We start from the raw sequence: 56931 nt of genomic DNA, 5'->3' as shown, positions 1-56931 counted from the left end.
ATAAAAAAAGAGAAACTAAGTATACAGGTTCCTCATACCTAGTTTCTCTTAAATTTTATTCTTTTTTTAAGCTGTGGCTCCTCCGTTTTTTTTGGTTAAAGCGAAATGTGAAAATTCTAAATACAATAATTTAGTATTAATTTTAAGCAGGTTTATCTTCTCCTGATGCCGCAACATACTGTGATCCTAGTTCCTCTGCATATATCAAAGCCTTCACACTTGCATAAAGATCTTTAAGGTGGTGTTCAGATAAGTCAAGTATTGGTTCAAACATAAATGAGTTTAAGTGTATATTCTCAGGAGTCATTAAGTTTACCTTTTCAAGTATTTTTATTTGCTCTATCTCACTTGGAAAATCATTTTTAAATTTTCCAAACAATTTACCTGTCTGATTACTTCTAATTTCTGAAACAAAGGTAGGATTACTAATTCGTTGAATCATGTAGCGTTCTGCATTAATTCTTGTTGCAATCGATAAAACAACTTTATTCTCCAAATTTAAGCCTACCTCATCTTGTTCAGCATAGATCTCTTCAGCAACCTCAAAAATTAAATCAAAAAAAAGTTTATCAGAATCAACTATTTCAAGTGTGCTCATATCTTTAAAAATTTCTTTATAAGAATTTTCGATATCTCTTAATCGAAGGTGTAGAGAATTATTTTTCCAATGCAACATTGAGGTTAAAACATTGAAATTATTTGTATCTCCTACATGTTCTGCTATGTTTCTTGCGAAAGAGATCGACGCTATTAACTTAGCATTGTTGGTATTTAAATCCCTCTTCCAGTTAGCAAATGGATTGCTTATATATTTATATCCTGGATTTATTAGATCAATTGAATCAATCTTTTTGACAGCCATACAAGAGTGAGTAAACTTATTAGTGTTTATTCTATCCTGTACTGTTCTGTAAAAATCAAAGTTATGAGTTAATATTATGATATTGAAATTATCTGAATCAGTTAACTCTTTTAGATATTCTATAATTGCATATTTGTTCTTGTAATCAAAAGAATCTGCGATATCGTCAACTATGAGTAATGTTTTTAAATTCTGTATTCTCCGACATTCTAATTCAAATATAATGTTTAATAAGTACAATGCTCTTGTCTCACCTTGACTTAACACTGATAGTAGTAAGTCTTCACTAACGCTTTCGGAAAGTCCAGTTTGATCATTAAAGATATATTCAATGCTTGGTGCTTCATCTTTTAGGATGCTATCTGCTTTATTACTCATTTTTAGAGTGTATGGTACATGGAACCTTCGGTTAAAAATGTCAATTACGTTTTCCCATTCTGTTTTTTCTCTATTCGCTTGCTCGATAATTCTTTTCAATTCATCTTGTGACTCTTTGTATTCTTTAGTTAGATTTAGAAATAGTACAGAACATTTTTGGAAATAGGATATCCAAACAGATCTTTTCAAATTAAGGATGTTCTCCAATTCAACTAACAATTCTTGATTTTCAAATAAGTAATCTCTAAACTCCCTTAATTGAGCGTTTGATATTTTCTTATCAATGTCTTCAAATATTTTTTGGAGTTCAGTATCGGATAGTATTTTAAATTTTTCTTCATTAATCAACTTTTCCAGCTCAGCCGATGAGCCTATTTCTTGTTTGGAACCATTCATGTTTATATTTATAGTATGCTCAGCTTTGAAAAAACCATTATTCGCCAAATTTTGTTGAACAGTGTCTGCATGATAGTGATTAAATTCTTTCCGCAAGAACATTGAGTTTTTTATTAAGTCATTATATTTCTCTATGTATTTCTTTATTTGATACTTAAAATCTCCAGTGGCAAGAAACTGGATAACTTTCGGGTCGAATACAATTTTATACGATATATTTGAGTACTTTTCAACTAAATTCTCACCCAAAACAACATTTTCAAGACTATGGATGATTTCTATTATATTTGAATTTTGTGTTGCAAAAACACTGAGAATTTCTTCTTCTACTTTGTTAATTTTTGTTACTTTCTTCAACTCTTTCATGAGTGATGTTTTTAAGTCGTTTATTTTTTCGTGAAGTTCCACATATTTCGTTTTTAGATCTTGATTCACCAGTAGATTTGAGACACGGTTAGTTTTGAATTCTTTTTCATATGGTCTTATTACAAAAACAGACTCTTTATTGATTTCATTCCCTGAAGCATCAGTAATTTTACGCTGTGAAACACGAGTTTTATAAACTAAATCAGTTGAAATCCTATCCTTACTGTAATCATCAAAAACATTAGCGAAAGATGATTTCATCACACCATTTGGGGCATAAATTACATAAGCCGAATTAGTACTAAAATCAAAATCATGGGCTAGCTTATTTATCCCATAGCAATTGTGTATCTCGACCTTAAGACTTTCCATTTTTTAATTACCTCCATTACTCTGTTTAATTAATATTTCTACTAACAAGGAAGTATTTCCTTTAATTCATCAAATTATCTTGTATTTTAACAGCAATCAATTTTATTCCTATACGTTTAAAGCTCTTGTTAAAAGGTGCTTAGTTATTACTTTGGTTTATTTAAGATATCTAATGCCTTTTTATACTGCTCAATTTTTTAAGGGTCGTCCAGTCAGTAAACATATGAATCGCGGATCTTCACGGGAGAAAATCACCGTATTTATGCTTCGGCGGCTCGTTAATCCATTGAGGTTCCTCATCTTAATTCGCGTAATAGAACGTTGTTTTTGTTAGACGCAGCCTGATATTTGGGACCCGTCCCATATTTACTTCTCTTTTGTTAATTCCATGTACAGCTCATAGAACTCAAAATGAAATCATTCAATTTCTTCTCGTTTGGTATTACCGATATTATTAGGGTCGCCTACTTCTCCTAGAGCAGTTTACTCCGATAGATAATCTCTAATACCTTCATCGGTTTTCAAGATCCGTCCGCCGAAATCAGTAGCCGTAGGCCCTGGTGCTACAGTATTTACTATAATTTTGCGATTTCCTAATTCTATAGCCCAGTATTTAGTTAATATCTCTAAAGCGCCTTTCATAGCTCCATATACACTGCTTCCTTTTGCAGTAATGAGAGCTAATGCTGAGGATAAATTTATAATACTTCCATGATCTGCTAATTGCGCTGTTTTGGGTTTTTGGATATTTAGATTTGTGCTTGCTTCACATATCTTCCATTTAGTCTCGGACTCGTCCATCTTTGCAGCCGGAAGCCACACGATCTATAAATTCTGAATGTACGAGGTGCTTCCTCGCTTAATTTGTATATAAATTTGTACTTTCATTGTATGAAAATCACGGGCAAGTGTAAAATCGTCAACTCTTGTTTGTACGACCTGATATTCCCATGAAAAAATCCCCTCCAGCAGACAACATGTAAGTCCATCTTAATAGATGTCTCTTTTTCATTGTCTACCATGAGGGGGGTTACCGTAACTCAAGCTATTTTTGATCAATTTTTAGAAGGACTAGCATGTGAATGTCATTATTTTGACTGCGGCATTCCGAAATCGGCTAAACCCTATTGTTTTTAAGTGTTTTCAACAAATCTCTACAATTTAAATAATAGTAATAAACAAACTATCCAAATATTCAAAGTGAAACCAAGGCTTATTATAACTCGATGCGATGTTTTAGTTTGTCGATTTCCATCTGATAATAATTTTAAAAACAAGTAGATACTAATAAATGATAAGAATGGAACAACTGTAAAAATAAAATAAGCCATAATATCAATCATTTATCACAACTCACTCTCTGGTGAAATCAGGTATAGACATGATTATATCATATCTATACCTGATATTTTAGATTACATATCTTTGTGATACCAGTTTAGTGTTTGAGTGTCTGCATTGGATTCAGATACTCCAGCTGTTGTACTAAAAGTAACTGCTGGCGTTTTGGCAACATTCACTTCTCCAGTCAAATTCCACTCTTTATGAAAATACTTAGCTTCAAATGCAGTTACTTCTAATCTTCCTGATTTATCATGCTCTCTATACAGTTGGAAACCCGACCAACCCTTATGGCGATTGACTATATATCTGGCTCCATTTTTTGAGAATTCACTGATTAGGTTTACCTCATAACCTATACCAGCTCCTGGTGGGGCTTTTAATTGGCCGCTTTGTTGAACGCCCGCAGTTTCAGCGTAAAGGGTGGAGCCACTAGCACTGTGATAATACCCAAATGCTTTATAATTATACTTTGAAGAACCAGATACTAGGTTCCAGTCATCAGTCCATGCAATACCATATTGATCTGAAGAAGTGAAAATAGGGTCGTAGTTCCAATCCCAGTTATAATTAACTGCAATTTTGGCAGTTCCAGGAGTAGTTGATGGTATACGACTAAAAGATGTTATATGAGAAAAATTAGAGAGACTCATAGGTGTTATTGAATCTTCATTAGATGAATCATTGTCCATTAAAGTATCATAAGTAACCTTATGGGAAATATATGTCGCTTGTGCAGCATAAAGTTCCATTTTTTGCTCTTCTTCATAAGCATCGATAAGTTCTTGAGGATAACCGGCATTTATTAGATACTGATCCAATTCTGATGTGGATACTGCAGAATCTGCACTTGCTGCACTTGTTACACTGGAAAATAAAGAAATTATTAATGTAATGGCAAGAATAAATTTAATTGGCTTACTTCTTTTCATAGACTTCCATCCTCTCGAAATTATTTGAATACTAAAAGTAAACTTTTGTTCCTCCTTCCTATATTTTTATTTATTTTTACATTTCATATACTACAGTGTGTTTAATGTCAAAGTAAGGGGAATTTTGTAATTTATTATTTTTTTTGAAAAAAATTTACTGATAATCCCCTTATCAGGATCGTGCATTTACTCTAATTGTCTCGAAAAGTATGCTTATAGGAACATACGAAAAACACTAATTTGGATACCCGTTCCTCTTCCGGACCAACGAGTGGAATCCCCATGTATCAACGGCCGGACTTGTCAGGACGATCACGGGTAATGTCAGAGATAAAGTCCATAGGAGCATTCACCGATCCATCGCAGTGGCTTGGCACCAACTAGGCGTGCCAAAAAGGAACAAGGGTGTGCAAACACACCCCAAAATCCCCATTTATTCAAAAACTGCAAATGAATTAATCTTTAGCGTTAATAAGCCCCTCGGTAGAGGAATAAAACATACATTCAGCTGTCCTATATTTCCTTAAAATCTGGCCTGATTCATCAGCAAAATATTCAAGCGGATCGCCAAGCTAGCTTTATTTTCCTAAGTACCCAATCCTCTAGTTTAAAGGAAGCCTCATCTATATATCTTTCAAGCAACTTTTTGGACTCCAAATCGGGGATACTGAGTTACCTGAGACTCAACGACTCATCTTCATTTTGATTTCTCTAGGGCGGGTTTATCAATAAAATAAACAAGTTCTTGTCCCTCCATATCTCAAACACGCATAATCGGCAATCGGAACTTGTTCTTGTCCTCAGCAGGTATTTTCAGTCCGATATTTGTCCTTTTCAATCTTAGAAACCGTGTTTAACCGCTCATCTTATCAGTTGTCACATAACATTGTGTGGTACTTGACAAGCTTTAAGTGCATGTGGTCAATATTTAGATGTACATCTAATCGGTAATCGGACTATGTTCTTGTCCATTCCGGCAATAGGTACAAGTTCTTGTCCTTGGCTCGGGACAAGAACTTGTACCTATAAAATAAAAAAGCCGCTAAAATAGCGACTTCAATGGGAACATGTTCTTGTCCTTCGACAGTTGTGTTGTGTTTTGGTGTCAGTATACCGTTATCCCATACTTAATTGAAGAGAAAGATGTTGAACAAGAATTGAGCTGCTTTTAGCCTAGCAGCCCCGATCTCAATCATAGAATGTGTTGAAGTTACATACCTAATCGGCATTGAAACAAAGTTGTTTCAATACCTTGCATACTTCGTGACCTTTAAATTTTGCGGTTTTTGACGTCGATTCACAGAATACGCATTGCCCTTTGTCTTTAATTAACGGAGCAAATTTGGATATTGGTAGGTAACTTTATGATGTCATTCGTACTCATTCAGTTTCTTTCATTGTTTCAATACTTTATGCCAATTTATTTTTTGCAATTATATTTTCAGGGTCAATTTTTAAGATGCGGATGTAACAAGCTCTTTCTTTTTCTATTAAATGGATCAAACTATAAATTTGAGCTAATAGTAACAAAATATCTATATCAATCGGGTCTAATGATGAGGCATGTTCTAATAGTTTAATTGAGGTCTCATAATTGCCTTGCCTCTCAAGCAACTTACCTTTGAAATAAAGCGCAACAGTATTATTTGGATCAAAACTTAATATTGAATCTAAATAATATGCTGTTAATTCAAATTGATTTTCTTCAAGATAAATTTTTGCGATTTGTAACCTTACATCGTAATCTTCAGGTTCTGATATTAGGATCTTTTTAAAATAGATAATAGCTTCCTCTTTTTTTCCCATATGCTTTAACACTAATGCTTTGTTATACATTGCATTAGTTGATGATGGATCTATCTGTAAAGCCCAATGAAATTCTTCGAGCGCTTCTTGATTATTGCCCAATTCATGAAAAATTAATCCTAGGTTAATATGGGCCTCTTCTTGATTAGTATTAAGTGCTAATGATTTTTGATAGTATTCTATTGCTTTCTTAAATTCCTCCTTTTTTTGATAACAAAGGGCAAGATAATACAGAGCATCTTCAGAATTTGAGTTTATCATTACTGCACGTTTACAAAAAATTAATGCATCTTCAATATTGCCTAATTGTAAATAGACATAACCTTTATTAAAGTATAATCTTTCCCATGTAGGGAATAGTCTAATTGCCCTGTCGTAAACTTCAATTGCGGCATTATATTCTTTTAACTCTGTAAGACATCTTCCCATGTAATTCAGTGTATCTTGGGTATCTATATTATCATTGAGAGCTTTTTTAAAGTAAACTAATGCTGCATCATAATTACCTTCTGCATAGTACTCTTCCCCTTGTTCAAAAAAAGTCATTTTTTTGCATCTCCTTTTTATAATATTGACCCCAACAAATAAGTTGTTGAGGTCAAAAATACTAAGATCAATTGATAATTAATTATCTATACATGTCCAAATCATTCCAACTTCTATTGTTATCATTTCTTTGATCTCTTTTATCTCGGTGTAATTCTTTTGTACTTTTTTCCCTTTGAGACCTTGAACCAAATTTATCATTTATTTGTTTCTTTTCTCTTTTTTTCGCCTCGCTCCCTCTCATTCTATCGTTCTTAGCCATTTTGTCTCTATTTGCGAAATACTGATATCCTTTTTTAATTCCATATCCTGCCGCTATACCAAGTCCTACTGCTGCAGTTACGCCCAAAGCGACTTCACCCACACCTGGTATCGCATACACACCAAGTGCCCATGCAAAATCTCCATTAGGATCAACACTGTTAATTGGATCATTGGCAGCATAAATGTACAAATTTGAATCGATTGGCTCAACATTATCTTGGCTAATAAAACGACCATCTTGTGGGTCGTAATATCGGTTGAATAGGTAAAACATATCCGTTTCTTCATCGAAGTAATAACCACTATAAGTGAATGGATTATATAAAGTTCCTGTCTTACTAGTTAAATTACCCCAAGGGTCATATGAATAGCTGGAAACGATATTACCATTAATATCGGTTAATCCTACTACATTTCCGTGTCCATCATAATTATAATAATACGTTTTTCCATTCTGTGTTTGACTTACCCGCTTACCCAAAACATCATACGAATATGATACATTTAATCCTGTTGTAATATTGTTTTCTACAATAAGATTTCCTGTACTATCTTCATACTGGTATTTGTAGTCATTAAGGATAGAACCAGTACTGCTTTTTACTATTTTCTCAGTCCGTTGCCCCTTAGCATTATAGCGGAACTCAACGGAGCTACCGTCTGGTTGTGTTTCTTTGGACAGCTTGTCATCCGTATTCCATTCAATATGAATACTACCTTGTTCAGTGAGTTGGCCTTTTTCGTTATACGAGTAGTTCAGAGTACCATTGGGTCCATTTACATTCGTTAATTGGTTCAAATTATTATACGTGTATTTGGTAACTCCAGTAGCATTTGTCATCGTTAAACGATTACTGGTGTTGTCATAAGAATAACTCGTTGTCCCTGTATTATCCGTATAATTTTTCAAACGACCAGTCTCATCAAATTCGTAACTAGATGAGGATGATAGGTTATTTGTTACGGTTTTGATTCGTCCATTCGAATCAAGATCATAAGAGTATCCCCATAATAATGTTGTCCCTTTTTTGTAATCAACATTCTTGAGTCTATTCGTATTATCATACGTTAGAGATTGGACTACACCATCGGCATCTGTCCGTTGGACTGAAGTGACATTGCCATTCGGATCATAACTAAGATCTTCTATAGTTTTTTGGTTAGAATCCTTGACTTGTTTAAGTTGATTTGCTTTATCATAAGAGAAAGACATTCCTTGCCCCCATCCATTCTGTGGGTTCCAGGCAATCAAATTTTGATTGTTGTCATATTGATAAGCAACTTGAGGTGAACTTTGTACTACCTGACTTTTAACATCATTTGTCGCTGTATGATCGTAGTTGGTTGTTTGGCTAGCACCTAGTACAGTGTCTTTTATCGATATAATATTTCCATTCGAATCATACGTAGGATCATAAACCATTTCGGGCGTGGAAGCACTGGCTGAAATTCTTTCATCTAGATTCTCGAGTTCATCAAGCCAATTATACTGATAATTTGAGACATGTCCATTTGGCTCCGTTACTTTTACCAATTGGTCTGCACCGTTATATTCCATCGTGGTGAATTGATTCGCTGCATCTTCACTAATAACTTGATTGATCCCTTGTGAATCATATTTGTAGACTGTTTTATTATCATCAGCATCCGTTGAAGACGTTCTATTTCCATACGAGTCATAGGTATAACTCGTGCTTTGCAATAATGGATTTGTAACTTTAAGAAAATCACCAAATATATTGAATTCATAGGTCGTCTTTTGATTTATGGCATCCGTATAACTCGTGCGGTTACTATAACTATCATATGTCGAGATTTCCTTATGTTGTTCTGGATCCATTGTACTTGTAATGTTACCATTGAGGTCATACGTGTTAATGGTATCATTACCTTTCGGATCAGTAATTACCAGCTTGTTATAATTATCATCCAAAGCAAAGCGGGTGACCCTTGATAACGAGTCGGTTATTTGGGTTACCACATAATTCGAATTCGAATTATATGTCGTTGTATTTCCATTCCGATCCGTAGCTGTTGACACAAAATTCGGTAAATCATATGAATATGTGGTTCCAGGTCGACTTGCTAAATCAGCATTTGCTCCCTCACCAAAAGGTTCTTGTACCTTCTGCAATAATTCATTATTGTACGTAAATGACGTTTTCCGTCCACTTGGATCTGTGACTGTCGTTAAGTGATGGCTCGAATCGTAGGAAAACTTGGTTATTCGATAATTGGTTGCATCTAAATAAGCATCAACATTTGCCAGATTGCCAGCGGTATCATACCCGTAGTTAATTTTACGACCAACGAAATCTGTGATATTAGAAATTTTCCCTGATACATTGTAATTCATCGTAGTGACCCGATTGCTAGGATCTGTTATAGAAGTAAGTTGGTTTGAGCTGTTATATCCATATGATATTTTATTTCCATGGAGATCTTGTTCATACAACAACTTTCCGGTATACACTTCTGTATAACTATCACCATTTGCATCAAAATGCAATTTTGTACCATCTTTATAAGTTAAGTCATAACCATTAACGGCTCCGTATGATTCGGTGGTTCGTGTGATTTTTAAATAAGTTCCCGGCGGAGATTGGTAACTATCGGAAGTTGAATTATAGGTGAATTCATGATAGGTACCGTCAGAATCTTTATAGACCAATTTACTCCGGTCATAACGCTCCATAATAGCTTCGCTGCCCGAATAAGACCAACCATATCCGAGTGGGGAATCTTCTAATGCTTTCGAATTATAGGTTCTTGTAAAGTCAACTCCCATACCACCACGGCCTTTTAGGCTTAGGTCATTATATTGGATAACATTGTTACCTGTAGTCATATTCGTATAGCTTCGACCACCGACCAAGTCATGGCTATCGTATGTCCAATACTTTTCAAGCCCAAGACGACTCCCGTTAAAATACGTAACAGACAGCATTGGGCGATTCGTTGCATTCAATGTAGAATCGCTCGAAATAAACTTTTTATACGAGTTTGTAGATTCAGATAAACTTTTCAACAAAATTCCGTAGTTTGCACTTCTCCATTTATCAATTTGATTTGTGACATCCCATTTATAATTAACCCCAAGATCAGTTAGATAACTAACTTGATTTGAATCTAATAAAGTGCTTTTGTAGTCGCCCCCCTTATTAGTCCAAGCTGTTGTTCCATTTGTGGTGTTCCAATTTGTGCTTTCCTCTAACCAGGACTTGCTTAGTTCGTATGCACCAATTTCAACATTAGTGTCATTAGCCACGCTGGAAAGCCATAAATTCACATCGGCGCTTAAGATATTTGCACCCACTGGAATCGATGAAACATTAAACTTTAATAAAGATCGAATGACATTGTTTTGCGTGGAGTCTTTGTATAATCCAACGCCTAATGAGGTTTCGGTTCCACCGGTTTGTGTTGGGAAATAACTGCGGATGTTGGTGTCATTCCCGTCGGCTGCATTTGGCTGAAACCGGATAATTGTAGGATCAATCGTTACGGGATAGACCCTCTTAGGATTTTCAAGCCAGGCTCGGTCAGGAATGATGTCAACAAAATATGTAGAGCCTCGTTTAACCAATTTCATATTCACGTCATAGGAACGTGCTTCCTCAGGAATATCATCAGATTGTTCTATCTTCTTGTACCCTTCTGGAATATAGGAATCATACATAAACGGTTGTTCAATATAAAAGACTTTTAAGTGGCTTTTCTTATCAACAAAATAGATTTTCCCGGTACTATCTTGTTCCATACCCAAACCTTTTATTTTGAATTTATATGTGAACTTTACTGGCGAGGAAGCGGAAGGTGCCTTATCCAGAACAATATCTTCCTTTAATTTGCGGTCCTCAACTGTGTAATTTATATTGGTGTTGTCATACAAGTTATTGAAACTTAACTTATTATTCTTGTAAGAAGCAGCACCTTCATGGGAATTTTTAACAAATCCAGAGTCTAGATTGTCAGATTGTGATGCGGGGTCCATCACAATGGATAAACCATCCATACCAATGGTAACTAGATTTTTGTCTAAATTGCGCTTTTGAAACTTTACTTCAAAATCGTTTGATTTATTTTTTATGACGTTATTGTTAGTATCCACAATCAAATTATTATCAAATCTACTCCATTTATTGTTGTTACTTTTATAATGAATGGGCTCTTGATATATTTGTGTTGTCAATGTTCCGTTTGAATTCAGAAATGTCTCCGAATCCTGGGTCCGACGATCCTCCAGTTCAACTCTAGATGTGGTGATTTTTTTTGATAGAGTAGCTGGAACAGAACTTGCTGCATTTGCCTTCAGCGCTTCCGTTGGAATTGTTTGAACGGCAATTGTGATTGCCAGAAAAAGCGATAATCCTCGGTAATACTTTTTTTTCTTTCCTTCAAATAAACTCATGTGATATTCCCCTCGCGTTTTTTCTAAGATGCATGACTAAATTTATTCTCTAATTTTTCCTCCTTAACACAAAAATACACAGCTAAATAAATATATACTAATTTACGTAAAAAACTAGTTGTAAATTATTACTGGGTTCCCAGTAATATGAGGGATCAATTAGAAGAAAAATTGAGCACTATGAATAAGAATCGAGGACTAAAAATTCAATAGAGATGGACTTATCAAAAAAAATGATCCTCAAGAGTAAAGCAACAAGGGGGATTTAGGGGAGTAAACTAATAACACAAAAAAAGGATCTAGTTGGCTCCTTTATTGTGACTTAGATATTTCAAGTTGATATTTTGTGAAGAATTGCGACGTTGTCTGATGGATACGCCATCTAGAAAACACTAACATTTCTTTTGCGTAATTTCTTAAATACGAGTACTCCTTATTGGACTTAATAAAACTTAATATCTTTTCGGCAAATACTGTTGGATTCATCTCTTTTGTATTTATTTCGAGGTCATATTCATCAAAATTTCTTCTTGTGTGAATGGCCCGCTCCAGATCCGTGAGTGATATCGTTCAACAATTGACCGGGGTCGTCCAAAAGTCAGAATAATTTCATTAGAACTCACATAACCTATACCTTTATGATAGCAGTCGCATCTCCAGAGACGCTTTTAACAGAATCTGACCTGATACTAATGGAAGAGGGTAGCCCTGTTCATGACTTCACACTGAGCCTATGTGATGCTCTTCTTCAGTGGTCCGGTCACCATGAAGCTACGTATATCCATGAAGCAAAACTCCACCCATATAGGGCGGTGGTTACAAGGTGGATAACTATTTTAAGTCATTAAGGAGGATGCTTCATACATCAAAATTTGAATATAATCCATTTTAGTCCCGAGCATTTCAATATATTCAGCAACTTATATCTTGCTTTACAAACTTGAGTTCCCTTTCCTCTTCAACAAGCGATGCTTTCGAGCCATTGCGGAAGAGGAACGCTAACTTGCTCTTATCCATTACGGTAATCGGTACAAGTTCTTGTCCCTAACAATTACAAAATCAGCACTAAGTACGATATCTGCATATGTTTCCCCTCCTTTGATCCAAAATCACATCCAGTTTCCTCCCCCTTTTCTTTGCTAAAGTGCTTTTACAAGTTTGTTTTATCTAATTCAAATGAGATCACAGTTTTAATTGAAGTACTTCCGAGCATTAAAGCTGGTTTCTTTGACTAAAAACAGCATTCAGTGTTTCAGTCACCCAAAAGGACACAACACTTCTACTCAGATCTTCATTTAATTGAAATGCGAAATCTGTCCTGCATAATGCTACTTATTGAGGTTTTAATTACATGGCTTTTCATTTATACATCCATCTAATCGGTAATCGGACTATGTTCTTGTCCATTTCGGCAATCGGTACAAGTTCTTGTCCTTGGCTCGGGACACGAATTTGTACCGATAATATAAAAAAGCCGCTAACATAGCGACTTCAATGGGAACATGTTCTTGCCTCTCGACAGTATTGCTGTATTCTCTGACCAGATTGGTCTTTCACTTCAACTAATTGATTCAGGCATCATAAATATACGTTTGTTTGCCATCGTCCTTTTCCATTGACAGATGTCAACTGATTGGCGTTATTATGCGTATATGTTGTTATTTGCTCTTGCCCACTGCTGACGTCTACCTTCTACGTACGATTACCCTCCTTGTTAGACCCTGTAACTCCTTTTTCGAGCTCTAATAAGTATTCTGTCCATCATTAGGTAATTAGCTAACTCGTTTTCATGAAGGCTAAAATGAAGTTCATTACAAATATCACATTCATCATAATTAAAAAAGATTCGATTGCCTAAAGCTGCTGGAATAACATCTGCCTCCTTTTTAAAAGGCACATAGGAGGCCCTTTGACCGCAAAAAGGCAAATTCTATCTTGGTAATTCCCTATTTGTACATACGAGAGGTAACCACTTGTGGGAGCGATGCCCTTCACACTTTACCTGTTTTCTTGGATCTGAAAATCATGAAACTAATCGCAGCCAAAACCCACACACCAATGCCACCATAGAGCATTACCAAGCCAAAGCCGTGCACAAGAGCCTTATGGACCAAGGCTCCTGACGTATCTAGAGAGGACAGTTCTGGAAAACTCTGCTTGAGAGATGTAAAATTTCCGGCCGCTATTTTCTCAGCTAAAGTCCGCAATTTCGTTGTATTGAAAATCCCATGAAGTGCTCCCTTCAAATAAGACAAAATACCATTCTGCAAAATGAATCCCATAACAGCGATGTTAATAGCTAGACTGATCAATCTGGCACTCATGTCTATACCCGAAGCCATGCCTGCACGTGTAATCGAAACCGAGCCAGTCGTCGTGTTGGTTACAGGCGTGTTCGTCAATCCCAGCCCGATACCAGCCAGCAGAGAACCTGGAAGCATGGTTAGCCAGTTGGCGTTATCTCCTCCACTACCATATTTCATTAAAATGAAGCCCGTACCGATGATGAACAAGCCCGATGGAATAACTATACGCGGCTGATAACGGAGCGAAAGGCGCTCTGCCAAGGGAGGGATCACCAAGGTTGGCAGAGCATAAGCCAAGAGAGACAGACCAGCAGCTACAATGCCATAACCAAGACCGCTCTGAAAATAAATCGGCAGATAGATCATGAACGGCCAGAAACTGAAATTCATGCCGATAGAGCCAAGAAGAGCACCGGAAAAATTACGTATCTTGAATACGGAAAAGTCGAACATCGGATGGGCGCTAAGCGTTTCCGCAAAAAGAAAAATAATGAAGCTTATTGATGCTGCAACAAGAACGCCTATGGATACTACGCTAGTAAAGCCATGTTCGGTTCCTTGAGTGATAAAGTATGCCAGACCAAAAACCGTCAACGAAAGCGTGACGATGCCAATAATATCTAGTTTTTCCGCATGAGGATCGCTTGATTCATCCACACCGCCAAAAACAAGGATCAATGTGAGGATAGTCAGTGGGACGTGGATCAGGAAAACCCAATGCCAGTTTAATACGGCCACAATCATCCCCCCAATAATGGGTCCAAAACCAAGGCCGATACCAAATACGATCCCCCATACTGCAAAGGCTTTGCTACGCTCCCGCTCCTCCTGAAACCGATGCGAAAGAATTGCAATCTGGCAAATCTGCATTGCACCCGCACCCACACCTTGAAGAAATCGACTGATGATTAGAACCGATGTGTTTTGTGCCAAGCCACAAATCAAAGATGTAATACCAAACAAGACGAGGCTAATAATAAAAATACGTCTCCTTCCATAACGGTCAGCCAGCGTTCCCACTGCCATCAGAACCGTCGCACAGGCAATGGTGTAGGCGTTCATAATCCATTGCATATCCTTGAGGTTTCCATGCAGTACCTTTTCCAAGGTAGGCAGAATTACTGGCACACTGGAAATTTCGAGGCCAAACATTAGTGCGGACAAACATATCGCAGCCAATGCGATTATATTTTTGCTAGAATGGGAAATAGTCATTGAAAGTACCCTCCAATATAAACACGTACATATAACTCTTCTGTAATTACTTTATTTATTTCATATCTACTCATTGCTTGCCATCCTCTCTGACTTCTCATGTATAATTTACGTGTGTCTTATTATATAATTTATATCTTCCATTTTACATATCATATAAAATCAAATATTATAATTATGCTAAGTAATAAAAGCTATTTTCTTAAAAACACCTTAAATTTAAAGGAGCTTATTCAAATGGATCATGTAGATAAACAAGTACTCTTCTATCTTCAAAAACAGGCGAGGATTTCAATGACTGAGCTAGGCAAAAGCGTTGGGTTATCCCAACCTGCCGTAACGGAACGAGTTAAGAGAATGGAAGAGAAGGGAATCATCGAAGAATATCACACCGTTATTTCTCCTGAAAAAATTGGGAAGCATGCGACTGCCTATATGCTTTTTCAAACTAGAGACTGCTTGGCATTTCTTGATTATGTCCATGCATCTCCCCATGTTGCTGAGTGCCACCGCATAAGCGGAGAACATAGTTATTTATTAAAAGTTGTAACAGAATCCACACGCACGCTCGAGGAGTTCAGCAATCAGTGCGATAAATATGGAACCTACACCATCTTGATTGTCATGTCTTCACCGATCGATCATAGTCTTCTCATTCGTTCTCTCGAAGAAGCCAATAGAGCGGACTAATTCCAAGCTGAACTTCCAAAATCATAATCAAGTTCTATATCAACGGACGTTTACAGATATAATAAGGGCCTTAGTCCGAAGAAACTCAGGACCAAGGCCACTTATCTCATTTTTTTACTGTGGAGAATTTCATTTTAATCAATTCCTACGGTCCGATGTCATACAGATCAGAGGTTTTAACTACATATGCTTAATTTTAGATAATCATCTAATCGGTAATCGGACTATGTTCTTGTCCATTTCGGCAATCGGTACAAGTTCTTGTCCTTGGCTCGGGACACGAACTTGTACCGATAAAATAAAAAAGCCGCTAAAATAGCGACTTTGAATGGAACAATGTTCTTGTCCCGTGACATCTCTCTGTGAGATCCCTAATACCTTACCTATCATAGCCTTTTCGTTTTAAATTAAACCTATGCTATCAACACTCAACTTGCTCCGTCAATTAACATTTATGTTAAATTCTTAAAAGGGCAGAAATTAGTTAATCTGCTCTTTTCTTTGAAGGTTATTGTTTGTTAATGAGATAGGATTCATTCGTTCATTGTATATCCCCCTCATCATTTCTAATTTAGTGTCCATGTAGAAATTCTTAAAGGGTAAGACCACCATCGGCTACGATAATGGAACCTGTCATATAACTTGATCCATCCGAAGCCAGGAATGCAACGACTTGAGCGAGTTCCTCTGGTTCAGCAAACCGTCCAATTCTCATATTAGGGAATTCTTCTGGCATATATTCATTGTCTTGCAGCATTTGTGGAACAGCCGCTGTCAATGGTGTAGCTACACCACCAGGACAGATCGCGTTAACACGGATACCTTTTCTGACGTATTCAAGCGCAGCTGCCTTGGTTAAACCGGCAACGCCGTGTTTGCTGGCTGTATAAGCGGCCAAGCTGTGTTCAGCGCGAATGGCTGTTGTAGATGCAGTATTAATGACATGACCGTATCCTTGTTCGTCCATCACTCGAAGTGCATGTTTCATTCCGAGGAATATGCCCTTCAGATTGACATCGATGATTCGATTGAAGTCTTCTAGGCTCATGCTATGGAAACTTTGGAACTGTTGGATGATTCCGGCGTTATTAAAAGCTACATCAATTTTTCCGTACGTATTAACAGCTTGCTGGATATAATTTTGAACATCATCTTCTTTGGAAACATCGGCTTGTACAAAAATGGCTTCGCCATTTTGCTCCTTTACCAGCTCCAGTGTCTCTTGTCCTGTTGCAGTATTATAATCGACCAGAACCAGCTTGGCTCCTCTGGCTGCCATCAGAATGGCGCTTGCTCTTCCTATTCCACTACCTGCTCCTGTAATTGTAATGACTTTACCTGCCAGGGAATCAGATTGTTTGTTTGCAGCAACCGCAGGTTTGGTTTTCGGAGTTTCTCCTGACACAATTGAAATACCAGCCAAATCATTCTTTAAAGCTAGCAATGTAACTTCAGGAATATCCACTTGAGGAACCGCTACCAACTGATTTAGTGTGAAATTGGAAGCCATCTTAAATGTAGGAGCGTTAATAAACTCGGGTAGATGTTTAGTTAGAATTGCTACCGCCTCTTCATTATTCAGTAAATCCCCGATTTTAATATTTTCATTGTAGGCCATTATTCTTCATCCTCCGATACATGATGTGTGTAAAATATTAAATGATAGCATTACTATCATTTTGATTATTAAGATATCATTTATTGTCTACATTTGCAATTATCATTTGAATACTTGGTAAATTATCGAGGTGGAACGGGAACAAGCCGCAATTGATGATCCAACTGGATTGCTGCTGCTTCTGATAAGAGATCACCCCCAAAGTCAAGAATAGCTCGGAGAGGAACTTCCATTGCTTCTTGATTCGGCGATTCCCCAAGAACAGGTATTGCGGCTAAAATGACCTGTTTACAGACTTCATTTTTCCACAAAACACCCAGTTGTACATCCAAACTGTATTGATTAACAGAATCAACCTGAACGCTCTCTCGCTCCGAGGCGAATTCACCAAATATGCCTCGGAGCCAGCTTATACAAAGACGAAACCACTGCGCAACAGCCGGTTCGACCATGCTGCGTAACCCTCCTGAAGTATGAGGTCTTGCGAGCGATAAGCCATGTACGCCTTTGGTAAAGATATGCATCTCAAACGGGACATTTGCATGGTTAAGAGCTTCTGCAAAAGTCAAAGCGTTACTAACTGGAACCAATCGATCCTCGTACGTGTGAAATATGAACGTTGGCGGTGTTAACGCATCTACAGACTTATCGACGCCTGGTACCAGTACAGGGAAAATACGGCTCATCGATTCCACAATGCATGGATAACCAAGAATCATGGCATTGGGCCTAATCTTTCCCATAGTTCCTAACGCTGCCGCTAAGTGTCCACCAGCCGAGAAGCCACATACAGCTATTTTGTCTGGATCAATCCCCCACTTCGAACTATTCTCCTGAATCAATTCCAGTGCTTCTTCTGCATCATTCAAAGGTTTCGGAAATACAGCGTTCTGATTAATCGAATATTGTAACGTAAAAGCCTGGTACCCCTCCGCTAGAAAAGCCATCGCTATCGGTTCTGCCTCCCGCTCTGAACATGCTCTGTATGCCCCACCAGGTAAAATGAGAACAGCAGGTCGATTGCCCATGATAGACATTCCTTGTGAAGAATCCAATACATAAGCCGTTAGACTAACGTTCGAATTGGTGAGTTCAACCGTTGTTAACTTCATATATCCTCCTATATTTTCATTTATAGTATATTGAAGCGTTCTCAATTTAAATTTTAGCGGTTCTTCTTTCTTCGAGATCTTTAAGGACTTTAGGGAATTCTTTATCCAGTTTGTAGAAGAACAGACAGATTGCAATCACGACCATTACAACAATAGGTACATATATGTTTAAAGCAATAATAGCTTGTTTAACTGCATCACCTTGCTCGCTCGCCTGCTCCACGTAACCACCTAAGGCTAGAAACCATCCAATCATGGCTGCTCCCAAAGCAGTACCCACCTTGTTGCCAAAGGCATTAACACTATTCGTTAACCCAACCATTCTTTTATGGAACTTCCATTCTCCATATTCAATCGTATCCGTGGTGAGTGCTCCTCCAACTGCCATGAGAGGAATCGTACCCAGGGTTTGGAATACCGAACACACAAGTCCTAGCATAATACTCTCGGGTGCAATCAATCTAGCCGTTGCTCCAATCAAACCAATGATAACACCACCAAGAGCTGTGTTACGTTTGCCAAACTTTTTGATAAAGGGTCCCGACAAGCTAAAACCGATCACGACCGGAATGAGACCTATCCCTCCCATAATGGCAACCAGATTCACATCTCCCCAGATGTACTTGGCGTAATAGGTTCCTGCAGCGACACCTAATGCGAACAAAATATGAGAAAAGGTACCAACAGTGAACATCAAAAGCCAGTATTTATTGGAGATCAACATTTTCAAACCTTGGACTAGTGAAATTTTCTCCTGAAAAACGCCAAGCTCGTCCAATTGTACATTGTTATATTTCTCTCTGTTGGAGAAAAAGGCGATGAGTATTCCTGCCGCGGCCATGAATGCGAAAATCCCGGCTAATATAGTCCATTCCCTTCTGCCACCACCCATAGCGTTGACAATAGGAAGAAAAGCAATCGCCACAACCATTCCTGCTAAATAACCGCTACTTGATCTGATAATACCCATTAAAGATCTTTCATAGGTGTTGCGTGTAGTCAGGGCCATCAAACTTGAGTAGGGTATGAATGTAGGTGTATACACCATAATGTAAAATACCAGATTTGTTATAATGGCATATACAATTTTACCAGTGACGCTGATATCCGGAACTGAAAATAACAGTAACAACGATACAAACATCGGAATGCTCATCCAGAGTAGCCACGGACGTGCTTGCCCATACTTGGATTTAGTCCGGTCTACGAGCACGCCCATGCCCACATCTGCAACTGCATCAAGCAGTTTGGTAACCAATAGAACAGTTCCTACAATTGCTGCCGATACACCTACAACATCCGTGTAATAATACGTAATTAGTCCCAGCAATCCGCTTGAAATGTTCAGCCCAAACATTCCCATGGAATCTCCGATCAGTCTTTTAGTCGGAATTTCACGTTGAGGTTGATGAGGTGTGTCTGTGTGAGATGTGATCTGTTGGTCATTTACTGCAACTCCCATAGCTTTTCCCCTCCGATATACTCTTGATGGATACGTAATGAATCCGCTTTCATACTTATATTGTAAGATCCATACAGGAATACGGATATAACGCGTTGTTAAGATGAAATAACGTAATCCAAATACAATATCGGAGGTGAGTACCTTATAAAAAAAGAAGCCACGATAATTGTGGCTTCTCTTCATTCAATATGAATAAGTACGTTTATCATTTAATGTAAATCAGAACGAAACCGGGAAGTCTTTTAATCCGCGAATAATCATGCCTTGGCGCCATTCCAATGATTCCTCTGTTGTGTTCAGACGAATATCAGGCATTTTACGCAGTAACGCATGAATAGCAATCTCCCCTTCTAGTCTCGCTAAGGGTGCTCCAAGACAGAAATGTATGCCCTTTCCAAAGGCAATATGATTATTCACCTTACGTGTAATATCAAACGTATCCGGCTCGGGGAACTGCTGTGGATCACGATTTGCAGACGAAAACGAAACAAAGAGCATATCCCCTTGTCGAATATGTTTTCCGCCATACTCTACATCTTCAGTAGCCCAGCGTATGTTGCTCACTTCTGCCGGTCCGTTATACCGAAGGATCTCCTCCAGGGCTGGATGAATCAATTCAGGATCATTCAAGAGCAATTGCTTCTGCTCCGGGTTATCAAGCAACGCCAGCATACCGTTCCCGATCAGATTCACGGTTGTTTCATGGCCTGCAATGATTAGAACGAAGACAAGGGCATATAGTTCCTGCTCCGAAAGAACATCTCCCTCCTCCTCCACGCTGATGAGGTCGCTAATCAGGTCTTCCTGAAGATGTTGGCGTCTTTCTGTGATCAACACATGCAGATAGTCTACGAATGCCTTCATGACCTCATCGCTCTTCTCGTTCATATGTGGATTGTTGAATCCCTCCATGATGGTATTGGACCACTCCTGGAATTTGTCCTGATCCTCTAGAGGAACCCCCAACATTTCACATATAACCATGATCGGAAGGGGAAAAGCATAATCTTCGATCAGATCCAGTTCCCTTTTTCCACTCGCCAGTACCTTGTCAAGCAATTCATCGCTTATTTCTACAATTCTACCGCGCAGGCGCTCAATCATACGGGGTGTAAAAGCTTTCTGTATCAATCTCCGTAGACGGCGGTGATCCTCCGGATTCACACTAAGCAAATTACGAGAAATGATCTCTTGATGTGGCGGAGCTGCCCCCTCAACATTTCCCATGAACGGAGGATTCGTCACAAAGCGTTTATCCTGAAAAATCTCAACGGCGTCTTCGTAGCGAGTAATCATCCATGCAAAGTGACCACTGGGCAAAGGAAACCGATGCACCGGATCTTCGTTTCGCAGCTCCTTGTAGACCGGAAAGGGATTATTTATAAACGATTGATCAAGAAAATCAACTCCCGACTTCGAATGTCCCTTGTTGCCATTGGTAAACATTACAACGCCTCCCGAATATATGATAGTTTGTATATCAATACAATATTGATTCTATCATTACCGAATACGACTTTCAAATTTTGTAATCTTACGTACCCTGCTACACTCACTGGTCAAGCTGAACCATCGCCAACTTGCGATCAAGTTCATCCAACTGTTCTTCAGGTGCGCTGAAGGATGGATAACTGGCCAATTCACGTATACTCGCTTCTCCCATTGGTCCAATGGTTTCTGGATTCAACGTAGCAAAAACTGGTGAAAATCCGCTTAAAGCTTCGCGGCCTCCCTCATTACGAAGCAAGTCATTGAGTGGAGTGTGTGTGCTAAGAATTTTCTTGTATACTTTGGATGGAGCATAGCTTACTTCATACGTACCACTACTCACTTCAATTATGGTATTCTCTTCTTCCTGTGTGACAGGTAATCCGGAATCTGTAAGGATAACACCGTTCAGGGTCACATTCTCCATTTGAGCATGTGGTAGTTTTATCGTAGCTGTTGCATTGAACGGTATGGAGAAGCTGAAGAACAGATTCCCTTGCTCGTTGAATTTCCATTCGCTCTTATACCGTCCTGCTGCCGTATCTACATGAGCTTTAACCCATTGGATTCTGAAATCAGGTAGAGGTGCCAGTAAAGCATGACGGAATCCTGGATTATCCTCGACGGGATTGATTCCTGCCATATTCCGATACATCCATTCTGCAACCGCTCCATAAGCATAATGATTGAGCGAGTTCATGCCATCTCCGCTGATTTTCCCATCCGGAAGAATAGAGTTCCAGCGTTCCCAGATCGTTGTCGCCCCCATATTGACCGCATACAGCCAGCTTGGATAATCATCATTCAGCAGCAGTGTGTATGCAATGTCGTTGCTTCCATGCTCTGACAGAACCCGGTTCAGATAGGGTGTTCCGACAAAGCCTGTTCGCAAATGGTTCTGGTCTTTGCGCAGACGCATGCGGATGTCTTCCTCAATCCGCGGAGTGTGTTGTTCTGGCACCAGATTCATAAACAAGGCAACCGCATATGCCGTCTGCGTATCTACAGCGAGACGTCCATTGCTGGTAAAGAATTCATCCTTTATCGCTGCTCTAACCTCTAGTGCCAGTTGCGCATAGGTCTCCACGAGGTCTCCATGTCCCAGAACTTTGGCTGCCTTCGCTACAATATCTGCTGAATAAGCGTAATACGCTGAAGCCACAAAATGATTATCCGTTCCCCCCATTGGAGAATCGGGATTACCCCCATCCAGTGCAAGCCAGTCACCAAAATGGAAACCTACTGTCCATAACCGTTTGCCGCCTGATTCATCATCGGTACGTTTGATGAAGTCCACCCATGCCTTCATGCTGTCAAATTGTTGCTCAAGAATACCCTTATCTCCAGAGTGAACGTAACTGTTCCATGGAATAATGGTGGCTGCATCGCCCCAAGCACTAGACCCACCGCCTTGCACTCGGCCAACGGGGATCACCATGGGTACCATACCTTCCCGATCTTCCTGTTCCATCCATAGATCATAACCATACTTACTGAAGAAAGCATAGGTATCCATGTTGAAATTAGCAGTACCAGAGAAGACCTGTGCATCACCTGTCCAGCCCATTCGTTCATCCCGTTGCGGACAATCTGTAGGTGTATCCAGGAAATTTCCTTTTTGACCCCATAGTGCATTCTCATATAGACGGTTGATTCCTGAATGGCTTGTCTCCAAATATCCGATGCGGTCCATATCCGAGTAAACAACACATCCTGTAAAATCGTCCAAGTCCAACTTACCAATCCAACCCTCTACTTTGATATATCTGAAGCCGTAGAAGGTAAAGTAGGGTCGAATGATGGCTTCATTGCCATCTGATGTATACGTATATTCCGCCTTGGCCGATCTAAGATTCTCCCGATAGAAATTACCATCCTGAAGTACTTCGCCATATTGTAAATGAATGACTGATCCACGCGGTGCCTGAGTGCGAAATTGTAGCCAGCCGACCATGTTTTGTCCCATATCAATGACGGTCTCCCCAGCTGGGGTGGTGAGGACCTCGATCGGTTTTAATGTTTCCTTGATCACAACGGGGAGACTCTTTCTAGCCATCAGACGCTCGTAGCCTAGATTCGTTTCTTTGACTGGATATTCCTCAGAAACATCCAGAGTAGCATCATAAATTTCTCCATCATAGATGTTACTATCCAACACCGGGGAGCGGGTAGCTCGCCAGGACGTATCTGTTTTAAACACGACTTCGGTACCATCTGTATAGGTAATAATGATTTCGGAAATCAGTGCAAAATGGTCTCCATACAGCTCCCCTGTTGTATCGCCTTCAAAGCCAAAGCGACCTTTGTACCAACCGTTCCCGAGGCCTACATCAACCGTGTTTGTACCAAGCTGTAGCATATCTGTAATATCGTAGGTCTGATACTGCAACCATTTGTGATAGGCATTATAATGGGGAGCCAAATATTCATCTCCAACCTTGGCGCCATTAAGCGTCATCTCGTAAACACCCAGACCACATACGTAGGCACGGGCTTGTACCACTGAACCCGCAATTTCGAAACTTCTTTTCAAGACAGGATGGACTGAACTGTCCAGTTCAGGGGTGATCCACTGAGCTGTCCACGCCTCTTCCTGCTTTGCGGTTTCAAACCAAGCTGTCTCACTGATGGCATCTTCACCACGTTCGTTCCAAACCCGTACTCTCCAGTAATATCGGGTCCTTGGAGCTAACGTCAGAGACGGTATATATGCGAGTGAATCAATGTCCTCTTTTTTACCACTGTCAAAAACGATGTTAATGAAGGCTTCATCCAGCGCTATTTCTATTTGTGCAGCAATCTGTTTAGTTGCCGTAGTCTCCGTAACAACATAAGACAAGCTTGGATATTCTATTGCGAATCCTAACGGATTGGATACATGATTTGTTTTTAAATTTGTGATTTTCATGACTTTACCCTCCATTATCGTTGAATACGTTCTCACAACTTTGTTCTGCATTATTGAGATTGGATTGACCTGTACCACTCGTTCACTTCGTCCGTCATTTGTTTTCCGCCAGATTTGAGCCATTTCTTAACAAAATCATCAAAAGCCTCTATAGGCTGCTCGCCATAAATAATAGAATTAAAGGTATCCAACTCCATCTTTTGCAGATAGGTGTTCCTTGATCGCATTATTTTCGTCGCCGGTCCTTGAAACAGGTTTCGTTGGTCTATTTTTTCCTGAGTCGCCTCAACAACGTCTGCCTGTGTAACCGGCAACTCATCCGGGTTGTTCGGGTCTACCCCCATGCTGAAAAAGACGGCTCGATCATAAGCATTCAGTTGTTCACCCTTGCCTAGTTTTAAAATGGCGTCTTTAAATCGTGAGGGGTAGCTTGCATATTGGCTAAACAATGTATATTTGGAGGTATTTACTTTTCCTCCTGGAATTGTACTGCTCTCACTGTTAATAGATCCATCCTGTTTCAGAACATAGTCATACCCGTTTTGATAGGCGCTAAGAAAGAACGGATCATCGGTTACAGTTGCTTCATATAAATAGTTCTGGTATTTAAAAAATGCCTGTAACGCTTCTTCAGAAATGTCTTTGCTAATAAGGAGAGCAGCACTGTAAGAATTGCCCGCCAGTCTCCCTGCTGTTCCATCAGGACCCGTTGGTATCGGATTAGGAATAAATTCTGCTTGAGAATCTCTAGCTATGAGCTGCTTCACCGGATAGTCAGCAAACCATCGTGGTCCTGCAACAATTCCGACCTTGCCGGCAATTACGTTTTCGTTAACTTGACTGAAATCTTGTAATGCAACGTTGTTTCCCATATATCCTTTGCTTTGCCATGATCTCAGTCTCAACAGTGCTTTTTTGATCTCCGGTTGAATGCTGCCGTACATCAACTGTCCCTTTCCATCTTCACCCCATATTTCAGGAAGGGCTCCATAAGCCCCGAATACCCATGAGATATCTCCTGTTGGGGAAGCCAGATACTGATCCTTGATGGCAAAATCAATGCCGTAGGTATCTTTTAACCCATTCCCATCCGGATCATCATAAGTAAAGGCTTTCATGATTTGTTCGAGTTCATCCAGATTACGCGGGGCTTCAAGTCCCAGTTTATCCAGCCAATCTTTACGGATCCATAGTACAGCTTGTGAAGCTTGTTCAGTAATAATGGGGATCGCCATTCTTTTACCATTTTCAATGAACGGTTGCCAGGCTTCAGGAACTTCTGCCATAGCCGCTTTCCAGGTGGGAGAGGCGTATTGATCAAAGGCTTCTCCCGCATCCAATACCTTTCCTGAAGTCAGGAACTGATTCGTCGTATCCATGACTTTAGATGAAAATACATCAGGAAGTGGGTCATCGGAAGACAAAATTAATCTAAGCTTCATATCGTAATCCTCCACCGGAGCACTCCATTGTGTGCGAATATCCACCCCCAATGTCTTCTTGGCCCAACGTATATGTACGTTATCGGACGCCGTTTCGCTGTTTTTGTATACGGTGGTTGGTTCATCCATCTTCACGGTGGTTAGGACGACTTCATGTTTAACAGATTCCTGTTGAGGAGTTGTTTCATCACATGCCGTCAATAGAGCCAAACAAAGGACGGACAGAAGCAGGGATTTTTTCCTCCAGCTCATATTCAAAATTCTCCTTCATCTATTTCATCTTAATCATATCGTGACAACTATGGGATCGAAATAACGCTATTTCAACATTCCATAATTCAATCTTAACTTACGCTTCTATTACTCTTTGTTTCACTTGTGTTTCTCCTTTGGTCGCCCTACAATGAGATATATTTACATCATTGGCAGGGGGAATAGCGGTGTGAAGCAGAAGTACAGAACATTCCTGAACATGGTGGCAATTACTTTGATTATGCTTGCAGCAGTATTAATCATGTACACCTTCTCTGTCCAGTCCAGCTTGGATACAGTCAAAAAAGATATTGAGGCCAACAACCTTAATCGGGTTCAATTTGTAGTAAATACACTCGACCAGAACATAGATCGGTTAAATATGCTTGCCATTACACTGGAAACGGATAATACAATTGCTCTCCTTCAATCGATCGACGTCATGAGTGCATTTGAGCAAGTTCAGCTCATTCAGAATGTTGAGGCCAGAGTGAAACTTCAAAGTCTTTCGGAAGGATGGAGTAACAAAATATCCATCTACTCCATCCTCCTCAATCAATGGATTGTATCTTCGGAAAATCAGATGCAGTCTCCTGAGAATGATTCACCACAGTCAGGGTGGAAAATCGATCCTGTTTCAGGGGCATTTTATAAATACAAGACGAATTCCGAGCTAATTATGCGAATGGAGTTCCCTCGGGGCAATCTGGAGGAACTTGTAGAAAACTCACATCAGGGAGAGAATGAGGCCGTATTCTATCATCCGAATCAGGGATCCATTACTCGCAAAAACGCAAATCCCTTGACCTCCCTTATTTTAGACCAAGTCGTCACTAATCTTAAGCCTGCTTCCGGTACCGAGACAGTCTCCGTTAACGGTTCTGACTATATCGTCAACTATGTTTATTCGCAACAACTTGAATGGTATCTTATTGACTTTATGCCTCTGGATAAGGTGTTGCAACCCATTAAAACCAGCCAAATCTGGTTCTACTCCGCCTGTGTAATGCTATTTATGGCAGGGTTGACAATTATCATTGTTCTCTTTCGGAAAGTTCAGATTCCTATACTGGTTCTTCTGAAGGGAGTTCGACTGCTGAAGCATGCTGAATTCTCTTATCGGATTAAGAGGCAGAGCGGCAATGAATTTGATTATTTGTATGGACAGTTCAATGACATGGCCGAACAGATCGAAGACTTGATCGAGAAAGTATATAAAGAAAAAATCATAGCACGAGAAGCTGTGCTCAAGCAGTTGCAGGCTCAAATCAATCCGCATTTCCTTTATAATTGCCTGTTTTTCATCAATAACATGACGCGACTTGGCAACGAGGAAGCCGTTACGGCCATGACCCAGAATCTTGCGGAGTATTTCAGATATACGACCCGCCTGAATGAACCAATGACCCGTTTGGAAAAAGAACTGGGTATCGTCCGGAATTATCTTGAAATTCAATGTCTGCGTATGGAACGACTCTCCTATCATATCGAACTGCCCGATGATCTCAGTTCTATTCCAATTCCAAAGCTGCTTGTCCAGCCTCTGGTGGAAAACAGTATTATCCACGGAATTGAAATGAAGCGTGATTCAGGTTATATACAGGTTAAGGTAGAACGGACCGAACGAGGTATCCTTCTTACTGTTGAAGATGATGGAACAGGGATGACACTTGACGAGATCAACTCCCTTATGGTTAGACTTGCCGAACCTCCTGTAGATACCATAGGTTGTGCCCTGTGGAACATCACTGAACGTCTGCGTATTCATGATCCTGTTCATTCAGGTATCCAATTGGATCAAAGTCCACTCGGCGGTATGCGGGTGAGAATTCACTGGTCCCTTCCCACAAATGATCGAGAACTTGAATAATAAAGTCTATACAAAATGCCTCATACATCACTTGAATTTTGATGTATGAGGCATTATTGATTTTTAATTGACAGAAAAGTGTCATGTTTGTTAGCATAGTCTGAGTTAAATCGAACAAGGAGGTTTTTCCAATAGAACCCCGGCAAAGGCTTGAAAACGAGCGCAGCGATCTAAAATTGAAGCGGCGCACAAGTATTATTGAAGCAGCTCAAATCGTTTTTTTCAATAAAGGTTTCGAACAAGCAACGATGCAGGAGATCGCCGCTGAGGCGAGCTTGGGCGTCGCTACCATATTCCGTTATTTCCCCAAAAAAGAACAGTTAATTGTTGCGGTCGCTTCCGAAATTGTTCAATCCGAGATCGAAGTGTTCGAGGGCATTCTACACGATCAAGGAACCTGTTATGACAAGCTGGAAAGAATCTTTGATACACTTATTTTCTTCCAACAGGCGGAACATCAACGGAACTCGAAATTAATTGAGGCATTCGAATGTTACGTCTCCATGTCGAAGCTTCCTCTGGACGATATGGAAATCTATCAGGCCAATTATAATAAATTGATTACCCTGTTTACCGAGCTTGCGGAACTTGGTGAACAGGACGGGTCCTTGCGGACGGATGGCAATACTCGTGAAACCATTAATACCATGATTAATGTGTTTGGAAACTTTTCCAAAAAGATGGCGATGTTGAACGGTATTGATGCATTCCAGACCCAAGTAAATGAAGTGCAGCAGTTCAATATCCTAAAAAAACTGTTCCTTGATCATTTGAGAGCCTGAACAAGAGGCTCCGACTTCAGGATAAAACTGATTGCCAGACTATGAGGACCACTGTGAGAGCATATGGAGCAGCCGCCTTCGATGATGTGTACATTGCGAACAGAGGTCTCTTCTAGAATCATGTTGCGTATCCACTCCGCAGTTTCCTCTTCCAGTGTCTGGGCAATAATAATCTGGTCGTGATCAATGCGATGGATATGGCTCAAAATATCCTGTAAAAGTTTCTTAACAATTCTCTCCTTGCTTCCCCTGTATTTCACTCCGGAAAGAACCTTTCCATGTCTAACATATAAAATGGGACGAATTCGAAGCATACTTCCTAGCATATGTTGAATGCTGCTAACCCTGCCTCCCTTGTGAAGATAATCGAGATTATCAACGAGCACATTTAACTGGATTTCATGCCGCGCTGTCTCAAGCCATTCGGCGATCGCAAGGGCACTTTTTCCTTCTGAAGCCATTTCCGTTGCTAAAAGTACATTCATGGCTGTCCCGGCGGATACATTCAGTGAATCTACAACCGTTACCCGTCCTGCGGGGAACTCTCTTGCCGCCACCATGGCGTTCTGATACGTCGATGATAGATGAGAGGACATACTGATAAACAGTATATCCTCTCCGTTCTCGATGACCGGACGGAACACTTGAATGAAATCTGCAGGCGGAGGTGCAGCTGTCTTCGGCAATTGGTCGTATATCTCAACCAAATTGTACATGTCTTTTGCATTGATTTCTTTTCGATCAACATAGGACGTGTCCTGAAAAACAATATATAAAGGTACAATTCCGATATTATATTGGTCCATCCAATCCTGTGGGACATCCGAGATACTATCTGCAAAAATGCGTACTTTCGACATGCTACGCCTCCCCCTAACCTGATTTCTCTTTACTCATCAAAGTTGAACTTTCCGATTCTTCATCTTTTTTCGATGAAATGGAGGTATCGATAGAATGAGTATCCTTCATCACGGATTCTCCCTCCACATCAATATTAGGAAGAATTCGATCCAGCCACTTCGGCAAATACCAGGCGCTTCGCCCTAACAGGGTCATCACCGCCGGGACAAGCGTCATCCGAACGATGAATGCATCTACCAAAATACCAAAGGCAAGTGCGAGTCCCATGGATTTGATCATGGCATCTCCGGCAAAGATAAAGCTCGCAAAGACGGCGATCATAATCAATCCTGCGGCAGTTACAACAGGACCACTATGAGTAATACCACTTCGTATTGATTTCACTGCATCTCCCGTATGGTTATAATCCTCTCTCATGCGGCTTACCAAAAATACTTCGTAGTCCATAGCAAGTCCGAAGAGAATACCTGTAACCAGAATTGGCAGGAAGCTCAGTACCGGCCCTGGTTCGGGAATGCCAAATAAATTTGCCAGATAGCCATCTTGAATGACCAAAACGATGACGCCCAGGGTTGATCCAAGGGTGAACAGGAATCCAAGTACGGCTTTGATTGGAACCAGAATGGATCGAAAAACCAGCATGAGCAACACGAAGGCGAGACCTACAATCAATATTGCAAATTTCGGCAATGCTTCATCGAGTTTCTCGGAGATATCAATATTGACTGCCGTTCCCCCGGTAACCATAATTTCGACGTTATTATCTTTCATCACCTGTTCCGCTTCTTCACGAATAGATTGAACCAATTCAGTCGTTTTGATATCATGAGGACCCGTCTCGGGTAACACCGTAATGATTGCGGCCTTCCCGGAAGGACTCGGAATTAAAGGATAGACACTTGCCACATCAGGCAGATTTTTGATATATGAAGTTGCTTTGGCAATATCCGCTTGTGGATCTTCCGTTTTTGCTGTTCTAGCAACTACAACCAGTTGACCATTAAATCCTTCTCCAAAGCCTTCTGCAAGCAGGTCATACCCTCGACGCTCGGTTGTCTCCGTGGATTTTAATCCGCTATCCGGCAGACCAAGTTGCATATGCAGGAATGGAATTGTACAAACGGTCAATAAAACGATGCACAGGATGGCAGTGAGCCAAGGTTTGCGCGTTACAATCTTGCCCCAACGATTCTCTGTTCCCTCTGCTTTTTTGGGACCAGACCATTTCCGCAGCCATTTGTTCTCCCGTGCCGGACTAATTCGATCTCCTGCAACTGCCAATACGGCAGGAACAAAAATGACAGCAATTAATACTGCTACGAATACACTTACAGCTGCCGCCAATCCCATCATGGTTATAAATGGAATCTGTACTACTGACAGACCGACCAGGGCGATAATAACGGTTATTCCTGCAAAGACAACGGAGCTACCTGCTGTTGCATTGGCTTGAGCAATGGCTGTATTTCGCTCAAATCCTGCTGCCAGTTGTTGACGATACCTGGACATGATGAACAGAGCATAGTCGATCCCTACAGCCAAGGCCAGCATAACAGCCAGTGTAATGGAGAATGAAGCCATAGAAACTACATTTGAGCCAATGACGATAATCATCATTCCTATACCGAGTCCTACAACTGCGGTTAGGATCGGTAATCCTGCTGCGAGAAACGATGTGAATGTGAAAGCAAGGATCATGAACGCAATCAGAACCCCGATGACTTCAGAAGTACCTCCTATCTCAAGCTCAGAAAAAGCTACACTCCCTGCAAGTTCCGTTTGAATTCCACGATCCTGCAGTCTCTCTACAACACCAAGAACATGTTCTTTGGAATTCTCTGTTACTTCATTGGCTGGCTGACTGTATGTAACATCAGCATAACCAATCTTCTTGTCTGCACTTAACGTACCGGCGTCATACGGACTGACGATAGATGTTACCGATGAATCCGATTGAACCACTTTTAATGCTTCTGTAATCCATTTTTTGTTCGATTCCGATTCCAGTGTTGCCTTTTCAGACTTGAACACTAACCTGATCTGTCCACCATCACCGGAGGATGGAAATTCTTCATTCAATATTATTCCAGCCTGTTCCGATTTGGTTCCCGGAATGGTCATCTCTCCTGTAAAGGACGTTCCCAAGCCAAGACCCAAGGCGGCCACAAGCAGTAAAAGCATCAAACCTCCTGCGATTACCATTTTCCTTTTTCTTACCGACCACTCACCGAGTCGAAATAATAATTTTGCCATATTCTTTTGACGTCTCCCTTCTTTGCTACAAATCTGGGCTATCTTGATGTTGGACAACCTCGTGAATTCATCATATCTAAAACTGAACAAGAAAAAACGTACATAAGGGCATGCCCTTGATGTACGTTTGGGAAGCACCAAAGGGCGCTTTTAGTACTCGCTGACCATTGATATGGAAAATAATATATCAATTTAAAATGTATTTACAAATGTAAGATGCCCTTTTCCACGGATACAGCGACAGCTTCCGAACGTGAATCTACGCCCAGTTTGTTATAGATATTGGTCAACTGTGCCTTAACGGTTCGTTCCGCCATACCCATATCAAAAGCAATGTCTTTGCTGCGAAGGCCCCGGGCCACTGCCTGAAGAATGATTAATTCCTTCTCAGTCAACGATAGTGCGTTTTTCGGTTTCTCTTCTACCGCGGACTCGTCCCGATATGCAAATACTCTGGCGGTTATTTCAGGCTGCAGCAGTGTCTCCCCACGCAGAGCAGACTCCAGTGTGCGGAACAAATTCTCTCTGCTTGTATCCTTAAGTAAATATCCTTTGGCTCCCAATCGCAGCCCATTGATCATAAGTTCGTCCTCATTATATGTGGTCAAAATAATTACGGGAATCTGTATGTTTTTTTCGTTCATGATCTTCAAAGTATCCAGTCCACTCAATCCTCCGGGCATATTCAGATCCATCAGAATGACGTCTGGTTTCAGCGCTTCCATCTGTTCCAACGCTGCGTTTCCTTCCTCGGCTTCTCCGACAACATCGTAGTTGTCATCGGTCCCCAGGATTAATTTCATGCCCTCACGTACAACCCAATGATCATCTACAATCAGAACTTTATGCTTCATTATTTCCCCTCCCATACTATACAGGTACAGACAGCTCTATTGTAGTACCTTCATTGTTGCTCTCAATATGAATTTGCCCGCCTATAAGCCTAGCACGCTCATGAATACCGATCAGGCCGTAATGTCCTGTCTCTTTACCAATTTTTCCAATGTTAAAACCTCTTCCATTATCCTTAATAACCATGTGAAATTGTTGATGATTATCCCAAATGTTTACGGATACACTACTGGCCTGCGCATGACGTGCCACGTTGGTCAGTGTTTCACTCAACATATGCAATACATGCTCCATTTTAGCTCCGGACAGAACAGATTTTATGTTAAATTCCAAATTGACATCAACTCCTGTCGCTAATCTAAAGCGTTGCAGTTGATCATGAATCGCCTCGTTAAAGTTGACGGCAGGTGTAGCTCGGGTTCTTAGATCGTCAATCGCTTTTCTCGCATCGCCCAGTGTCTGTCTGGCCTGTCCCATGGATGACAGAACAATCTCATGAGCTCGGTCGATGTTCCCTCGGCTCAGATATGCGTCTATCGCTTCCAATTGCATAATTAGTCCGGCTTGCCCCTGAGCCAACGTATCATGCAGATCCCTTGCCATTCGTTGACGCTCGTTGGCCAGCGTCAGCTCTTCCACCTTCTGGTGGGTCAGTTCCAGATCACGCAGAAATGTCTGCGTACGAACCCTGGCATTAACCTGCCGATAGTAAAGGAGCGCATACGCCATAACAACGACAATCATAAGCATAAGTAACGGGATAAACAATGCAAGATCCTGTACATTCTTGATCCACAAGGTGATCAGGCAAAAGAAAAGATACAGCACAAAAGCTACAAAAACCACCTTTTTGGTTTCAAAAAAAATAGCTACGCTTTGCCCTATTAATACAGGAATCAAGCCAATAAGTATGACGGGAAGCCCATCGGGCATGATGATCGAGCTCCCAAAAATAAGGCTTCCCTGGATCATTAGATACAGTGCTCTGGAACGGTTGATAATATCGTTCACACGCCAGTATAGATACATGTGAATGACCATAATCATTATAAAAAACAAGGTGGGCACCAGGAGGGGAACAGACATAGTTTGTAATGCGACAGTGACGATGGTCACCAGTACGGTCCATATGATAATGGGAAGACGGGAGGACGTAATCTTGTCATAATCCTCATCCATACTTGATTGAAGGAAGCCGGGGTGGTTGGACATATTTTTCATGGAATCACCTCTCATCCAGTCATTATATTACGGATTGTCTATGGGTTATATGTACTTTAGTGCATGCCCTTTCGTACATCATTAACTTGCTATGTAATAATAGTATAAGAAAATCGCCCATAAGTCATTCTTATGGACGATTCCACTTTGTCTACTGCTTTTTAGTTCATCTACTCTTTACTGGCGCACGGCTGCATTCAAGCCTGCAAGAAGCTGTGAGAGTAACTCTTCTGTAAGTGCTCCCCCCGTAAAAGGAATAAGAGCTCGCAGTGGCATATAACGCATGGATGCTTGAATCATCTCTGAAGAGACTGCATCTGAGTGGGCATTTTCAGCACCTTGTGGAGCAAATCCGTGCAATTGTCCCAGTACAGCCATGGTTTTCGGATTAGAGAGTAATTCTCCCAGGGCTGTGTTACGGTCGTAGACTGGAATGATTTCAGGTGAAGTCGATTCTACATGAACGGTCTTTTGCAGGATGATTTGACGAGATGAAGAACCGATCAGGAGATCATACTCACCACTCTCAACATGCCAATCCTTCAAGTCAATATTGTAATACGCAAAGCTTCGTTTATCTAAAGTAAAAGTAACAGTCTTCTCTTCATCCGGCTCAAGAGAAACCTTGGCGAAACCTTTCAGTTCTTTTTCAGGACGGCTAACGGTTGTCTGCCGATCATGAACATATAGTTGTACCACTTCTTGACCATACCGTTGCCCTATGTTTTTCACGTTAACCGTAACAGTGATTATATCTGTATCCTTGAATTCCGTTTGGCTTGCGTTCAGCTGTGAATACTCAAATTGAGTATAGCTCAAACCATAACCGAAGGGGAATAAAGGTTCAATATCTTTGCCGTCATAATAGCGATAACCCACATAAATGCCTTCTCTATATTCGACCCGATCCCCATCACCAGGGAAGAACAGCGAAGATGGATTATGCTTTAAGGATTGCGGGAAAGTCTCTGCGAGCTTCCCACTGGGATTAACTTCTCCGAATAACAGATCAGCGATTGCTCCTCCTGCAGCCTGTCCACCCAGGTACGCTTCAAGTACAGCTTTTGCATTGTTAAGCCAAGGCATAACAATAGGTGAGCCATTGCTGAGCACAACCACCACGTTAGGCTGGACAGCAGCAACGGCTGTTATAAGTTCCTGCTGGTTCACCGGAATATCCAGATGTTCTCGATCATATCCCTCGGACTCATAGCGGTCTGGCAGACCAATGAACAACACGGCGACATCAGCTGCTCTTGCGGATTCAACTGCTTCGGCTACCAAAGTCGGAGCACTCTCATCAGAGTTGAGGTTGTAACCCGACTTATATGTTATTGTTGCGTCAGATCCAGCTAGCTGGACCATCTGTTCAAAGGCACTATCCAGCTTGGTTGGTTTGATATGGGAACTGCCCCCGCCTTGATATCTAACTTTGTCCGCTAACTCTCCGATGACAGCAATGTTGCCTTGTTTTTTTAGCGGGAGAATTTGATGTTCATTTTTTAATAGAACCATCGTTTCACTTGCTGCTTCTCTGGCAATCTGATGATGTTGTTCCTGGTCGTAAGTGGTATCGGGACGGCTGTTATCCACCGTTTTGAAAATGATGCCCAGCAGTCTTGCCACTGCCCGATCCAGCTTCTCTTCGGATAACTCACCACAGTTCACTGCATCAATAATTTGTTTTGGGCCTTCACCGTTGGACGAGGGCATCTCAAGCTCCAGCCCCGCTGCGATACTTGGCGCAATTTCACTCACCGCAGACCAATCCGTGACAACAAAACCTTCATGACCCCATTCTTCCTTCAGGATAGTAGTGAGTAAGTACTCATGCTGGGAAGCATACGTTCCATTGACCTTATTATATGAAGACATAACCGTCCATGGCTGTGATTGTTTGACTGCTTTCTCGAATCCGGTCAAATAGATTTCTCTTAATGTCCGTTCATCCAAAATGGCATCTGTCGTCATGCGGCGATGCTCCTGGTTGTTTACCGCAAAGTGCTTCAGAGACGTTCCGACTCCCTGACTCTGAACACCTGTGATATGAGCAGCGGCCAGTTCTCCAGTCAGATAGGGGTCTTCGGAGAAATATTCGAAGTTGCGTCCGCAAAGTGGGGAACGCTTGATATTTGCCCCTGGGCCGAGCAGAATGGCTACATTTTCTGCCTGTGCTTCTTTTCCGATCGTCGCTCCTACAAGTTGAACAAGGTCACGATTCCATGAACTGGCCAGGCCAACGGCTGAAGGAAAACAGGTTGAAGGAACACTCTCGTTCAAACCCAGATGATCTGACTCGCCTGCTTGCTTACGCAATCCATGAGGACCATCTGTCATCATGATCGAAGGAATTCCTAACCTTTCTACAGCTTGTGTAGTCCAGAACGTACTTCCTGAGCATAACTCGGCTTTTTCAGTCAAGGTTAATTGCTTTACCAGTTGTTTGATGTCACGATTCATCTTCTATACACTCCTTCATCTCCCGGCAGGTCTCCTCATGAACAGCAGATCCTTGTATGTCCCACCGCGCGTTTAAGCTTTCATGTCTATACTACGGGAAAGAAAAAATGATTGAAATATCTCTTTCTTAAGGTTGCATAACGCAATCTGAATGATAAGGATATCTAAAGATGAGTATCGTTATCTTAAGATCGGAGGTGATTGGAGTGCTCATCCATTGAAATGAGTCCACCTCCACTCTACAATAAGTGGTACAGTCAACTTTGTTGTGAGAGGGGGAAAAACTATGTACGATTTATTAATTGTGGATGACGAGAAATCAGTAGTTGATAGCCTGGCATTGACCATCCCCTGGGAAGAACACAGCATCCAGGAAGTACACAGAGCATATTCTGCCGCTGAAGCTTTGGACATTGCGTCCAAACACGCGATTGATATTATGATTACGGATATTCGTATGCCTGAGATGGATGGTCTTGAACTGATTTTGGAGATTAGAAAGTTTTCTCATAAAATACGTTGTATTATTTTATCGGGTCACGATGAATTTGAATATGCCCAAAAAGCAGTCCAGTATCAGGCAACGAACTATCTTCTCAAGCCGATTGATACCGATGAATTGATTCATTCCGTAACGGCTGCGATACAAGATATCGAGCACGAATGGGAAGAAATCAGCTCTTTTCAACAAATACAGCATGCCCTTCACGCCAATTCGCCATTGCTTCGGAACCAGCTTCTCAATGATCTTCTTCAGAACAAAGCCATGAGCGATCACATTCTTGCAGAGCGGCTGGGTATGCTGAATCTCCCGTTTAGATCGGCCGATCCGTTCAAGATGATGGTCATTCGAATGGAGGAAGAATTCTCCGGCTATGATCTCCGATCTTTATCGCTGTTAGAGTACGCCGTCTCCAATATAACGGAAGAGGTATTTCAGAATCCTTTTAAATTATGGCACTGCATTACGGATCAGGGTTACCTTGTGTTCCTGATAAAAAATAATGACCGTAACGTACTCGACTCGGTAGATTCCTATGCGATCAGACTGCAAAATAATGTACAAAAGTTCCTGAAGGGTGCAGTATCGATATGTTTGAGTAAAGAGCATGCCTTTCCTGAATCTGTATCAGAGCTGTACATGGCTTCCGTGTCTGCCATCAACCGCAATGTTGGCGAAAACAAAAGTTATTTCATTACTTTAGACAAAAAAGACACCGAATCTCATGAACAACAAAATTTGATTAATCTGCACGAGCCCCCTTTGTTGCCCAATCTGCTGGAATCGGGGAACTGGGACGAGGCGGTCAGCAAAATTGCCAGAATATTATTTTTGAATGATGCCAGAAGAGAGCTTTCGCATGATCAATTATTTATGGTTCTGCTCTATCTGTCTTCTACGTTTTCCATATCCTTTAAGTCACAGGAAGCAACGGTTGAGGAGCTTCTTGGCGAAGAGTTTGATGTTCTAATCAGAAAGAAAAGCCAATTATCCAGCCAACGAATATATATATGGGCAGAGAAAATGATTGATCTGCGTCGGAAAAAGACCTCTCATCAATTGAAGAATGCCCATGAGCAAATTACTTCAAATGTCAGGACGTATATTCAGGAGCACCTTGCTGAGGGCATCTCACTGCAGATGATCGCAGAACATGTTGGCCTTCATCCAGTGTATCTTTCCAAGGTATATAAAACAGTTACCGGAGAAACCATAGGAGATTATTTGTATCATTTACGTATGAAGCGCGCTTCATATTTCCTGTTAAACACCGACTTGAAAATTGCAGATGTCAGCAAGGAGCTCGGATTTTTGGCTCCTCCGCATTTCATTAAAATCTTTAAAAAGCACTATGGTTGTACTCCACAGGAATTCCGCACCAGATAAACGTAATGACAGAATACAAATCAGTATAACGCTACCCTAAATACCTGAAAGGCCAGCCATAAGGCCGGCCTCAGAACGACAAATGGATGAATGCCCCTTTTGTTTATTACTCTCCATGAATTCCTTGTTAATCCATAACGATCTCATGAAATTTCTCGCCTGAACAAGGGAATTTCGATCATGCGAACAATCTCCTTTCGATAAGCTTTTCCGGTCTTTGCTAAACAACAGCTTCATGGCTAATAAGGTTTCATTATTCCCCATTGGGCTAAACATCCCTGCTTCGGTTGAGCTTAATGATAGCGCAATAACATTAAGCAAAGGCACAACACAGACAAGCGCCAGCAGAACCATCAGAACGATGCTTCAACCCGCAATAGGACTTGTCCTTCCTGTGGTACTGGAATAGGAATTACCACCAATTGCATAGGTTCCCCTTTTGCAAATACCTGTAAGGCTTTCATTGTGTTCATCTATGTTCCTCCTTAATTGTCTGTAATACTGCAACGGTCTGTTACAGTATCGCAAATAATACAAATAAGGACTTGCTTATTTCTACGAAAAAATTGCACGATCCTTTCACATAAGTAACTAAACTAACCTGCCCGTTAGTTTAATGGATTGACGGGCAAAATAACGATATTTTACATACCTAATCGGTATGGGAACATGTTCTTGTCCATTTCGGCAATCGGTACAAGTTCTTGTCCTTGCTTCGGGACAAAAACTTGTACCGATAAAACAAAAAAAGGCGCTGAAAAAATAGCGATTCTCAACGGAATATGTTATTTCTCTAGAGAATTATCAAAATATACTAGTCACGATAATATGGTTCCATAACTCCTTTATTGTTTTGCCCTCAATTTTGGATTTTGATATTAACTGTTCTACAGAGTTATATCTAAGTTGAACTTCTTCATTTTGTTTAACGCAATACCATCCATCTTCATTATAACTGATTAAAAAGTGGAAATCGTTTAAGTCAAACTCGACTTCATGTCCAAGATTTAAATCCTCAATAAACTCTTCATAACTGTACATTCACTGTCTCTCCTTTCATTATCTCCAAGGACTTCTAGATTTCTGTTTATTCCAATCCCAATTCTTGAAATTAAGTACTTTATCTCTAGCGTGACATTTTTATTATGTATTTTGATACTAAGAAAATCTACATGTGTCTAATACTTAGATACCCATCTAATCGTTAATCGGACTATGTTCTTGTCCATTCCGGCAATCGGTACAAGTTCTTGTCCTTGGCTCGGGACAAGAACTTGTACCTATAAACTAAAAAAGCCGCTAAATTAGCGACTTCAATGGGAATATGTTCTTGTCCCTCGACATGGTTCGTTCGTTGCGATCAATCCTAGAATTAAGCTGACTTAAATGAGTGTTCTCCTTCTTTTGATGAATAAAAAAAGAGAAACTAAGTATACAGGTTCCGCATACCTAGTTTCTCTTAAATTTTATTCAGTGTCTTGCAGTCGCAGTCCCCTTCACCGACAAGGTGAGGGGCTTTTTTCTTTAGCCAAATACAAAGGGATAATCTGCCCTACTTGAGACTTGGTTAGATTCATACGATTTTTATGGTCTTAATAAGATTTTCCCCGTGCTTTTGCGGCTTTCCAGAAATTGATGCGCTTTTCTTCCATCTCGTAGTGCAAATACCGTAGGCTCGGATACCGTTATTTTCCCCTCTTCGATCCAGCGGAACAACTCGGCTGAACGGGTTGCCCGTTCCTCGCGGGAAGTAAGGAAATTCCAAAGATCGCCACCAGTCAAAGTTTTTGACGTATCCATCAACATCCTTGGGTCAACTGGAGCAGGGTCTCCCCCTGCCATTCCATAAAATACAACCGTCCCCCCAATGCGAGTGACTGCAAAACTATCTTCGAGCGTGGAGCCTACTGAGTCATAGACAACATCCACACCTTTTCCGTTTGTCTCCTCCATGACTTTTCTCTTCCAATCATCCGAGTACAAAAAAACCTGATTCCCTCCAGAGTTTTTAACTGCCGACGCCTTCTCCATCGAGGAGGTTAAACCAATGACCCTTCCACCGAAGAGCTTTGCAATTTGAACAAGCAACTGTCCAACGCCCCCTGCTGCGGCATGAACTAGAATTACATCATTCTCCTTAACCGTATAACTATCTTTTGTTAAATAGTGGGCAGTCAACCCTTGCAGTAAAACAGAAGCCGCCTTATCAAATGAAATGGTCTCTGGAAGAGGAATTGCCTTTTCTATAGGAACAGCCACTTTTTCTGCGTTAGCATGGGGGACATCTGCAAATGCAATAGGGTCGCCAACGCTGATTCCTTGGACATTAGCTCCTGTTTTTTCAACGACTCCTGCCCCTTCATAACCTAAAATAAACGGGGAGTTCCCAGTAAGATGATAGTTTCCTTTCCTTCTATAAATATCTGCAAAATTCAATCCGATGGCTTGCATCCTTACTAATATTTCGTCAGGCCCGATAACTGGATCCGAAATTTCAAGATATTCTAGTACTTCCGGTCCTCCGAATTTATTAAATACAAGTGCTTTCAAATGAGTGGCCTCCTCTTATATATTTTTCAAAAGCTCTGAAAGAACGGGCTTCTTTTATTGACTCCAAAACTTGCCTCTGCTTATGATACAGTTAACCCCGCTGTCTGTAACAGTAAGTTTATTTCGAAATTTAGGGAGCACAAAAGTACTCCCTCGGACAAAAGTTCTGTTATTCCAATTCCAAAATTGATTCACCGCTAATAGTAGTACCATTATTATTTCCTTCACAAATCTCTTTCATGCTCTCTTATTTGTTCAATTTCGTTCCATTGAGGTACGCTTACTTCTATACTTCTTCCTCTCACTTGTAATATTAGCTTATTATACCGTTGTGAATATCGACGGGAATGAACTGAGAGATCATGAAAGAGTCAGCTGGCGTTTCGATCCCAGAATTGATCAGCGCTACCAATGCGGCAATGAGTTGTACAAAGATAATAACATAGATAGAGGCCACCTGGTCAGAAGAAGAGATCCAATCTGGGGAAATGATAGCCACCAAGCAAACGAGGATACCTTTCATTTCACCAACTGCTCACCTCAACATAAAAATTTTAATCAAGGTAAGGATCTATGGTTAGGATTAGAAGATTATCTACTTAATCATGTGAGGAATAATAAACGAGAAGCATCTGTCTTCACTGGTCCTGTATTTCGCGAAAACGATATTGTTTACCGTGGAGTGAAAATTCCAGAGGATATTTTGGAAGGTAGTCGTGGTTGTAAAAGATGATGGGGAATTATCTGCAACGGCATACCTAGTATCTCAGAAGCAATTCATGAACGATCTGGAGGCAGATGTGCCCGGAGCATTTAAAACCTTCCAATTAAAAGTATCCTTAATTGAAGGCCTGACTGGTCTTGACTTTGGTAATCTCCGTAATCACGATCCATTAGAGCGAGTTGAATCCACGATCGGACATCTAATCGAAAACGAACAAGATATCTATCTGTAGGCTTGATTTGTTTTGAACATTCCCTCTACCATTATTGGTGAAGGGAATGTTCAATTTCTATACTAATATAGATTTTGAAACTAGCCTTATCTTGATTACCAATATTATCCTTGAAATATCTTTTTCATTTCTTGGTCTATTTCCCCATTAAGTTGCCTTGTAGTAGCTTCTGTAGTAGTCTTTAGCTTTTCCTTGCTGACTTTAATGTTATGCATTTTTAGATGTTGACCTCTTTTATAATGTATGAAGTATAATCACTACTGTATACAATGTAGTTAAAAGTGACACAATAACCAATCTTGAAGTTGATATCGCTAGTTTGCGAGGATTGGCTGATCGAACACAATTCATGAGTAGCAGAACAATCTGCTGAGGAGCCTGTTGAAAGAACATTGGTCACTTTTGCTCATATTACAGATCCAAATCAATTGGCAGCTCAGTGGCCAATGACACCGACTGAACTTAGTCAACGGCTTAAACCGACTGAGCGAAGATACACTAGACAGCAGACTTGGTACTTTGGATTTTCACTGATCCAAAAAGTTAGAAGACAGATCGGCATTGATTTGAAAGCTACTAATAATGATTATCATGTCAGTATGAATGGAGTTCCAAGATATTCATTAAAAATGTTGGAGTTGTTGACAGATGTCATGAACAATAAACCATATACTGTTTCAATTGACGGAAAAGAATATTCACATCCTAAAGCCGAGAATTAATTTGTCGGCTTTCTCTTTTCCTTTAAATGCTGAGGAGAGAAATAATATACAGATAGGTAAATAATTATCTAAATGAAAAACATTAGTTTACGTTTACGTTTACACAAAAGTACTTTGAAGTATGGAAGTACACTTATTTTCAAACATCTCACAAAAAATTGAGTTAAATATGTAATGCAATTGTCATCCTACACCAACTAGTTTTTGTTCTCTGTTCGTCCCTCGACATCATTATGCCCCACCTTCTTGATCATCATCGGCTAAGGACATGAGTTTTTATTATCAAAATTTGCTCTTAAAAAAGCTGTAAAGACCGTTTCCCAAGAAAATCTTGAAAAACGGTCTTTACATAAGCTCTCATGTTCTGACTTAATAAGAAAGATTATTAATGGTTTTTATAAATTCTTCTTTCATCTTTGTATCATAAGATTTAGGCAGGTTATTCAGCAGTTCATCCACCTGCTTTTTGAATTGATTGATTTGTTGTAAATCATATTCTCCTCGTACATACGAAGAAAGTGCCTTAAACATGGATTCATTAACCATCGCCACTTTGTCATCAAGGATTGAGGATTCGAGATGCGTTGAAGCCATAGAATTCTCAAATTTAATATAAGAATTCATTGCAAGGTTTAACCGCTCTTTTGCATTAATAAGAATATTCGTATTTTCAGATTTAGAATTTTCAGCTTTTAAAGTACCTATCGATTCACTAAAATAAGTCAAACCATGAATAAAGGTTCTATAGGCTGAAGGATCTCCAGATGCATAATCACGTTGTTTGTTTAAATGATTGTTATACGCGAGAATAACGAGCAATACATTCAGAAAAATGGATGCAATCAGAACGAGTTTATAGGAGTTTTTTCTCATTTCTACATCCAATCAAATATATTTAATTTATAGTGTGATTAAAGTAAGCTGTATTACTTGAAGCATAAATTGTTGGAAAGTATGAACCTCCAAAAGGAACAGGATGTATGGAGTATTTTATTTTTGTTTGGGGGGTCACAATAACTCTCTTACTGCTGCTAAACATATCATATGAGAAAGAAGCTGTCACACCCTTTTCTTTCCCAACTCCCTTAGTTTTATAGTCTGCTTCTTTATAGCTAATGCTATTTGGTAGAGAAGACTTGTCCGAATCAGGCAACTTAAACTTAACAGATTGTATAGTCCCTGTTCCTCCTGAAGTGTCTGTACCTTTTTGAACTTTAATATTATTCATAACCATATCAAATGGAGCTGCAATGATGTCAGATCCAGGGATAGCATAATTCAAGATAGTAAACATCATACCCACGCCTCCAGTGAGATAAGGGTTTACTGTGTATTCTGTTAAGTTATGCTTTGGTACTTATGTTCATTTATTTTGTCTCTCTCTCTCTTGTTGACAAGAACATTGTACTACCCGGGTTTATGGCTAACAAATAAACAATCAGTCTTCCAGTTTAACGGATACAAAAATTTGATTTTGTAACAATCTCTAGATGTTTTTTATCAGCATCTTAATGCTCATTATCACCTTAGGTTAAAAGAACTTGTACCTATTACCGTTTTCGTTCCTCTTTTCCTTCTCATTTTAACCGGTCCGGGTTAAACATAAAAAAAACCGTTAATCTTTTCAGATTAACGGTTTTCAAAAACTCAATTTTTTTACATATCTCTCGACTGTTTTTTGAAGGATCTTATATTCATCACTTGGATTACTCATGTTCAGCATGGCAACTTTTTGTGGTGTATACGATATCATTGATTGAATATCTTGTTTAGCGGTTTCAAGTTGATTCGGGCAATTGCATTTGTTAGGCAACAACGGTTCTCTGTTTTGCAAATGATAGTATTCAATGCTGCTAGATGAGCTTTTCTCATCAAAGTTGTTTGAAATCGACATCTGGAAACGAATGATCCCTCATATTCTCAATTTCCTTCCAATGAGAAACACTAATTTCTTTACTTCTCTTCCCTGCGATTAAGTGTCTACTTAAAGGGATAATACCACTTACGCCCGGAGACTAAGACAGCTTTTTTGATGAAGCAGTGATCAGGAAGCTTATTGTTCCGCACCAGTAATTCTGGAGATTGGCACCGAAATTTCAAATATTTCATTTTTGAGAAAAGCAATCGGCTCCGGCTGAACATACACTATGATCTTTCCGTCTTGGACATACCAGCCTGTACCAGCCGTTTCTATCCCCGGAAATTGTGCCGGCGGGGTGCTGTTCACTTCTCCGGATGCAATTTTCAGATTCACATACTGATTAATCTTTGTAGCATAATCCGGTAAATTGCCGGAGGCCTCGAGCAGCATGAGCGGTTGTCCGGTGTTCAGATCAAAAGTCCAGCTGTGGCGGAGCAGCCGGTCTGGTTCTGTGCCGCCCATATATTGATAGGTATCGGCATAAAGGCTGAGCAGACCTTCCTGATTGTAGGCAACCTTCCACTGCGCCTGAAAACCATAAGGATACATATGGGCGTAATCAATAATCCGGTCTTTATTAGTGTGAACCGCCCAGGCCTCAGACAGCACCTGCTCCGCTTCTGTTTTCCACTTCTCTGCTGTCTCTTTCAGAAACTGATTAATATTATCCATTGCTTCCTTGTTGGCATATCCGGACAAGACCGGATAGTGGAACGAAAAAGAATACGGCTCCGTAGCAACCGACAGTTCCTCAGAGGCAGAAATGGTTACATCATTTTCGGGACGTGCCGTCAGCTTATACTCAGCCCTGCCCAGCTGGACAATCGTGTATCCGGACAGGTCAGCAAGCTGGCGCAGCGGAAGATATGTTGAATTGCCGCGGATAAAGGGGGTTTTGGCGGATGAAGTCATGCCGTTTAGGTTGTATTCGCTGTAATTATGAGCCATCTTGATTACACGCCGCAGCTTCTTTAGCGTGAGATCACCGGTCTTCGCATTATAATCAACTGTGTATCCCATGGCTTTGGCAACAGGCACCAATTGGACCATAAGGGTTTTATCAGCATGGTAAGCCAGTACTTCCAGCTTCTTTCCGTCGACGCTTAAAGTCGTTGCCTCCAATCCATAAGGTACCGCTGACGAAGCCAAGGAAATGCTTGTAACTCCCACAGCTGGTGAAGAGGCTTGTCCTGCCGCATAGGCAGTCTCTGCCGCAGAAGCCGGAAGATTCGTTGACAAAGACATGATGGCAGCAGCAAGGAATATTGTCCGGCGGTTTTTTATTATAATAGTTTTTATCATTATATTGGTATGCAAAATGTAAGCCTCCATTTCACAGGAAATATTTGTTAGGCATTCTCTTCTAACTTTAGACGTACGAATGGCCGTTTTGTTTCGCCCAGCTTGATTATAACGTTTTACAGATATGATTGAAGAGGCTGAACAAATTCGGTGTGGACGGAGAGTTCTTTTATAACAGGCATCTTAAAATACTCGACAAGTATATCGAAGGTTTCATGAAGCACCGGGTGATGTTTATTTCACCCACCCTATATAAGACACTGTTTCAATAAAGTTTGTTGCGCTAAACTGCCCGTTAGTTTAATGAATTGATGAGTAAAGTAATGATTAGATATGCATCTAATCGGCAATCGGACTATGTTCTTGTCAATTCCGGCAATCGGTACAAGTTCTTTTCACTCATCTACCACCACTTACGGTAATGGTTTCCCCCAAAATATAATTTGCTACATCTGATGCGAGGAAGCAGATGACTTCTGCTATTTCCAGTGGAGTTGCAGCACGTTTCATTGGGACGGATGCTACTAATCGTTCGAGGCGGTTATCTTCAGGGGCAAACTTATCATGAAATGGTGTTTCAACAATTCCGGGGGCGACTCCATTTACAATAATCCCATATTCAATAAACTCCCTAGACATTCCAACTGTCATCGTGTTTACTGCACCTTTTGTTGAGGCGTAGTGGATACTTTCGCCCGAACCTCCAATACGAGCCGCTGCCGAAGAAAGATTAATAATTTTACCACTTTTTCGTGAAAGCATGTCTTTTAATACCGCCTGTGAACATAGGAGGATACTTTTTACATTCAACGCATAGGTATCGTCCCAAAGTTCCTCGGTCATATCCATGAATGTGCTCTGTTTAATGCCTCCACCAGCGTTATTTACCAATACATGAACGGCTCCATAAATCGAAACAACCTCTTGAACCATTACCTCAACTTGGTCTTTCTTAGTAACATCTGCTTGGACAGCTATACATTCACCACCCAATTCTCGAATCGCAGTAACTGTTTCAGTTGCTCCCTTTTTGTTTGTATTGTAGTTGATGACAACGTTTGCCCCTCTAGAAGCCATTAATTGCGCCGTCGCCCGACCAATTCCAGAACTGGCTCCCGTAATGAGAACAATTTTCCCTTGTAAATCTTGCAAAATCTCTACCTCCCAACTGTATTCTTTTTAATATTTTTGGATATTATTATGCATCAAGCGTGGGATGGAACATTTACCTTGCCTTTATTTCAAGATTACTGCCCTTTAGTTTAACAAAAAATGGAGCAACAGCCGCCCGCAGAATCCTCCATTTTTTTGTTACGCTATAGTTTCCTGATTGCGTTACATTGTTTATTGACAACCTTAACAACTATTTAATCGGTAAAAAATCAGTACATAATTTTTTACTCTTGTTTATCTAACCATAGAAAATGCAATGGGAATATAAAATTTTCTATCCATTATGGTTCGTTGTATAGAGCTTTACTCCGTACTGCACAACTCTAAGTCTAATTCACTTGCTCTTCCAAAGATCTGACTCGTAGTACCTCCATCAAGGAAAACCAAATTTTTAACCGTTAGTTCTACGATCTACAACAGCTATTTTCAGTCCCAAATTGTTATTCTTTAATACCTAGCCGCCAGCGTTTAACCTCTCATCATATGTTTAAGTGGTTAAGGTCATTTTATATAGATTATAACGTTTACCATTGTTACGCTAACTTGCCAGTTAGCTTAGTTAAACAGATAAAGATTCTCATTAACATTGACCAAGTTCTTAACCGTTTCAACCATTATAGCCCATTTAGAAATAATCATGCTGGCACGCTAACATGGGTTAATAATAATACTCTTATTGAAATGAGTAGTTCTCATTTTAACAAAAATACCATGATGCAATAAGCCTACTATCAAGTAAAAAACAAAGGATGCCAAACGCGAAATTAACGTATTGGCATCCTTTTGATTTTATTGATATTCGTAACCGTCTAAAAAAACGCAATGTTCTCCATGAATATGAAAATACCGCTCAAGCGTTATTCAACAACGCTTAGACGGTATCCAGTAATTGTTCTTGATTTCAATATCGGGGTGGTCGGCTGAGACAGCATGACCAACCAAATCGTCGTTGGCTTTTCGTTTACGCCCTTTATTAGTGCCTGTGCTCCCTCTACTCTCGCTAATTTTATTCCTCGACGGCGATGCCGGCAGCTCTTAAATGCCCGTATGCAACGATTCTACTAAACTGAGATGAAACTTCATCTGCAGGAAGGGGCTTATCGTTTTTAATCCACCAAATTACAATCCCCATGAAAGACGATCCGAGGTATTCGAGCAGCAATTCCTTGGATATTGCTAATGGGGAGTTTCCCTGAGCAGGTTTCCTCCCCTCCATTAATTTATCTTTAATGATATTCTCCATTTTCGCTTGAAACTGATAGATTCTATTCTCTTCAATTAACATGGAATGATAAAAGGTCATATTTACGGAAATATGTTTCAGTACAGTTTGCATGACGGTTTCGAGTAGAGAAATACTGAAAGGATTCATGCTGATGGGACAAAGAACGACCGCATCCTTTAATTCGCTCAACAATTCATTCATACATGTATCTAATAAATCAGGTTTATTTTGGTAGTGGAGATAAAAAGTGTTTCGATTGATCATAGCCCGGTCGGCAATATCCTGGATCGTTATCGCTTCATATCCCTTTTCCCGAATAAGCTCATAAAACGCTTTTCGAATCGATTGTTTCGTGCGCAGTATTCTTAGGTCGGTTTTCTTGTTCATTGTTTTCGTTCCCCCTAAATTTATTTTTAGGTCGTTATGCGACAAAGTTTTATGAGTTGTTTGTTATACTTCAAAACTAAAAATATTGAATATTGAGCCTTCTAATAACCTCTATTATAATGAGCATCAGATAGATAAACAACATATTGTTCATTATTTATCTAATGACTAAAAAAATCCAAGGAGGATATTTCAATGACATCCAACCATCAAAATGAGCTTGTTCGTAAGGCAGTCGCCGTACTGGAAAGCTTTGAGAGCGGCAACCCCGAAGCGATTACGGCTTACGTTCATCCAGATCAATATATTCAGCACAATCAGGCCTTACTCGATGGTCGTGAAGCCATGCTTGGCGCACTTGATCATTTAAAGGAGATTGGTACTAAGGTAAGCATAAAGCGAATTTTAGTCGACGGAAATTATGTTGCTCTTCATTCTGTATATGATTTTCACGGCCCTAAAATCGTATATGATATCTTCCGTTTTGAGAATGGACTAATCGTTGAACATTGGGACAATATGCAAGAGATGGTGGAGAAGACACCAAGCAAACATACGATGATTGACGGACCGATTACGATTAAGGATATCGACAAGACGGATGCCAACAAAGCATTTGTCAAAAGCTATGTTGAGAACATCTTGCTCGGGAAGAACCCTGACCTGCTTGCTTCTTACTTTGATGGAGATAACTACATTCAGCATAGTCCGCATATTGCAGACGGTCTTTCCGGTCTTCACGCTGCTTTGCAAGCTCTGAAGGAGAAGAATATTGAGTTTGAATATACTCAGGTCCATCAAGTAATCGGACAAGGTAATTTAGTTCTTACAGTAAGTGAAGGTCTATTTGATGGTCAACATACTGCTTTCTACGATTTGTTCCGTGTAGAGGATGGAAAGATCGCTGAGCATTGGGACGTAATCGAGGCCATACTGCCGGCAGAAAAACGAAAAAATTCAAACAGTAGATTTTGAAGTTTGTGTAGCTGAATCGGATGAAAGACATCGCCAAATTTAAGTACGGTGATGTCTTTCACCGTTCTTCTTCGCCCTGTTCGGGTGATGCTAACATAAGGCTGAGAAGTGTTTAATCGCTCAGTTATTTCTCGTTGCTTAGTTCGATTTTGCCCGTATGTCAAATGTATAAACGTTTCTTTGGAAAGTTTAAAATCTGGTGCATTCCTAACTCAACGATCCTCTCGTGAGTATCTTCAATAAGTTACCGCGAGATCTCTTTAAGATCCATATTCCCGCTGTATCGCCGGAACCAAATTCACTTGCGCGATATCCATATCTAGAAACTGTTGCGGTAAGACGCTTAGCTCGTAATATTCTTTTATAGCTTCAGCACGAAGTCTTTCCTTATATCTGTTTTTTGAAATCACATTTATTTTATACGATCATAATATCGATGTTGCTATCATGTTTATCTGCCCGTTTGCTGCTCAATGAAACAGATAAAGATTCTTATCAACATTGGTGCCAAGCTCTTAATCGTTTCAATGATGAACTAGTCCTCAACTTTTACCGAAAAAAACTATTTCCTGATACAAAAAAATCGATAATCACGCGAATTCTTAAATTCATGTGCTTTTTACTCGCCACATGATCTCCATCATGATACTATTTAGATGACTACCTAATCCGAAATGGCACAAAGTTCTTGTCCTTTTCGGCAATGGTACAATGTTCTTGTCTCTCGACACTGACATTGTCTCTCGACACATTCAGATCATCGGCATGACATCTGCTATCGAACGTGATGCCGCTCCCCCTCTCTCTCGATTCAATCAACAGATGCACTTAATTTCTCGAAGTGGCCGTACCCTTTCACAGCCGATTTAATCGTTTCCTTATACAAAATTTGCGGTTGTCCAAAAGAGGATAGCAAAGCCAAACCGCTCTCTAACAAGCTGCTCCAGCACTTCCAGTTGAATCAATCCCATAACGCGGATAGAAATCTCCTGCAATTTCTCATCCCAAACGACGTTCAGAGACGACTCTTCCGCCTCCAGCGTACGAAAAGCACCGAGCACCTTCTGTACTTGGGGTTTTAACTACATCGTCTTTTGTTTAGGTATTCATCTAATCGGAAATCGGACGATGTTCTTGTCCATTCTGGTAATCGGTACAAGTTCTTGTCCTGCGGTTCAACTTCGCTGAAAGCTTTCTCGACACGAAGAAGCCTCCGAACCAGGTCGGAGGCTTCTTCGTGTTTTGATGTTGAGTTTGCGAACGCGTTCGTGGGGACTTTTTTTTCTTAGCTTGAATACTCGGACGCGTTCATTGTGCCTCTTTTGACCCCGATGTAATAGATGACTTCTTCCGTTCTTAGGTTCACATCCAGGATAGCATCTCCATACGTACCTGTGGACGAAATAGAGAATCGCCCCGAGGAATCGGTCTGCACTGGAATTTTATCTAGTACCTTCCCGCTTCGCCCATTATTCTGGTGTTGATTAATATGGATCTCCAGCTTCTTGTTCGCCTGCTCCGCGAATCGTCCCTCCACCAGCAGCGTACCGTCCGCGCGGAATTCGGCAATCAACATCTTGTTGCCAAGCACTGGTTTGTTATACACTTCCGGAAACAGCCGTTCAGGTAGCTTCTTCTCGGATGTGATCGCTTTAGGTGCGCCGACCAAATACTTCATGCGGGACTGCAATTGCATCAAGATCACCGCTGCCTGTGCCCGAGTAACGATATCGTTGGAACCGAACATCCAGCTCTGGTTGCCTTTGGTTCCGCGCATATAATCATGAGCCAGCACGTAGTTCACCGCATTCGAAAAATCAAAATTCACGCCGTCCGCCGACGCGATCAGGCCAGCCGCGCGATAGCGGTTAATTGGCTTGTCCTTAAAGTCGCCTTTGCCAGGACTAGAACTAAACAACAACAGGTTGCGGACCGTCGCCACGTTGTAGGCGCCTTCCGCCCAGTGCTTCTTCTTTTTGGAAGCATATGATTCGTCATCTACTTTATAGGTGCGCAGCAGCATGATAAGGAACTGTGCTTCGCTCACGGAATCTTCCGGGTGGAATTTGCCGTTTGTATCCGCTCCGGCGACGCCCGAACGAAGCGCCCACTCGATCGCTACTTGATCGGAGCGTCCAGCGATATCTTTGACCTTGGCCGGATCCGTTGCTGGATAGCTCTTACTCTTGAGACGCTCGAATACTCGTACCGGCACCGTGCCACGCACTGCCCCGGAGCTGAACGTCACCTTGTAACTGCCGGGCTTAACCCCTTCGAGCATGCCGTCTGCCGAAACTTTCAGACCCGCAGGGGAACTGCTGGAGTAGGCAATCGGCGTTTTCGGGGTTCCATATGTGCCGTCGCCGTAAGAGGCCACGATCTCGATCGGCAGCTTGCTTCCCGGATTCAGCATGAATTCGTCGTACTGTGTGGATAAGCCCTGTATCGCGCGCCCTTTGCCAGTCGTGAACGACCAGGTCTTGGTGCGAAGCTGCGACTCTTTATACAGCGTATAATCGAGCTTCACCGTATAGACACTGTACCCGTCTAGCACTTCCTTCGGAAACAAAAACACCGTATCGCCTTGCAGTTCGCTGTAGTACGGAACTTCTTGCCTTTGCGAGTCCACGATGCTCGCTTCGAACGAATCGATGGCGAGACCAGCCGTAGCCGAGATGATGCCACCTGAGTGTTCAACACCGAAGCGGTCAAGCGGATTTGGAATTTCCAATCCATAGAATCCAATGTCGGCTCCTTTCATGCCGTCATACGGATACACTTTGGCTTCCGGGTCTTTCTTCTGGATTTTCACGTAAGCCGGGTTCATGACCGCGGTACCACCTTGCAACCCGATGCCGACCGATGTATACTGGCCGTCCAATATAATCTTGCGATGATAAGCGGTGCTTAGCCAGGAATCAATCGCTTCCCTTGTCGTTTCTTTTTCAAAAGACATGACTTCAGCGACCGAAATGTTTGGCCATCCGGCTGCTTTGCCCCGGTCTCCGGCCGTCGCTCCTGTAAAGCCTGCCGTACCGGGCTCCTCCCGATGCGCTGACAATCCTTCGAAGCGGGTGGTATTGTAATAAGCTGCGTGCGCCTGCGACGCCTGCGTCAATCTCGCATCCAGCTCCAACGGGCCTACGCCTACCTTCGCCCGAATCTCGTTCAGATAAGCCAATCCGTCGAGTTGATCCTGCGTGAACCCTCCCTGCGACGCCGTCGTAGCCGATGCCGCGGATGCGCGTTCTGCCGGATAAGCCGGTACGACGACCGTAATGGCCAGGACCGCGGCGAGCAGACAGGTTGCCCACCTGCGCCCCGATCTCCGGCCGATCCCCCGATTCGGCCTGTTGTTTTTGCTGCGTTTGCTTGCGTTCATGGTGTTTCTCCCCTCGTCTTCCCATTTTTACGAAACTTGCTAACGACTTGTCAGTTTCAAACTGATAGTCTTTTTCATCCAATCATTTCACTTACTTGAATGGATTGATGATGGCCACAGCGTAATTGTCCAAATCGCCATCCCTCAAAAGAATATAATCTGCCGAAGAAAGCTTGAACTTCGTGTAATCATAATTCTCTACGAAATTTCCATATTGGAAGAGATCCAAGCTACTTACTACTGGATAGTTATTCATTCCTGTTTTATCACCATTATTTATAAAAGCTGCATCTAGCACCGAACGCCCCTTTGCGAAACTATTTTTCACTAGGAACGTTATGGGATTTCCTCTGACACTACTCCTAATCTGTACCACATCGCCGCTACGTCCAGGACCTTTTACCAAATTAATGCTGTACACCACTTGACTATTCCCTAGTTGAATCGGTAAATCACTCTCTTTGATAATCTTCACGCCAGGGTAAGTTTCTTTCTCCAAATTTTTAAAATATTCCGTGCTTTGTGTATATGCTTTAAAATCACTTAACTTGGGTTAACTTAAATGCCTTATCATCTGTACTCCGGAAGTCTTTGTTCCCGATCCAGACCCAACGACCAATCTTGTCCCACTCAACCTTTTGGCCAAGCCCTTCACTCACTAGACGTAAGGGAACGAAAGTCCGGTTTTGCTTCAGAATGATTTGCGTGCCATAGTCCTTCTTCTGCCCATCAAAGAGGGCTGAAGTCTGCCCGATCGTCATATCTACCTTATGGTCTTTGCTGACCATCCCAACCTTGGAAACTTTTCCTTCCTTGGAGTACGTCACCTTTGCACCCAGTGCTTCAGATACAAAGCGGATCGGAACCATGACACTACCTTGGCCATCCTGGAATGGCTTCGCATCTGGAAACTTCATTTTAACGGTATTCAGCAATACCTCTACTTGCTTCGGAGTGCTTGCGGCTGCAACTGCTTCGTTTCCCGAACCTATTAAGCTTACAGTCAACATACTTGCTATTACTGTTAATAACAGTTTCTTCATGATCTAACTCCCTCTGCTTTCCATATGTACTTCTTCTCACTATCACTTCCCGGGATCTTTTTTTTACATAGGTCTAACAAATCCTAAATATCAAAAAACCTGGCAGTAGTAAGAATATTTTACCATGTACAATAGTTTATAAATAGGTATTTTATCCCATGGGTATAATAAAACCTAACTTTTTATATGAATTAATTAGATATGTATCTAGTAGAAAATTGGCTACTATGTTCTTGTCCATTCCGGTAATCATTACAAGTTCCTTTTCCTCGACAAATCTCCAACTGCTTGTTCGCCTGATCCGCGAATTGTCCTTCCACCAACAGTGTTCCGTCTGGGCGAAATACGGCGATCATCCTTGCTGCAAAATCACCACGGGCTTCGCCCGAGTAACGATATCGTTGAACCGAACTTCCAACTCTGATTGCATACACGCTTAGTCTCCTTAATAAAAAAAGCCGCTATTTTAAATAGCGACATCAATAAATCCATCTGTAGTTCTCCTTCAAAAATATACACTTAAGTTTACTTATAAATATCTCATCGACTCATTTCAGTTCTGTCTTCATTCCCTTTACCAAATATAGAGTGTTTAAGCGATGTTTCATCAGTCTTTCTTCACCTTTAACATGTAAAGAGTAAGCAAATAACTCAAACTTCTTATAAAGCCCTTTTATCTCCCATTGTGTTTCTATTCGTTATATTATCCCCTTAGTAAGGCTTCTTCATTTCATCTTCCCAGAAAAGAACTGCTTTCTTACCTAATCCTTTATTTCGATATGTATCATCAATCCAAATCATATTCATAAAAGGTGTGTTGTCCCAAAAAAGCTGTGCCGAATCCAGCCAATGATACTATGCTCTTCATCCTGTAGAATATAGATTTAATATAGATCTCATTCCCCCTAATCTTCGGTAATATTAAGTTTTCTATGATATGATGGTCATGTTTCTTAATATATTCATAGTGTGCGAATTAGTTGCAGCAATAATTTTCATTAAAATTACTCCTCATCATTTTTAATTATAATATTATAGATCTATTCACTGACCTAGATAAAATGGAATTTATTAACCTGAACTACCCGTTAGCTAAATGACTTAGAGAACAAAAGAATTTAGCTAAATGCTTTTATAATCGGAAATCGGTACAAGTTCTTGTCCTTGGCTCGGGACACGAACTTGTACCGATAAAATAAAAAAGCCGCTAAAATAGCGACTTTAATGGGACTATGTTCTTATCCCTCGACAACACATGTTAACTCTTCTTCATAACTGTACATTCACTGTCTCCCCTTCCATAATATCCGATAAATTCTAGGTTTCTGTTTATTCCAATCGCAATTCTTGAAATTAAGTACTTTATCTCTAGCGTGACATTTTTATTATGTATTTTGATACTAAGAAAGTCTAATCTACATTTGTTTAATAGTTAGATATGCGTCTAATCGGTTATCGGAATATGTTCTTGTCCATTCCGGTAATCGGTACAAGTTCTTGTCCTTCGACAAATTTGCATTTGAATTGTTCCATCTTTTTTAGTGAAAAAACGCTGGGTATGACCAGCGTCAACAAATTATCACTTCACTCTTTCGGAAATATTTTCACTTATTTCTTCAGGATTATCAACACCAATGATCAACTTTGATATTTCGAACTTACCAACTTTAAAGTTATTCAAATCTAAATGAAGAGTTTTAAGCTCATTTTCAAAAAAGTGTAGTTGATAACCACCATTTGATCTAAATAACCCATTTCTCATTTCTCCTAATAAAGCACCATATAGTTTAAAAGCATTTGGTATCGGTCTACCAGTTGTTATTCCTTTGATTGAAGAGTATGGAATTTGCAACCCTTTATCTAATTTTAAAAAGGGTGAGTTTCCAAAGTCGATATTTACGTAGGTTTCCATTAGTTGAATTTTACGTTCCATATTTTGATTCCCCCATTTTCTTTTCAAATAATCCATTTATTTCACAACCCATAATTACATATAATACCACAAAAACCTATTTTGTTCATGAAAGACTAAGCACTGCCCTCCGCTCCTTCGCGGGTTACTTCCTCCTTTTTATATTTCATTTCCAATCACCTAATAAAGAACCTACGCGTGTAGCATGTAGTGCTTAGACAGGGTAGCTTGCATTGTTTTTTCCTCTATATCAGTTCCAGATACCTCAAACTTACCTTGTTCCAGAGAATTAACCCAATATCCGCCAATTTTTGGATTCCACACTAGAAATAAAATATTTCATTACCTTCTTGCATTGGTGTGTAATCTTCATAATTCATTCTAATGCTACCCTCTTTATCTTCGATCACATAGGAAGGTTCAAATGTTACAAGCTCTGAATCGATCTCCTGTTTTGTAGAATCCTTATATACTTGGGTTACTTTCACCTTAGTTTCTGTTCTGCCTGAAGGCCCCCACTCGAAATTTTCAATGACATTTTTGCTTTCACCAGTTGCAATAACTCTAACTACAGCGTCTTATTGAGATTCTGCATCATCTGCGTTTGTGAAAATTGCATGGTTGGCTTCGATTTTATCTGTACGCACTACAGATGGAGCAAATTTCTTAGCAATTGAATCAATATTTTTACTTATTGCAGCACTATCGTTTTTGCTCTCTACAGTAGAGCTATTTGAATATGATAATACCCTAGCCCAATTGCTAAAGAAGCAACGGTTGTCAATACTATAATTTTCTTCATGCTTACCACCCCCATTTTTTCTTTCATGAGCCAAATCAGTAGCAGTAGGTGAAGTCAGTTTATATTTACCTGATTTCATCCAATGGTCGCCAGAGTGTGCCGGTGCATTCTCAAAATGATTTAAGCCGAGTATATGACCGATTTCATGTCCAGCATTCATGTATCGTTCCAACTGCCCCCAGCCACTTGTCCAACCAGCATCTATTTGTTTGTAAAGGTAATAC

Annotated in this window: 39 protein-coding genes and 1 pseudogene; 8 read left to right on the top strand and 32 right to left on the bottom strand. The window is 40.6% G+C overall.

The window, feature by feature from the left end; genetic code table 11:
• Positions 1-142: 142 nt before the first annotated feature.
• From A6049_RS06345 to A6049_RS06320, 6 genes are all read right to left on the bottom strand, one after another.
• Entirely contained in the window at positions 143-2374 is a 2232-nt protein-coding gene (locus tag A6049_RS06345; protein ID WP_063563821.1) for an ATP-binding protein, read from the bottom strand.
• Between the two features lie 483 nt (positions 2375-2857).
• Positions 2858-3175 carry an SDR family oxidoreductase gene (locus A6049_RS06340; protein ID WP_145921905.1) on the bottom strand — a complete coding sequence of 106 codons (318 nt, stop codon included), beginning with the start codon at positions 3173-3175 and terminating at the stop codon, positions 2858-2860.
• Positions 3176-3789: 614 nt separating this feature from the next.
• Positions 3790-4647, bottom strand: a complete 858-nt coding sequence (locus tag A6049_RS06335; protein ID WP_063563819.1) for a hypothetical protein — start codon at positions 4645-4647, stop codon at positions 3790-3792.
• 1410 nt (positions 4648-6057) lie between these two features.
• Positions 6058-6999 carry a tetratricopeptide repeat protein gene (locus A6049_RS06330; protein WP_063563818.1) on the bottom strand — a complete coding sequence of 314 codons (942 nt, stop codon included), beginning with the start codon at positions 6997-6999 and terminating at the stop codon, positions 6058-6060.
• Between the two features lie 82 nt (positions 7000-7081).
• Positions 7082-11674 (bottom strand): DNRLRE domain-containing protein, encoded by a 4593-nt coding sequence (locus A6049_RS06325; RefSeq protein WP_063563817.1) that lies wholly within the window; start codon positions 11672-11674, stop codon positions 7082-7084.
• 1991 nt (positions 11675-13665) lie between these two features.
• A complete protein-coding gene (locus A6049_RS06320) occupies positions 13666-15195 on the bottom strand; it encodes an MFS transporter (RefSeq protein ID WP_063563816.1) in 1530 nt (509 codons plus the stop codon).
• A 237-nt stretch (positions 15196-15432) separates the two neighbouring features.
• Between A6049_RS06320 and A6049_RS06315 the strand changes: the two genes are divergently transcribed.
• On the top strand, positions 15433-15885 hold the full coding sequence (locus tag A6049_RS06315) for an Lrp/AsnC family transcriptional regulator (protein ID WP_063563815.1): 453 nt from the start codon (positions 15433-15435) through the stop codon (positions 15883-15885).
• Positions 15886-16477: 592 nt separating this feature from the next.
• Here A6049_RS06315 and A6049_RS06310 read toward each other — a convergent pair.
• The 6 genes from A6049_RS06310 to A6049_RS06285 form a co-directional block, all read right to left on the bottom strand.
• Positions 16478-17230 carry an SDR family NAD(P)-dependent oxidoreductase gene (locus A6049_RS06310; protein WP_063563971.1) on the bottom strand — a complete coding sequence of 251 codons (753 nt, stop codon included), beginning with the start codon at positions 17228-17230 and terminating at the stop codon, positions 16478-16480.
• 395 nt (positions 17231-17625) lie between these two features.
• Complete coding sequence (locus A6049_RS06305) at positions 17626-18615, bottom strand: alpha/beta hydrolase (RefSeq protein ID WP_063563814.1); 990 nt, start codon at positions 18613-18615, stop codon at positions 17626-17628.
• Positions 18616-18661: 46 nt separating this feature from the next.
• A complete protein-coding gene (locus A6049_RS06300; RefSeq protein ID WP_161490558.1) occupies positions 18662-20077 on the bottom strand; it encodes an MFS transporter in 1416 nt (471 codons plus the stop codon).
• Between the two features lie 222 nt (positions 20078-20299).
• The gene (locus A6049_RS06295; RefSeq protein WP_063563813.1) at positions 20300-21526 is read right to left on the bottom strand and encodes a cytochrome P450 family protein; all 1227 of its coding nucleotides are present in this window, start codon (positions 21524-21526) and stop codon (positions 20300-20302) included.
• A 106-nt stretch (positions 21527-21632) separates the two neighbouring features.
• On the bottom strand, positions 21633-24476 hold the full coding sequence (locus tag A6049_RS06290) for an alpha-L-rhamnosidase (RefSeq protein ID WP_063563812.1): 2844 nt from the start codon (positions 24474-24476) through the stop codon (positions 21633-21635).
• 50 nt (positions 24477-24526) lie between these two features.
• A complete protein-coding gene (locus tag A6049_RS06285) occupies positions 24527-26170 on the bottom strand; it encodes a type 2 periplasmic-binding domain-containing protein (RefSeq protein ID WP_063563811.1) in 1644 nt (547 codons plus the stop codon).
• A 190-nt stretch (positions 26171-26360) separates the two neighbouring features.
• Between A6049_RS06285 and A6049_RS06280 the strand changes: the two genes are divergently transcribed.
• Positions 26361-28040, top strand: coding sequence for a sensor histidine kinase (locus A6049_RS06280; protein ID WP_063563810.1), 1680 nt, complete (start codon positions 26361-26363; stop codon positions 28038-28040).
• Positions 28041-28216: 176 nt separating this feature from the next.
• Positions 28217-28822, top strand: a complete 606-nt coding sequence (locus A6049_RS06275; protein WP_063563809.1) for a TetR/AcrR family transcriptional regulator — start codon at positions 28217-28219, stop codon at positions 28820-28822.
• Here A6049_RS06275 and A6049_RS06270 read toward each other — a convergent pair.
• The 5 genes from A6049_RS06270 to A6049_RS06250 all read right to left on the bottom strand — a co-directional run bounded on the left by A6049_RS06270 (position 28807) and on the right by A6049_RS06250 (position 36469).
• The gene (locus A6049_RS06270) at positions 28807-29682 is read right to left on the bottom strand and encodes a DegV family protein (protein WP_063563808.1); all 876 of its coding nucleotides are present in this window, start codon (positions 29680-29682) and stop codon (positions 28807-28809) included. The genes A6049_RS06275 and A6049_RS06270 overlap by 16 nt on opposite strands.
• 13 nt (positions 29683-29695) lie before the next feature.
• Positions 29696-31936, bottom strand: a complete 2241-nt coding sequence (locus A6049_RS06265) for an MMPL family transporter (protein WP_063563807.1) — start codon at positions 31934-31936, stop codon at positions 29696-29698.
• 203 nt (positions 31937-32139) lie between these two features.
• The gene (locus A6049_RS06260; RefSeq protein ID WP_063563806.1) at positions 32140-32790 is read right to left on the bottom strand and encodes a response regulator; all 651 of its coding nucleotides are present in this window, start codon (positions 32788-32790) and stop codon (positions 32140-32142) included.
• Positions 32791-32806: 16 nt separating this feature from the next.
• The gene (locus A6049_RS06255) at positions 32807-34009 is read right to left on the bottom strand and encodes a sensor histidine kinase (RefSeq protein WP_063563805.1); all 1203 of its coding nucleotides are present in this window, start codon (positions 34007-34009) and stop codon (positions 32807-32809) included.
• Positions 34010-34186: 177 nt separating this feature from the next.
• The gene (locus A6049_RS06250) at positions 34187-36469 is read right to left on the bottom strand and encodes a beta-glucosidase family protein (RefSeq protein WP_063563804.1); all 2283 of its coding nucleotides are present in this window, start codon (positions 36467-36469) and stop codon (positions 34187-34189) included.
• Between the two features lie 286 nt (positions 36470-36755).
• Here A6049_RS06250 and A6049_RS06245 point away from each other — a divergent pair, with 286 nt between their 5' ends.
• A complete protein-coding gene (locus A6049_RS06245) occupies positions 36756-38357 on the top strand; it encodes a response regulator (RefSeq protein WP_063563803.1) in 1602 nt (533 codons plus the stop codon).
• Positions 38358-38393: 36 nt separating this feature from the next.
• Here the strand turns inward: A6049_RS06245 and A6049_RS06240 are convergent, their stop codons facing one another.
• The 3 genes from A6049_RS06240 to A6049_RS06230 form a co-directional block, all read right to left on the bottom strand.
• Positions 38394-38711, bottom strand: coding sequence for a hypothetical protein (locus A6049_RS06240; protein WP_063563802.1), 318 nt, complete (start codon positions 38709-38711; stop codon positions 38394-38396).
• Positions 38712-39161: 450 nt separating this feature from the next.
• Complete coding sequence (locus A6049_RS06235) at positions 39162-39398, bottom strand: hypothetical protein (protein WP_063563801.1); 237 nt, start codon at positions 39396-39398, stop codon at positions 39162-39164.
• A gap of 543 nt (positions 39399-39941) precedes the next feature.
• Positions 39942-40907: a quinone oxidoreductase family protein gene (locus A6049_RS06230; RefSeq protein WP_063563800.1), complete on the bottom strand. Its 966-nt coding sequence runs from the start codon at positions 40905-40907 to the stop codon at positions 39942-39944.
• 331 nt (positions 40908-41238) lie between these two features.
• Between A6049_RS06230 and A6049_RS34480 the strand changes: the two genes are divergently transcribed.
• From A6049_RS34480 to A6049_RS06215, 3 genes are all read left to right on the top strand, one after another.
• On the top strand, positions 41239-41640 hold the full coding sequence (locus tag A6049_RS34480; RefSeq protein WP_342671811.1) for a DNA/RNA non-specific endonuclease: 402 nt from the start codon (positions 41239-41241) through the stop codon (positions 41638-41640).
• On the top strand, positions 41624-41863 hold the full coding sequence (locus A6049_RS34475) for a DNA/RNA non-specific endonuclease (protein ID WP_063563798.1): 240 nt from the start codon (positions 41624-41626) through the stop codon (positions 41861-41863). Before A6049_RS34480 ends, A6049_RS34475 begins: the two co-directional genes overlap by 17 nt.
• Before the next feature lie 392 nt (positions 41864-42255).
• A complete protein-coding gene (locus A6049_RS06215) occupies positions 42256-42585 on the top strand; it encodes a hypothetical protein (RefSeq protein WP_063563797.1) in 330 nt (109 codons plus the stop codon).
• Between the two features lie 369 nt (positions 42586-42954).
• On the opposite strand, the gene A6049_RS06210 is transcribed toward A6049_RS06215, so the two are convergent.
• From A6049_RS06210 to A6049_RS06185, 5 genes are all read right to left on the bottom strand, one after another.
• A complete protein-coding gene (locus tag A6049_RS06210) occupies positions 42955-43458 on the bottom strand; it encodes a hypothetical protein (protein WP_063563796.1) in 504 nt (167 codons plus the stop codon).
• Between the two features lie 22 nt (positions 43459-43480).
• A complete protein-coding gene (locus tag A6049_RS06205; RefSeq protein ID WP_063563795.1) occupies positions 43481-43882 on the bottom strand; it encodes a hypothetical protein in 402 nt (133 codons plus the stop codon).
• Positions 43883-44638: 756 nt separating this feature from the next.
• On the bottom strand, positions 44639-45751 hold the full coding sequence (locus A6049_RS06195; protein ID WP_161490557.1) for a PdaC/SigV domain-containing protein: 1113 nt from the start codon (positions 45749-45751) through the stop codon (positions 44639-44641).
• A 456-nt stretch (positions 45752-46207) separates the two neighbouring features.
• Positions 46208-46960, bottom strand: a complete 753-nt coding sequence (locus A6049_RS06190) for an SDR family NAD(P)-dependent oxidoreductase (RefSeq protein WP_063563792.1) — start codon at positions 46958-46960, stop codon at positions 46208-46210.
• Positions 46961-47987: 1027 nt separating this feature from the next.
• Positions 47988-48593 (bottom strand): TetR/AcrR family transcriptional regulator, encoded by a 606-nt coding sequence (locus tag A6049_RS06185; RefSeq protein ID WP_063563791.1) that lies wholly within the window; start codon positions 48591-48593, stop codon positions 47988-47990.
• Positions 48594-48788: 195 nt separating this feature from the next.
• Here A6049_RS06185 and A6049_RS06180 point away from each other — a divergent pair, with 195 nt between their 5' ends.
• Positions 48789-49568, top strand: coding sequence for a nuclear transport factor 2 family protein (locus A6049_RS06180; RefSeq protein WP_063563790.1), 780 nt, complete (start codon positions 48789-48791; stop codon positions 49566-49568).
• A 711-nt stretch (positions 49569-50279) separates the two neighbouring features.
• Here A6049_RS06180 and A6049_RS32500 read toward each other — a convergent pair.
• From A6049_RS32500 to A6049_RS06150, 7 genes and pseudogenes are all read right to left on the bottom strand, one after another.
• Positions 50280-50638 (bottom strand): annotated as a pseudogene (locus A6049_RS32500) (elongation factor G); the annotation flags it as partial.
• 215 nt (positions 50639-50853) lie between these two features.
• Positions 50854-52950, bottom strand: coding sequence for a CAP domain-containing protein (locus tag A6049_RS06170; protein ID WP_063563788.1), 2097 nt, complete (start codon positions 52948-52950; stop codon positions 50854-50856).
• Positions 52951-53041: 91 nt separating this feature from the next.
• On the bottom strand, positions 53042-53449 hold the full coding sequence (locus A6049_RS33925) for a hypothetical protein (RefSeq protein WP_240321323.1): 408 nt from the start codon (positions 53447-53449) through the stop codon (positions 53042-53044).
• Positions 53450-53489: 40 nt separating this feature from the next.
• Positions 53490-53993 (bottom strand): stalk domain-containing protein, encoded by a 504-nt coding sequence (locus A6049_RS33920; RefSeq protein WP_240321322.1) that lies wholly within the window; start codon positions 53991-53993, stop codon positions 53490-53492.
• A 191-nt stretch (positions 53994-54184) separates the two neighbouring features.
• Positions 54185-54427 (bottom strand): hypothetical protein, encoded by a 243-nt coding sequence (locus A6049_RS06160; RefSeq protein WP_063563787.1) that lies wholly within the window; start codon positions 54425-54427, stop codon positions 54185-54187.
• A gap of 1145 nt (positions 54428-55572) precedes the next feature.
• Positions 55573-55926, bottom strand: a complete 354-nt coding sequence (locus A6049_RS06155) for a hypothetical protein (RefSeq protein ID WP_063563786.1) — start codon at positions 55924-55926, stop codon at positions 55573-55575.
• Positions 55927-56483: 557 nt separating this feature from the next.
• The coding region (locus A6049_RS06150; protein WP_205411992.1) for a hypothetical protein at positions 56484-56931 on the bottom strand (448 nt) is incomplete at its 5' end.

The sequence above is a fragment of the Paenibacillus sp. O199 genome, assembly GCF_001636635.1.
Lineage (GTDB): Bacteria > Bacillota > Bacilli > Paenibacillales > Paenibacillaceae > Paenibacillus > Paenibacillus marchantiae.
This window is presented reverse-complemented; position numbering and strand designations above follow the sequence as displayed.

Excerpts from the sequence above, each read along its gene's own strand:
- A6049_RS06345 (WP_063563821.1), bottom strand. The coding sequence starts at position 2,374 with ATGGAAAGTCTTAAGGTCGAGATACACAATTGCTATGGGATAAATAAG.
- A6049_RS06340 (WP_145921905.1), bottom strand. The coding sequence starts at position 3,175 with ATGGACGAGTCCGAGACTAAATGGAAGATATGTGAAGCAAGCACAAAT.
- A6049_RS06335 (WP_063563819.1), bottom strand. The coding sequence starts at position 4,647 with ATGAAAAGAAGTAAGCCAATTAAATTTATTCTTGCCATTACATTAATA.
- A6049_RS06330 (WP_063563818.1), bottom strand. The coding sequence starts at position 6,999 with ATGACTTTTTTTGAACAAGGGGAAGAGTACTATGCAGAAGGTAATTAT.
- A6049_RS06325 (WP_063563817.1), bottom strand. The coding sequence starts at position 11,674 with ATGAGTTTATTTGAAGGAAAGAAAAAAAAGTATTACCGAGGATTATCG.
- A6049_RS06320 (WP_063563816.1), bottom strand. The coding sequence starts at position 15,195 with ATGACTATTTCCCATTCTAGCAAAAATATAATCGCATTGGCTGCGATA.
- A6049_RS06315 (WP_063563815.1), top strand. The coding sequence starts at position 15,433 with ATGGATCATGTAGATAAACAAGTACTCTTCTATCTTCAAAAACAGGCG.
- A6049_RS06305 (WP_063563814.1), bottom strand. The coding sequence starts at position 18,615 with ATGAAGTTAACAACGGTTGAACTCACCAATTCGAACGTTAGTCTAACG.
- A6049_RS06300 (WP_161490558.1), bottom strand. The coding sequence starts at position 20,077 with ATGGGAGTTGCAGTAAATGACCAACAGATCACATCTCACACAGACACA.
- A6049_RS06295 (WP_063563813.1), bottom strand. The coding sequence starts at position 21,526 with ATGTTTACCAATGGCAACAAGGGACATTCGAAGTCGGGAGTTGATTTT.
- A6049_RS06290 (WP_063563812.1), bottom strand. The coding sequence starts at position 24,476 with ATGAAAATCACAAATTTAAAAACAAATCATGTATCCAATCCGTTAGGA.
- A6049_RS06285 (WP_063563811.1), bottom strand. The coding sequence starts at position 26,170 with ATGAGCTGGAGGAAAAAATCCCTGCTTCTGTCCGTCCTTTGTTTGGCT.
- A6049_RS06270 (WP_063563808.1), bottom strand. The coding sequence starts at position 29,682 with ATGTCGAAAGTACGCATTTTTGCAGATAGTATCTCGGATGTCCCACAG.
- A6049_RS06265 (WP_063563807.1), bottom strand. The coding sequence starts at position 31,936 with ATGGCAAAATTATTATTTCGACTCGGTGAGTGGTCGGTAAGAAAAAGG.
- A6049_RS06260 (WP_063563806.1), bottom strand. The coding sequence starts at position 32,790 with ATGAAGCATAAAGTTCTGATTGTAGATGATCATTGGGTTGTACGTGAG.
- A6049_RS06255 (WP_063563805.1), bottom strand. The coding sequence starts at position 34,009 with ATGAAAAATATGTCCAACCACCCCGGCTTCCTTCAATCAAGTATGGAT.
- A6049_RS06250 (WP_063563804.1), bottom strand. The coding sequence starts at position 36,469 with ATGAATCGTGACATCAAACAACTGGTAAAGCAATTAACCTTGACTGAA.
- A6049_RS06245 (WP_063563803.1), top strand. The coding sequence starts at position 36,756 with ATGTACGATTTATTAATTGTGGATGACGAGAAATCAGTAGTTGATAGC.
- A6049_RS06240 (WP_063563802.1), bottom strand. The coding sequence starts at position 38,711 with ATGGTTCTGCTGGCGCTTGTCTGTGTTGTGCCTTTGCTTAATGTTATT.
- A6049_RS06235 (WP_063563801.1), bottom strand. The coding sequence starts at position 39,398 with ATGTACAGTTATGAAGAGTTTATTGAGGATTTAAATCTTGGACATGAA.
- A6049_RS06210 (WP_063563796.1), bottom strand. The coding sequence starts at position 43,458 with ATGAGAAAAAACTCCTATAAACTCGTTCTGATTGCATCCATTTTTCTG.
- A6049_RS06205 (WP_063563795.1), bottom strand. The coding sequence starts at position 43,882 with ATGATGTTTACTATCTTGAATTATGCTATCCCTGGATCTGACATCATT.
- A6049_RS06195 (WP_161490557.1), bottom strand. The coding sequence starts at position 45,751 with ATGTCTTTGTCAACGAATCTTCCGGCTTCTGCGGCAGAGACTGCCTAT.
- A6049_RS06185 (WP_063563791.1), bottom strand. The coding sequence starts at position 48,593 with ATGAACAAGAAAACCGACCTAAGAATACTGCGCACGAAACAATCGATT.
- A6049_RS06180 (WP_063563790.1), top strand. The coding sequence starts at position 48,789 with ATGACATCCAACCATCAAAATGAGCTTGTTCGTAAGGCAGTCGCCGTA.
- A6049_RS06170 (WP_063563788.1), bottom strand. The coding sequence starts at position 52,950 with ATGAACGCAAGCAAACGCAGCAAAAACAACAGGCCGAATCGGGGGATC.
- A6049_RS33920 (WP_240321322.1), bottom strand. The coding sequence starts at position 53,993 with ATGAAGAAACTGTTATTAACAGTAATAGCAAGTATGTTGACTGTAAGC.
- A6049_RS06155 (WP_063563786.1), bottom strand. The coding sequence starts at position 55,926 with ATGGAACGTAAAATTCAACTAATGGAAACCTACGTAAATATCGACTTT.